Origin of the sequence: Sphaerisporangium krabiense (assembly GCF_014200435.1) — a bacterium.
Classification (GTDB): domain Bacteria; phylum Actinomycetota; class Actinomycetes; order Streptosporangiales; family Streptosporangiaceae; genus Sphaerisporangium; species Sphaerisporangium krabiense.
In genome coordinates, this window is the sequence record NZ_JACHBR010000002.1 from 1,185,001 (window position 1) to 1,242,671 (window position 57,671).

The following is a 57,671-nucleotide window of genomic DNA, read 5'->3' on the forward strand; positions in this document are numbered from 1 at the left end:
GGGTGATCCCATGCTGCCGAGAAAAGCCTCTAGTGAGTGTGCCGGCGGCCCGTACCCTAAACCGACTCAGGTGGTCAGGTAGAGAATACCGAGGCGATCGGGTGAACTGTGGTTAAGGAACTCGGCAAATTGCCCCCGTAACTTCGGGAGAAGGGGGGCCTTCGCTGGTGATGGACCGTGCGTCCGGAGCTGGTGGGGGTCGCAGTGGCCAGGGGGAAGCGACTGTTTACTAAAAACACAGGTCCGTGCGAAGTCGTAAGACGATGTATACGGACTGACGCCTGCCCGGTGCCGGAACGTTAAGGGGACCGCTTAGCTTGTGGTAACGCAGGCGAAGGTGAGAACTTAAGCGCCGGTAAACGGCGGTGGTAACTATAACCATCCTAAGGTAGCGAAATTCCTTGTCGGGTAAGTTCCGACCTGCACGAATGGCGTAACGACTTCCCCGCTGTCTCAACCGCAGACCCGGCGAAATTGCACTACGAGTAAAGATGCTCGTTACGCGCAGCAGGACGGAAAGACCCCGGGACCTTCACTACAGCTTGACATTGGTGTTTGGGACGGCTTGTGTAGGATAGGTGGGAGACGGTGAAGCTCGGACGCTAGTTCGGGTGGAGTCATTGGTGAAATACCACTCTGGTCGTTTTGGATGTCTAACCCGCGCCCGTGGATCCGGGTGGGGGACAGTGTCTGGTGGGTAGTTTAACTGGGGCGGTTGCCTCCTAAAGGGTAACGGAGGCGCCCAAAGGTTCCCTCAGCCTGGTTGGCAATCAGGTGGCGAGTGTAAGTGCACAAGGGAGCTTGACTGTGAGACCGACGGGTCGAGCAGGAGCGAAAGCTGGGACTAGTGATCCGGCGGTGGCTTGTGGAAGCGCCGTCGCTCAACGGCTAAAAGGTACCCCGGGGATAACAGGCTGATCTTCCCCAAGAGTCCATATCGACGGGATGGTTTGGCACCTCGATGTCGGCTCGTCGCATCCTGGGGCTGGAGTAGGTCCCAAGGGTTGGGCTGTTCGCCCATTAAAGCGGTACGCGAGCTGGGTTTAGAACGTCGCGAGACAGTTCGGTCCCTATCCGCTGCGCGCGCAGGAGACTTGAAGGGGGCTGTCCCTAGTACGAGAGGACCGGGACGGACGAACCTCTGGTGTGCCAGTTGTTCTGCCAAGGGCATGGCTGGTTGGCTACGTTCGGGAGGGATAACCGCTGAAGGCATCTAAGCGGGAAGCCTGCCTTGAGATGAGGTCTCCCACCCCTGTGAGGGGGGTAAGGCTCCCAGGTGACGACTGGGTTGATAGGCCGGGTGTGGAAGCATCGTAAGGTGTGGAGCTGACCGGTACTAATAGGCCGAGGACTTGACCACAAAGCAACAACACCCGCTGCGCGGGTGGTGCTCGCGTCCACTGTGTGATCTCAGAGACATCAAACCTGAGACCCACACCGATACCAACATCGCAGGCATGCACCTCTGGGTGCGTGTGTGGGGTGGTTGGCAGGGTGGTGTGCTCGGTTGGTTGTTTCACGGGGTTACGGCGGTTTTAGCGGAAGGGAAACACCCGGTTACATTCCGAACCCGGAAGTTAAGCTTTCCAGCGCCGATGGTACTGCACCGGGGACGGTGTGGGAGAGTAGGACACCGCCGGACAATTTTTCGAATAGCAGGAAGGGCCATCCAGGAGCCGCAGGGCTCCGGGGTGGCCCTTCCTGCATTTCCAGGACTCTTTTCCCCCGCCGGCTTCCGTAGCGGCACGGCCATGCCGAGACGGCGCCTAGTGCCGGGCCCCGCGGAGAAAACGACCGCGGAGCTGCGCCCGGGGTATGGGCCTCGCCTCCGGCTCGGGCTGTGTTCTCTGGCGCTGACGCGCATTCCTCGCTAGGCGCTTACCACAGGCGAACCGGCTGGCCGGCCGCCGCTATGGGCGCCGGGCTCCACCGACCTACGTCCTGCCGACGCGGCGCCTGAGAAACGGTATGCACCAGGACTGAAGTCGCGCATGCCAGTGCTGATGTCGGAGCAGAACGATGAGCTAGACCAAGGAGCGGGAGTCAACGCCGGGCTTCGCTTAGGAAGTGGGCGTGGGGCTGCGCCGGGATTAGGAAGTGGGCGTGGGGCTGCGCCGGGATATGGGCCTCGCCTGCGGCTCGGGCTGTGTTCTCTGGGCGCTACCGCGCACCCCGATCGACCCGTGACGCCTGACAACAACTCCTGGGGACCTTCGCGCATCCCTGCCACGACCTCCGGAACCTCTCGCTCCGCCACGATGGGACCCATCAAGGGCGCCGCGGCGGCGGGACGCAGGTCGGCGAATCCCGGCGCCTACTACGGCGGCCCCCCCATCCCTGCCGGCACCGGCCCGCCTCCTCGCGAAAGCACGAACGCTGAGGCACGCCACGGAATGGGCCTCGCCTGCGGCTCGGGCTGTGTTCTCTGGCGCTGACGCGCATTTCTCTCGCACCGCGTACCGCAGAAGATCGGCCGGTTTGGCGCCGTTGTGGGCGCCGGGCTCCGCCGACCTGCGTCCCGCCGACGCGGCGCCAAGAAGAGCGCGCACCAGGAACGGGAGAGACCAACGGGGAGAGACCACGCGAGGGCTGCAGAAGCGTGCCAGGGGTGGGGATGGGGAAGCGTGCGGTGCCAGGGATGGCGAAGCGTGCGGTGCCAAGGGTGGGGAAGGTCAGGGCGCGGGGTGGAATGAACGCGGACCGTGAAGCGGTAGCGGGCACCAAGCTTCAGGAGAGATGCGCCCGAGCTGCTCCGGGCAAGGTAGGACGTAGACCTCCGGGAGGAGCCATGCGGTGCTGTGCCCGAGAGCGGTGCTGTGGCCCGAGAGCGGTGCTGTGCCCGAGAGCGGTGCTGCGCCCGAGAGCGGTGCTGTGGCCCGAGAGCGGTGCTGCGCCCGGGAATGGGCCTCGCCTTCGGCTTGGGCTGTGTTTCCCATGCGCTGACGCGCGTTCCATGCCTGGCGCGTACCGCAGAAGGGCGGTCGGCCGGCCGCCGTTGGGGGCGCCGGGCCCCGCTGATCTGCATCCCGGCGACGCGGCGCCAAGAAGCGCACGCAGCAGGAACAGGGAAGGGCGCGTCAGAGCCGGGGCAGAGTGAGGGCGGACCCTGAAGCGGTAGTGGTCACGAAGCTTGAGGGGAAATGCGCTGAGGGGTTCGGGGTGGGGGTGTTTGCTGGTGTTGTCGGGTGGTTTGGGGGGATGAGGGTTGGGGTGTTATGCGGCTCGGGGGGTTTGGTGGCTTGCTAGGCTGGGGAGTGCTGGGCCACCCCACCTTGGGTGGCCTTCGTCGCGTAAGGCGCCCATGGCGGGCGAGCGGCGACAGAGCGCGAACGGGCCTGTGTCCCGCGGCCGGATGGACCGTCCCCTCCGCACACGGTCGGCGCGACGGACGAGCGCAGATCACGGCGTACGTGGTCAGCGAGTGACGAAGGACAGAAGTGAACAGAGATAACGGACGTGAGGACTCAGGCCGTCCCGACGACGGCGCGAACCGGCGGGAAGAGCGTCCCGGCGGGTTCCGCGGCGACCGCGGGGAAGGCCGGGAGGGCCGCCCCGCTGACCGGGATCGCACCGGCGAGCGCCGGGAGGGGCGTCCCGGCGACGGCCCCCGTTACGGCGAGCGCCGCGAAGGGCGTCCCGCCGGTGCCTATGGGTCCCGCGACCGTGACCCCCGAGGAGGCCGCACGTTCCAGCGCGGCGGGGGTGAAGATCGGCCGTATGGCCGTGAAGGGCGCGCCGCCGGCCCCGGTGGCGGGGCCGGACGTGACGCGCGAAGTGAGCGCCCCGGCCGATTCTCCGACCGAGGCGGACGCCCCAATGACCGTGAGCAGCAGGGCGGAGGCTACGGCCGGTCGCGCGACGATCGGGGAGACCGTGGCTTCGGCCGCGGGTCGTACGACGATCGGCGAGGTCGCGACGAAGGCCGGTCCGGTTCCCGGTACGGAGACCGGCGCGAAGGCGGCCAGGCCGGGGGCGGCTCCGGCTGGCGTGATCGTGACGACCGTGGCGGACGGCCCTTCCGGTCGGACGACCGGGGCGCACGACCGTCCTATCGCGGCGACGACCGTGGCGGACGCCCGTATCGGTCCGAGGACCGCGGCGCGCACCGGCCTGGTGACCGCGAGGGTCGTTCTTATGGATCCGGTGAGGGCGGCGGCTACCGGTCGGGCGACCGTGGAGGTCGTCCCTACGGGTCGGGCGATGCCTACCGGTCGGGCGACCGTGAGGGGCGTTCCTACCGGTCCGGTGAGGGCGGCGGCTACCGGTCGGGTGGCCGTGAGGGGGGTTCTCGCGGTTCGGACGACCGCGGGGCGTACCGCTCGGGCGAGCGTGGTGCCGGTCGCCCGGATGAGCGTGGCGGACGTCCCTATCGGTCGGACGACCGTGGTGGCGGCAGGCCGTTCCAGAAGGACGACCGCAGGGGCGGGTTCGGTCCGCGCCCGTTCGGCCGGGAAGGGCGTGGCGATGACGCGGGCCGCCGCCCTTACGACCGTGGGGAGCGTGGCGATGACGCGGGCCGCCGCCCCTACGACCGTGGGGAGCGCGGCGACCGGGACACCCGTTACCGCGATGACCGCGGGGCCTCCGGCGAGGGCCGCCAGGGCCGTGACGATCGTGGCGCTCCGGGCGGTCGCCGCCAGTTCCAGCGGGACGACCGGCGGGATGACCGCTTCGGCCGCGAGGGCCGTACCTTCGACCGTGAGGATCGTGGTGGGTCCGATCGTGGAGGGCGTGGTGGCTCGGCGGGCCGGTTCGCCGGTGGTGACCGGGCGTCCGATCGCGGCGAGGGCCGCGGGGGCCGTTCCTTCGAGCGTGAGGACCGCGGGGGCCTGGGCGCGCGTCCGTTCGGCCGCGAGGGCCGCGACGAGCGGACCGGCGGCGGAGATCGTGGCGGCTATGGTGACCGCCCCGCCTACCGCCGTGACGACCGTCCGCGCGGACGGGACGACCGCGGCGGGCGCTTCGAGCGTGACGACCGCCGTGGGGCGGGGCCACGTCCGTTCAGCCGCGAGGGCCGCGAGGCGCGGGACGAGCGCGGGCCGCGCGGCGGCCGGGCGTTCGGCGACGATCGCCCCACTCACTCCCGTGAGCGCGCGGACGATTCGCAGGGGTCGCCGTCCGAGGGCGGGGGCACCCGTGCCCGGTACGGTCGTGAGCGTGGCCGTCCCTTCGAGCGCGAGACGCCGCGCGGCACGAGCACGGTGGAGCACGCGCCGATCCCCGAGCTGGCCGCGGACATCACTCCCGACGAGCTGGACAAGGAGATCCGCGACGAGCTGCGTTCGCTGCCGAACGACCTCGCGGACAAGATCGCGAGCCATCTGGTCGCCGCCGAGCGGGCGCTGGGCGATGACGATCCGGCGCTGGCCTACGAGCACGCGAAGGTGGCACGCAGGTTCGCGGCGCGGATCGGCGTCGTCCGTGAGGCCGTGGGGCTGGCCGCCTACCGTGCCGGGCAGTACGCGGAGGCTCTCAGCGATCTGCGGGCGGCGCGGCGCCTGACCGGCTCGGACGCCTTCCTGCCGATCATGGCGGACTGCGAGCGCGGCCTCGGCAGGCCGGAGCGCGCGCTCGACCTGGTCCGCTCCCCTGAGGCCGAGCGCCTCGACCGGGGGGGACGCATCGAACTGGCCATCGTCGAATCCGGGGCACGGCGGGATCTCGGGCAGCACGACGCCGCCGTGATCACGTTGCAGCGACTGCCCGAGCTGCGCGTGCAGGAGCCCCATCCGTGGTCGGCTCGCCTGACGTTCGCGTACGCGGACGCTCTCGCCCAAGCCGGTCACATCGAGGCGGCGACCGACTGGTTCGAGCGGGCGATGACGTTCGACGAGGACGGTGAGACGGACGCCGCCGAGCGGTACGCCGAGCTGACCGGCGCGGTGATCGAGGACGTCGAGGAGCTCGACGACGAGGACCTGGACGAGCTCGACTTCGCCGACTTCGGTGACCTGGGCCAGGCCACTGATGAGGGAGAGCGGGACGCCGCCGCCCCAGCCGACGTCCTCGACGCTGCCGAGGACGTCGAGGTGGAGGAAGACCTTGGCGACGACGTCGAGGAGCCCAAGGCGCTCGGCGAGGACGCTTCCGGCGTGACGCCGGCGCCGGGCGGCGAGGCGGCGGACGCGGGGCCGGGCCGGGCCGATGAGGCCTCCGCCACGGCCGAGCGGGACGCCGGCGAGGGCGCGCCTGAGGCCGGGTCGCCGTCCGGTCCGAGTGTCGTCGGCGATGTCCTCAGCCCCGAACCGGCCGGTTCCTCCGAGGATGACGCCCCGGGCGCCTCCGGTGACAAGGCCGGGGACGTTCCTGGCGGCCGGACGGCCGGCGCCGCGGGCTCGTCCCCGGTGGTCAGGACCGAGACGAAGATCTCGGGGTTGGAGCCGGGCATGGCTCCGGCGTTCATCGAGCCTGATTTCGGCGACGTGGACCCCGGCGACCCGGAGGACGCCCTGGACGACCGCGATATTCCCGCCGCGGACGAGCAGGGCAAGCGGAAGGCCTGAAAGGCCTGGTAAGAGAGTTGGTGGGCGCCGCCTAGCGTGAAGGCGCGCGGCGCCCACCGTTCGTCATTCCCCTGTCACGTCGTTTTTATGCGCGCCCATGCGAATTCGAGTGCGGCGTGGGTGTTTAAGCAGTCCTTATTCGCGGCGCGCTCACGTGGCGTCCGGGTGGGTGCGCTCCAGCCAGTGCATGATTCCCGCCACGTTCGACGGCGCGCCGCTGAGCAGTTCGAACCGCTCGGCCGTTTCCTCGTTCTCGGCGCTCAGGGCGGCATAACGCTCGCGCGTCCTGTCCCGGACCATCGCGACGGCGTGGTCGAGGTCCATGCCCGCCGTGTGGGCTTGCGTAGTGAGATCGACCCAGATGCGGAGTTCCTCGGCTGACCGCTCCAGCGTCGCGGCGACGTCGGTGACCGGCCCATAGTGGCTGAAAAGCAGCCGCTGGGGGCCGAGCTCGCCGAACAGCGCGACGGAGTTCAGCGCCGTCTGGAGGTCGAAGTCCGGTGGAGGCGTAGCGGGGCGCAGGTCGCCGGTCTCGGGCAGGTAGACGCCGGCGGCGTCGCCCACGTACAGGTCTCCGGTGAAGGAGTCCAGCAGGCCCACGTGGTGCTTGGCGTGGCCGGGGGAGTGGTGGCCGGAGAGGGTCCTGCCGCCGCCGAGGTCGATCGACCCGGTGTCGCCGAGGGTGCGGATGCGGGCCGCGTCCGTCGGGGCCAGGCGGCCGAAGAGCCGGTCGAGCTGGTCGCCCCAGACCATGCGCGCGCTGGCCATCAGACGGGAGGGGTCGGCGAGGTGCCGCGCGCCCTTCTCGTGGACGACGATCTCCGCGGACGGGTAGTGGCCGGCGATGTCGCCGACGCCTCCGGCGTGGTCCAGGTGGATGTGGGTGACCACGACCGTGGCGAGGTCGTTCGGGCCGACGCCGAGGGACGTGAGCGCGTCGCGGACCACGGGCGCGGAGGTCGAGGTGCCGGTCTCGACCAGGCAGGGACGGTCGCCGAGGATCAGGTAGCCGGCGGTGATCCCGGAGTATCCGGCCATCCGCGTGTCGATCTCGTAGACGTCACCGCCGAGCGGCGTCACGTTGTCCACAGGTCACTCCCTTGCAGGCCGACGGGTCGGGCGTGGTCCGTTCACGAGCGTAGGGCACGCCTCGGACGGGGCCCATGCCGGTTCGCGGGACCGCCCCCGTGCTCGGGGTGGGCTGATGTGTTGGTTCGTACGCTCTAATCCGATTTCTTTCCCGAGCCTGCTCAGTGTCACTGGGAGGGGGAATCGTAGATGGAGGTCATTCGGCCGCTGTAGTGCGGTGGTTTCGACGACTTTTCTGCTATTAGCGGGATATGTCGAGTATGGGGACATCGAGTTTTCCACAGAACGACGCTCGGCCGTCATGCGTGTCGTCCGCGGTCCGAAGAATGGTGCCCGAACCGATCCGGCCAAATCGAGGGGGCATTCCGATGGAAGCGATTCCGCACCGCAACATGGTCACGTTGGTGGGGCGCGTGTCCAGGGTTCCCACCATGAGAGAACTGCCCAGTGGCGACCGGGTGACGAGCTGGGGGCTAGCCGTCCGGCGGCCCGCCGGGCATCCGAGCAACAAGAAATCCGACGGCATCGCCTGCGTGGCCTTCGACTGCGAGGTGTCGGCCGTCGTGACCCATTGGGAGGTGAACGACGTCGTCAGCGTCGAGGGAGCCCTGCATCACCGTTTCCGCGGGACCTCGGGGATCGGCGCGAGCACCTACGAGGTCGAGGTCCATCGGGCCCGAAGGCTCGAACAGGCCCCGACCTCGCGGAGAACGACCGCGGGAGTCGGCGCAAGGGCTGAGTCCGGGCCCGCAGCGCCCGGGACTACGCCCGTGGGTCTCCTGCCGCCTGCCGTGGCGCCTCTCACAGCCAGGCCCCCAACGCCCATTTCCGCAGGGCCTGGAAAGGCGTCCGTCCCCGCCCCCTTCGTCCCCGCGGCGTCCGCCCGTGCGGTGGCCTCGCGTGGCGTGGCCGGCTCGTTGGCGCCGCTGCCGGTGGCGGTCGAGGTGGGGGCGGGTCAGGGCGTGATGTCGGGGGCCGGGGAGGGATCAGTCCGTGGCGAAGGTGCGGAGGATCAACCCGGTACGGGGCTTGGGGCCGAATGACGTGGACTTGCGGGGCACCCGTTCGCCTACGGCGGCGATGGCGTACACGTCCTCGACGGTGAGCGAGGGCACGATCACGGCGGTCCCCGATTCCCGGCGGGCCATCTGGGCGGCGAGCAGGGGGTCGTGGTGGACGATGCGCACGGTTCGCTCGTCGTCGTGCAGGCCCCAGACCTTCGGAAGGAGGAATTCAGACAAGATGGACGTGCTCAGCGACTTCCAGCGAGCCGATCGCGACGGGGGCATGGCGTGGGCGACCTGTACGGGGTCGGGGTCGGTGAGAAGGTGGCTCGGCCCGGCGCCCGCCAGCACGAAGGCCGGCCCCTCCGCCGTGGCCAGGGCCGCCAGGGCGTCCTCCAGGCGGGCATGTTCGTGCACCTGCCAGGAGCCTTTGGCGCGCGCCGCCGCCTCCTTCAAGGGCAGCCCGGGGATGACCCGGTGAATCGCCTTCAGTTGCGGCGGGTAGGCCGTGGAGTCGACCAGCAGGGCGAGACCGTAGTCCCACGGCCCGGCGCCGCGCCCCTGGGCGTGGTAGTCGCGCTGGAGCGCCAGGTAGGTCGCGTACCGGTGATGACCGTCGGCGATCAGGGCTTTGTGCGGACGCAGCCCGGTGGCGACGACCGCCAGGTCGGCGGGGTCCGTGAGGGCCCAGAGGCGATGGTCGATGCCGTCGTCGGTACGGACGTCCACCAGCGGCGGACGTGCGGCGGTCTCCGCGACGAGCCGTGCCAAGGCCCCACCCCCGAGACCTCCCTGGCCGATGACGGGGCGGGTGGCGGCGGGGCGGTCGATGGTGAGGTGTTCGGGGCTGACCTGGTCGACGTTGTGCTCTGGGGTGGCGCTGTCGCCGTCGTAGAGGAGGAAGATCGGTTCGAGGTTGCTCTCGGTCGTTCTCATGAGGGCGAGCCTGTCGGCGACCGTGCCGGGCATCACGTCCTCGTGGGGGAGCACGATCCCGTCCGTGGGGTCGGAGAGGGCGAGGTCGCCGATGAGGCCGCGCAGCAGGAGGCCGGGCCCGCTCTGTTCGTACACGTACACGGCCGGGGCCTCGTCCACCGCGAGCACGCCGGATCGCAGCCACGCGAGCAGGGTCTCGCGGGCCTCGCCGTACCGCTGCTGGTCCGTGCCGGGAAGGATAAGCCGCACGACGTTGTTCGAGTGAACGTCAAGAAGGGGCCGCACGTCTTCCCGCGTGATCAGGTCGTACGGGGGGGAGGTGACGGCGGCCAAATCATCGACGGCGAATCGCACGCCGCGGAATGGCCGCAGGACCAGTCCGTCCGGCGACGGCAGTTCAGAAATCGCCATACCGGGCATGGTGCCATAAGGTTCTTGGTCGCTCAGAGACCGCCCCGACATCGATTGCGTTGCCCGGCTCCCTGGAAAGCCGGTAATGACAGGTCGCCTGAAGGAGGCTTCGAGAAAATGACGCAGGGAGGAAGCGGCCGGTCTGAGTCCCCCGGCAACGAGCCGAGCGCTCCCGCAGGTGATGTCTACGAGTGGTTCCAGCGAGGGGTCAAGCTGCTGAAGGACGGCAGTCCCGCGGCGGCGGCGGCGATCCTCGCGCGGGCGGCCGACGCCGAGCCCGAATCCCGCAGTATTCGCGAGGCCCTCGCGAGGGCGCAGTTCAACTCCCGTCGCTACGAGGACGCGGCCGACAGCTTCCGCTGGATCGTCGCGGCCAACCCTACTGAGGACTACGCGTACTTCGGCCTCGGCATGTCCCTGTGGCGCACCGGCGACATGGAGGCCGCCCAGGAGCCGCTGGCCATCGCGGTGGCCATGCGCCCCGACCTCCGCGACTACGTCTCCGCCCTGAAACAGGTAAGAGCCACCCTAAGAGCGAGAGGCGCGTAAAAGCCGTTCCCCGACCTGACCCGCGACTCCCAGAGCGGGTACATGGCTGCCCCACCGAGCCACGTACCACCGCGGCGGCCAGGCTGCGGGTGGTGCCTGGCGCTGCACTTGAGATTTCGGCTGCACTCTCGCGCCGTCCACTGGTGGGCGGGGCGAGAGGTGAGGTCTGTGGTGGTCGCTCATAGGTAGAGGCCGTGGGTCGGCGGTGTGTGGAGGATAGCGCGGTGGCCGCAGTGTGGTCGGTGTGGGGGATAGCGCGGTGGCCGCAGTGTGGTCGGAGTGGGGGTTCGGAGATAGTGGGGGCGTGGAGTCTGTGTTGATCGGGTCTTATGACACGTTGTTGCTTGATCTTGACGGGGTCGTCTACTTGGGGCGGCATGCGGTGCCGGGGGCTCCGGAGGCGCTGGTTCGTGCGCGTGACGCCGGCGTGCGGCTGGCGTACGTCACCAACAACGCGTCACGTACCCCGGCCGCGATCGCCGCGCACCTGGCCTCGCTGGGCGCGCCCGCGACGCCTGACGACGTGGTGACCTCCTCGCAGGCCGCGGCGCGGTTGATCGCCGAGCGGGTGCCCGCGGGGTCGGCCGTGCTCGTGGTCGGGGGAATGGGCTTGCGGACGGCGGTACGGGCGCAGGGCCTTCGGCCGGTGACGACGGCGGCCGAGGAGCCCGTCGCGGTTGTGCAAGGCATCTCACCGGATCTTTCGTATGGACTTCTGGGGGAGGGGGCGCTCGCCGTGCGGCAGGGGGCGTGGTTCGTGGCCGCCAACGGTGACACGACCATGCCGACGAACCGCGGGGAGCTTCCGGGCAACGGCGCGATGACGCGGGTGATCGCCACCGCGACCGGCGTGGACCCCGTGGTGGCGGGGAAACCCGAGCCTCCCCTGCACCGGGAGTCGATGCTGCGGACCGGGGCCGAGCGGCCGTTGATCGTGGGAGATCGGCTCGACACCGACATCGAGGCGGCGACGCGCGCCGAGGTGGACAGCCTGCTCGTGCTGACGGGCGTCACGGGGCCGATGGACCTGCTCACCGCGCCCCCGGAGCACCGTCCGACCCATATCGGGGCCGACCTGTCCGCACTCCTCCAGCCGCCCGCTCCCGTCGCCCGCGAAGAGGATCGGTGGACCCGGGAGGGCTGGACTGGGTGGTGGGAGGACGGTCGTCTACGGCTCACAGGGGAAGGGGAGACCCTGGACGGCTTGCGGGTCGCCTGCGCGGCGGTCTGGGCCCGCATGACCGCGAACCGCCCCGACGAGGACACTCTCAAACAGGCCGCAGAAGCTCTGAACCTCTGACCCCTGCACGCGCGCTGATCCGGACCGACGGTTTCCCACTCGCAGGCGTCCGCGTTGGCCGGACTGATTCCCGCGCGCGGGCGGCCATGTCGGCCGGTGGCGGCGTCAGGGAAGGACTTCTGCTCGACACCGCCCGGTGGACGGCATTACGCGGCGGAACGGGACACTGCCCGGCGAGGCGGCGGGCGTCGCCGGGTGGTTCCCACTGCCCGGCGGGCCACCCCGGCGAGGCGGCAGGCGTCGACCGGTGGTTCTCACTGCCCGGCGGGCCACCTCGGCGGGACGGCGAGTGTTCGATGGGACGGTGAGATCTTTCCGCGCGGTGCGGCCTGCCGGGTGTCCTGGAGTGGTGGGTGGGTGGGTGGGTGGGTGAGGTAGGGGGCGCTCTGCGCTTGAGTTGTCAGAGGAGCTTTCTGAGGCGGAGGAGGTCGCCGAGGCTGGCGTCGATCTTCACTCGGCCGCCGAACAGGGCTCGTCCCATGTCCAGCTCGCCGTTCACCAGGGAGAGCAGGTCATCGCTGGCGATGCGGATGCGGACCTCGGCGGGCCGCCCGTTGTCGGGGGGCACGTCGGTGAACGGTTCGAGACCGTTCTGGTGGATTCTGCCGTAGAAGGTCACGTCCAGATCGGTGATGCGGCAGCTCAGGCTCCTGTCGACCACGTGCTTGGCACGGGCCTCGTCGTCCAGCTCGCCGAACTGCTCGGTGAGCTTGCCCAACGCCGCCCGGCACTCATCGACGGTCGCCATGCGTCCTACCCCTTCTCATGCGCCGAACTCCTCTGACCAACGGAAGGTAGCGTCTCCCTTGAGTACTACGCGAAATTCGGCGCGCGGGAGCGCCCTGGAAGAGAAGAGCATCGCACTGGTCGCGGCTTCCGATACGGTCAGGGTCTGACGGCGGTGGCGCGGGCGGTGGTTCGCCCGCGCGTGAGCACACCATAATGGCCGGAATCCGCGCCGCGACCAAGGGCGACACCGCTGAATGGACGCTCTCGGGCGGTGGATTTGCCCGTCCGACGGTGTGGACATCGAGCCGGGGGGACGCCGGAGCGCCCGGCACGGCGACGTGGCTCTGCCGGCGGCACGGGCCGGCCAGAAGGCGACGGTCCGCCGGCGACAGACGGCCGCGGGCGGAGGGTGGATCCGGCGAGGTCGTGGGCCGCGAGGGCCGGGACGCGGGCGGACGGCGTCCATGGCAGGCTCGACACGACGTGTCGGCCGGCCAGGTCACCGGCCTGGCCGTAGGAGAAGGCGGCCGCCACGCGATGCGCGGCGGTGGAAGTGGCAGGGCGGTGAAGGCGGATGACGGAGAACGGCGAGGCGCGTGTGGCGGCCGCCCTGGGCAGGCTCGGCACCTTGGGCGACCTTCCCGTGCGGGAGCACGTCCCGGTGTTCGAGGAGGCGTTGGGCAGGCTGGAGGCGATCCTGGCGTCGGCGGACGACACCTCTCCCGAGTCGGCGCGTAGGGACGACACGCAGCCGAACTCAGAGAGGGCGCAGGGCGCCCCCGCTCATCTCGCGGGCGGCGAGGACGCTTCCGCTGAGCGCAGGCAGGACGACCACCTCGGGCGTGGGGGGTTGTGGGGGGTTCGGTGAGCCGGAGGGTGCGGTTGGACAGGGAGCTGGTGCGGCGGGGGCTGGCGCGGTCGCGGGAGCATGCGACGGACCTGATCACCGGTGGACGGGTGAGCGTGGGCGGCCGCATGGCGGACAAGCCGGCCACGCAGGTCGACACCGCCTCGGCGATCGTCGTGGCCGAGACCGCCGAGGGTCCCGACTACGTGTCGCGTGGCGCCCACAAGCTGCTCGGCGCCCTGGAGGCGTTCGGCCCGCGCGGCCTGGCCGTCGAGGGACGGCGCTGCCTGGACGCGGGCGCCTCGACCGGTGGCTTCACCGACGTCCTGCTGCGCGCCGGCGTGGCGCACGTCCTGGCCGTGGACGTCGGGTACGGCCAGCTCGCGTGGTCGCTCCGCACCGACGACCGGGTCACGGTGATGGAGCGCGTCAACGTCCGCGACCTGACGCCGGACATGGTGGGCGAGCCGCCGAGCCTGGTGGTGGGCGACCTGTCGTTCATCTCCCTGCGGCTGGTGCTGCCCGCGCTCGCCGCCTGCGCGGCTCCCGTCGCCGATCTCGTCCTGCTGGTGAAGCCGCAGTTCGAGGTGGGCAAGGAGCGAGTGGGGGCGGGCGGTGTCGTACGTGATCCGGCGCTGCGGGCAGGCGCCGTGCGCGATGTCGCGGCGGCGGCGTCCGCGCTGTCCCTGGAGGTGCGCGGCGTGACGGCGAGCCCGCTGCCGGGCCCCTCGGGCAACGTCGAGTACCTGATCTGGCTCGGGCGCGGCCCCGGGCCCGAGCGGGTGGGCGACCTCGGCGCCGAGATCGAGCGCGCCGTCGCGGAAGGCCCCCAGTAGTGCGCGGCGCGCCCGCCGGGGGAGCGGACCCGAACGCGGCGGGCCCCCGGTGATGCGCGGGCCGGGGGAGAGCGGGGTCGAGTGCGGAAGGTTCGCGGGAGTGGTGCCGGCCGGGGGAGCGGGGCCGGGCGTGGAAGGTCCCCGGTAGTGCGCGGGATGTCCGCGAGGGGAGCGGAGTCGAGCGCGGAAGGTTCGCGGTAGTGCGTGAAGTGCCCGCCGGAGGAGCGGAGTCGAGCATGGATGCGGTCAAGCGTACGGTGCTGGTCACCGCGCACACCGGGCGCGCGCCCGCGGTGGAGAGCGCCCGCAGGGTGATCCAGCGCTTCCTGGAGGCGGGCTTCACGGTGCGGGTCATGGAGCAGGAGGCCGAGGAGATCGCGGCCCCGGGCGTGGACGTGGTGCCCGCGCGGCCGTCGGCCGCCGAGGACGCCGAGGTGATGATGGTGCTCGGCGGCGACGGGACGCTGCTGCGGGCCGCCGAGCTGGCCCGTCCCGCCGGTACGCCGCTGCTCGGCGTGAACCTCGGGCACGTGGGGTTCCTGGCCGAGGCGGAGATGAGCGACCTGGCCGAGGCGGTGGACCGCGTCGTGAACGGCCACTACACGGTCGAGGAGCGGATGACGATCGAGGTTCGGGTCCGCGCCAACGGCGAGGTGCTCGCCGAGACGTGGGCGCTGAACGAGGCGAGCGTCGAGAAGCGGGACCGCATGCTGGAGGTCGTCGCGGAGATCGACGGTCACCCGTTGTCGCGGTGGGGGTGCGACGGCGTGATCTGCGCCACGCCGACCGGCTCGACGGCCTACGCCTTCTCCGCGGGCGGCCCGGTGGTCTGGCCGGAGGTCGAGGCGCTGCTGCTGGTGCCGAACAGCGCGCACGCCCTGTTCGCCCGGCCGCTGGTGGTCTCGCCGCGCTCGGCCATCGCCCTGGAGATCCTGCCCGGCACGGGCGCGGTGCTGTGGTGCGACGGGAGGCGGCGCTTCGACCTGCCGCCGGGCGTGCGGGTCGAGGTGCGCAGGGACGCGCTGCCGGTGCGGCTGGCCCGCCTGCACGGCGCCGACACCACCGGCGCGCCGTTCACCGACCGTCTGGTGGCCAAGTTCGACCTGCCCGTGCAGGGCTGGCGGGGACGGGCGCGCCGGTAGGGCCACGGCACCACGATGGCCCCGTTCAGCGACCGTCTGGTGGCCGGGGTCGATCTGCCCGGGCAGGGGGGTGCCGCGACACGAGGGCGGGCTGTGGACAGCCCCGTACTCGTGGGGGTTACGCCCCTGGTAGGGCCCATGTGCGCGGGTAGTCATCGAAAACCTTGGCGATTTCCGCGTAGGATCGGCTCCGCACGGAGAGGTGACCGAGCCATGCCCCATACGGTCGGCGAGGTGCCCGATCGGGAGGCGGCAGGGCGATACGGCGGGAGGGACCCAGTGCGGCCACGGGTCGATGAGGTCCGGATCAAAGGCCTCGGCGTGATCGATGAGGCTGTCCTGAAGCTCTCACCCGGGCTGACCGTCGTGACGGGCGAGACCGGCGCGGGCAAGACGATGGTCGTGACCGGGCTGGGGCTGCTGTTCGGCGGCCGTGCCGATCCCGCGCGCGTCCGGCCGGGGGCCGACCGGGCGACGGTCGAGGGCACGCTGGTCGTCGAGGCCGGCGGCCGGGTGGCCCAGCAGGTCGAGGACCTGGGCGGCGACGTCGAGGACGGCGAGCTGATCATCGCCCGCACCGTGTCCGGCGAGGGCCGGTCGCGGGCCTGGCTCGGCGGCCGGTCGGTGCCGGTCGGCACGCTCACCTACCTCGCCGAGGATCTCGTGGCCGTCCACGGCCAGATGGACCAGCAGCGGCTGCTCCAGCCGGGCCGCCAGCGCGCCGCCCTGGACCGCTACGCCGGGGAGGACCTGGTCAAGCCCCTGCGTGCCTACACCCAGACCTACAAGCGTCACAAAGAGGTCGGCGCGCTGCTCGACGAGCTGACCACGCGGGCCCGCGAGCGCGAGGAGGAGGCGGACCGGCTGCGCTTCGGCCTGGTAGAGATCGAGAAGGTCGATCCCAAGCCGGGCGAGGAGGCCGAGCTCAAGCAGGAGGAGGAGCGCCTGGCGCACGCCGACTCGCTGAAGAGCGCCGCGGTCTCCGCGCACACCGCCCTGCTCGGCGACCCGATGGCGAGCGCCCAGGGCGCGCAGGACGCGGTGTCCCTGCTCGGGGAGGCCCGCGCCGCGGTTGAGGCGGTGCGCGGGTTCGACACGGCGCTGGGCGGCATCGGCGACCGGCTCGCCGAGGCGGGCTACCTGGTCTCCGACGTCGCCACGGAACTGGCCGCCTACGCCGAGTCGGTGGACGCCGACCCGGCCAGGCTGGCGGCCGTGCAGGAGCGCAGGGCCGTGCTGACCGGCCTGCTGCGCAAGTACGGCGAGGACTCCGCGGCCGTGCTCGCCTGGGCCAGGGACGCCGCCGCCCGGCTCACCGAGCTGGAGGGCGACGACGACCGCATCGCCGAGCTCACCCGCGAGCGCGACGAGCTGGCCGCGCGCCTGACCGAGGTGGCCGGCGAGGTCACCCGCATCCGCACCGTGGCGGCCGAGCGCTTCGGCGACGCCGTCACGGCCGAGCTGGCGGCGCTCGCCATGCCGCACGCCCGGGTGGTCGTGGCCGTCTCGCCGGCCGGCCAGTTCGGCCCGGAGGGCGCCGACGAGATCGAGCTGCGCATGATGTCCCACCCGGGGGCTCCGGCGCTGCCGTTGAACAAGGGCGCCTCCGGGGGCGAGCTCAGCCGGGTCATGCTCGCCATCGAGGTCGTGTTCGCGGGCGCCGACCCGGTGCCGACGTTCGTGTTCGACGAGGTCGACGCCGGGGTGGGCGGCAAGGCGGCCGTCGAGATCGGGCGGCGCCTGGCCCGTCTGGCGAGGACGGCGCAGGTCATCGTGGTCACCCACCTGCCCCAGGTCGCGGCCTTCGCCGACCAGCATCTGGTGGTCGAGAAGGCGAGCGACGGCAGCGTGGTGCGCAGCGGCGTGACCGCCCTGGACCGTGAGGCGCGCGCCCGCGAGCTGTCGCGCATGCTGGCCGGTCTGGAGGACTCCGAGCTGGGGCGGGCGCACGCCGAGGAGCTTCTGGAGATCGCCTCGGCCGACAAGGCCGCCGATTGACGCCTGTTTACCCGGGTAAGTGAGCAGCCTCCGGCAGCACGGGGGCCGCGGGGGCGGGGACGGAAGCCTCCTGCCCGTGCCCAGTGACAAATCTGACACGCCGTGAAGCGAGCCCGTCTTGGTCTCAGCCTCTGGCAGGATGGTTCGTGATGAAGGTGCCGACCTTGAAGGTTCAGGGCCTCCGCCGCAGGAAGGTGTCAGACCTTCCCGGGGTGACGGCAGTGGCGAGGATCGATCGGCGGACCAAGAGGCTGACCAAACGTCTCAGGCCCGGAGAGATAGCGATCATCGATCACGTCGATGTCGACCGGGTGAGCGCGGAGGCTCTTGTCGCGTGCGGCGCGTCCGTCGTGGTGAACGTGGCCTCCAGCATCAGCGGGCGCTACCCGAACCTCGGGCCGCAGATCCTGCTCGCCGCCGGGATCACGCTCGTCGACAACGCCACAGCCGACCTGTTCGACCGGGTGCGCGACGGCGACGTCGTCCGCGTGCACGACGGCGCGATCTATCTGGAGGACGAGCTCGCCGGCAAGGGCGAGCCCGCGACGGCCGAGTCCGTGAACGCCGCGATGACCGAGGCGCGGGCGGGTCTGTCGATCCAGATCGAAGACTTCGCCATGAACACCATGGAGTACATCCGCCGCGAGCGCGACCTGCTCATCGACGGCGTCGGCGTGCCGGACATCCGCACCGACATGGACGGCAGGCACGTCCTGGTGGTCGTGCGCGGCTACCACTACAAAGAGGACATCGCGGTCCTGCGTCCGTACATCCGCGAGTACCGGCCGATCCTGATCGCCGTGGACGGCGGCGCGGACGCCCTAATCGAGGCCGGCTATCTGCCCGACCTCATCGTGGGCGACTTCGACTCGGTGTCGGAGCGGGCCCTGTCCTGCGGTGCCGAGCTGGTCGTGCACGCCTACCGCGACGGCCGCGCGCCCGGCCTGGAACGGGTGCAGCAGCTCGGCCTGCCGGCCGTGGTGTTCCCCGCGACCGGCACCAGCGAGGACATCGCGATGCTCCTGGCCGACGAGAAGGGCGCGAGCCTCATCGTGGCCGTCGGCACGCACGGCACGCTGGTGGAGTTCCTGGACAAGGGACGCTCCGGCATGGCGAGCACCTTCCTCACCCGGCTGCGCGTCGGCGGCAAGCTCGTCGAGGCCAAGGGCGTCAGCCGGCTCTACCGCAGCCGCATCTCGATCGGCTCGCTGCTGCTCCTGGTCGCCACCGCCGTCGTCACGATGAGCGTGGTGCTCTGGTTCTCCCCGATGGGCAAGGTCTGGCTGAACGGACTTCGTGACGCCTGGAACGGTTTCGTCTTCTGGTTGGTCGGGCTCTTCTCGTGATCGATTTTCGCTACCACATCGTCTCCATCGTCGCGATCTTCCTCGCGCTGGCGATCGGCATCGTGCTCGGCAGCACGGTGCTGAACGCGCCGCTGGTCGCCTCGACCGAGAAGGTCACCGCGCAGCTCCGCGGCAACAACGCCGAGCTGCAGGACCGTATCGTCCTCGCGCAGACGCGCGGCGGCGCCAGCGACACCTTCGTCGCCGAGCGGCTGCCCCAGCTCGTCCAGGGCGCGCTGGCGGGCGAGCGCGTCGTCGTCGTCGAGGCCCCCGGCGCCGACGGCAAGCTGCGCGAGCCGGTCGACAAGCTGCTCGCCGACGCCGGCGCCACGATCAGCGGACGGGTGACGCTCACCGAGAAGTACCTCACCACCGGCCCGGCCACGGCCGTCGACCAGCTCACCACGGCGGTCGGGCCGACCCCGTCGATCTTCCCCTCCGACGCCACCCCGTACGACAAGGCGGCGGCCGTGCTCGCCGGCGCGATCGTCACCACCGACAGGACGCAGGCGGGCAAGGAGAACCCGGCCGCCGTCGGCGTCCTCGACGGCTTCGAGCGGGACGGGCTCGTGTCCCTGGAGGGCGAGCCCGGCAAGCGCGCGACGCTGGCGCTGGTCATGGCGCCCGCCGCCGCCTACGAGGGCAAGGAGGCCGAGGCCCAGACGGCCGCCGTCGTCGCGCTCGCCGCCGGCCTGGACGCCGCGAGCGAGGGCGCCGTCGTGGCCGGGGTCGTCCCGACCTCCACCGCCGCCGGGGTCATCGCCGCCGTGCGCGCGGACGCCGAGGCGTCCTCGGACGTGTCGACGGTCGACAACGCCGATATGGCCTTCGGCAAGGCCGCGGTGGTCTACGCTCTGCGGGAGCAGGTGGCGGGGGACGCCGGGCAGTACGGCCTCGCCTCGGACGCCGCGGCGATCGGCCCCTCCCCGGAGCCCACCCCGCCCCCCACGCCCACCCCCGCGGCGGGCGCGGGCGGCTGACCTGCCCCGACGACCACGCGTCCGCGCCCGGCGCGGGCGCTTCCCGACGAAGAGGGATCCGCTGTGGCCCATCGCACCTGGCTCGGCGCCCTGGCCGGCGCCGCCATCGGCGCCGTCGCCGCCCGCGCCGCCTACGCCGCGTTCACCCGCCGCCCCCCGGTCGGCGACGAGAAGACCTGGACGCGCACCAACCACCGCGGCGAGCCGATCACCCTGCTGGAGGGCCCGGCGTTCGTGGCCGGGGCCGGCGCGGCGGCCGCCCTGGCGCCCGGCCTGCCCGCGCGGGTGCGCGCCGCGGCGGTCGTGGCCGGGCTCGGCGGCGGCGCGCTCGGCGCCTACGACGACCTGGGCGAGACCGGCTCGTCCAAGGGCTTCAAGGGCCACCTGACCGCGCTGGCCAGGGGAGAGGTCACCAGCGGGGCGGTGAAGATCCTCGGCATCGGCGCCGCGGGCCTGGCCGCCGCCGCGCTGCTGCCCGGCAAGCCCGGCTCGCACGGCGGCGCGGCGCGCCTGGCCGACACGCTGATCGACGGCGCGCTGATCGCCGGCGGCGCGAACCTGGCCAACCTGTTCGACCTGCGCCCGGGGCGCGCGGTCAAGGCCGGGCTGCTCGCGGGCGGCCCGCTGCTCGCCGCGTCGCTGGTCAAGGACGCCCCGGTGGGCGCCGCGCTGGCCGCCGTGCCGCTCGGCGCGGGCGTCGCCCTCCTGCCCGAGGACCTCGGCGAGCGCGCGATGCTCGGCGACGCGGGGGCCAACGCCCTCGGCGCGCTGCTCGGCCTCGCCGCCGCCGCCACCCTCGGCCGTCCGGCCCGCCTGGCGGCGCTCGGCGTGGTGACCGGGCTCACCGCCGCGTCGGAGAAGGTCAGCTTCACCAAGGTGATCGCGGGGAACCGCGTGCTGAACCGCCTCGACATGCTGGGCCGCCGGCCGCGATGATCAGGCGCGCGGGCCAGGGGGTCGCGGCGGCCGCCGTCGTGATCGGGGCCGTCACGGTCCTCGCGCGCGTGGTCGGCTTCGCCAAGCAGCTCGTCCTGGCCCGCGTCGTCGGCACCAACTGCCTGACCACGGCCTACTTCACGGCCAACGGCCTGCCGAACATCGTCTTCGAGATCGTCGCCGGCGGCGCGCTCGCCGGCATGGTCGTCCCGGTGATCGCGGGCGCGTCGCGCGACGGCCGCCCCGACCCCGAGACGTCAGGGCGGATCGCCTCGGCGCTGCTGACCTGGGTGGTGGTGCTGCTCGTGCCGCTGGCCGCGCTCACCGCGCTGGCCGCGGGCCCGCTCGTCGCCCTGTTCGCCGGCGACGTCCCCGGCTGCGACCCCGGCGCGTTCGCCGGCGTCGCCACCCGCATGCTCGTGGTGTTCGCCCCGCAGATCCCGCTGTACGGGGTGGCGGTCGTGCTGTACGGCGTGCTGCAGGCCCACCGCCGGTTCGTCGGCCCGGCCGTGGCGCCGCTGGTGTCCAGCCTGGTGGTCATCGCGGCCTACCTGGCCTATGTGCCGTTCGGCGGGGGTACGGGCGCCGACCCGCTCGGCCTGCCGCGCCCCGCCGAGCTGGCCCTGTCCGTGGGGACCACGCTCGGGGTGCTGGCCCTGGTGGTCACCGTGATCGGCCCCTCGTCCCGGCTGGGCCTGCGGTTGCGGCCCACGCTGCGCTTCCCCGGCGGGGTGGCGCGCCAGGTGCGCGCCCTGGCGCTGGCGGGCCTCGCCGCCCTGGTGGCCCAGCAGGTGGCCACGGCGCTGGTGATATGGCTGGCCAACCACCGGGCCGGCGGCGGCGCGCTCGCCGGGTACAACTTCGCCTGGGCGATCTACCAGGTGCCGTACGCGGTGCTGGCCGTGCCGATCGCCACCAGCGCGTTCCCCGCCCTGGCCGCCCGCGCCGGCGACCCGGAGGGGTTCGCCGCGCTGGCCGCGCGCACCACCCGTGCCGTCCTGCTCGTGTCCGGCCTGGCCGCGGGCGTGCTGGCGGCGGTCGCGGCGCCGGTGGCCGCCGTCTTCGTGGAAGGCCTGGCCGGGGGTGCGCGCGCCACCGTCCCGGCCGGGGAGCTCGCCTGGGCGATCGCGCTGTTCGCGCCCGGCCTGCTCGGATACGGGCTGATCGCCCATCTCAGCCGGGTGCTGTACGCCACCGGGCAGGGGCGGGCGGCCGCGGCCGGGACGGTCGGCGGCTGGCTGGTCGCGATGGCGGCGCAGGCCGTCCTCACGGTGGTCCTGCCGGGTCCCTGGCGGCTGGCCGGGCTCGCGCTGGGCGGCACGATCGGCATGACGGCCGGGGGCGCGCTGCTGCTCGCGGTCGTGGCCCGGTCCCGTGGCGGGGTGGCGCTGGCGGGGGCCGGGCGCGCGGGCGCGGCCGCGGTGCTCGGCGGGGCGGCGGGGTTCCTCGCGGGACACCTGGTCGCAGCCGCGCTGCGGGTTCACGGGCCGGTCGTGAACGCGGGCGTCGCGGCCCTGGCCGGCGTCGTGGCGGCGGTGGCGGCCCTGGCGGTCGCCGCGCTGGCCGACCGGCAGGACCTGGCCGGGCTGCTGGCCCGGCGCGGCGGCTCCGGTGACGGCCGGCCCAAGGTCCCCGCGCCCGCGGGCGCGGGCGGGGAGAGAGGGGACGCCGATGGCTGAGACGGCGTGGCGGGTGCTGCTGGTGCTGGGGACGAGCGCGGGAGGCGTCGGCCGCCACGTGCGCATGCTCGCCGGAGGGCTGGCCGCCGCGGGCCACCGCGTGGTGGTGGCCGGTCCGGCGAGCACCGACCGGGCGTTCGGCTTCTCCGGCGTGGCCCACTTCGCCGAGGTCCCGATCTCCGACCGGCCCCGCCCGGCGAGCGACCTGCGTGCCGTCGGCCGGCTGCGGACGCTGGCCGCGGGGGCGGACGTCGTGCACGCCCACGGGCTGCGCGCGGGCGCGCTCGCCGCGCTGACTCCCGGGCGGCGCGCCGGGCTGGTGGTCACCCTGCACAACGCGCTCACCGCCTCCGGGGCGGTCGGCGCCGTCTACAACGTCCTGGAGCGCGTCGTGGCGGGAAGGGCCGGCCGGGTGCTGGTCGTCTCGCCCGACCTCGGGCAGCGCATGGCCCGCCTGGGCGCGCGCCACGTCGCCCCCGCCGTCGTGCCCGCGCCGCCCCTGCCTCCGCCGCGCAGGACGCCCGCCGAGGTGCGGGCCGAGCTCGGCGCGGGCCGGCGCCCGATCCTGCTCACCGTGGCGCGCCTGGCCCAGCAGAAGGGCCTGGAGACCTTGCTGGACGCCGCGCGCGGGCCGTTCGAGGACCCGGCCCCGCTGTTCGTGGTCGCGGGGGAGGGGCCGCTGCGCGAGCCGCTCCAGGCGCGGATCGACGCCGAGGGGCTGCCCGTGCGGCTGCTCGGCGACCGCGCCGACGTCGCCGACCTGCTGGACGCGGCCGCCTCGCTGGTCATGGCCAGCAGGTGGGAGGGCCAGCCGCTGATCGTGCAGGAGGCGCTGCGGGCGGGACGGCCGGTCATCGCGACCGCGGTCGGCGGCGTCCCCGGCATGGTGGGGGAGGCCGGGCTGCTGGTGCCGCCCGGCGACGCCGGGGCCCTGCGGGACGCCGTCCGGCGGCTGCTCGCCGAGCCCGGCCTGGCCGCCCGGCTCGCCGCCGCCGCGCCGGGCCGTCCCCTGCCCGGCCCGGAGGACGCCGTCCGTGCCGTGCTGGACGCCTACGCGGACGTGCGCCGGTAGCGGCGCGCCGCTCCGCCCGCGGGGCCGGGTGTGACGTGGATCTCCACCGGCCGGGCGCGGCGGGCGGGGCGAGGGTCGTGACCTGCGCCGCACGGACGCCCTGGGCGTCGCTCGCGCCCCCGGGGACGGCCGGCGATCCGCCGTGTCCCCCCGGCGCGATTAGGTGAGGCTTATGTGCTCCCTTATACTCCTCGACGAGGGGGGGAGTATCCCTTCGCGACAGCCTCGTCATCACGGACCGCCCCGGTGTTGGGCGGCCCCGGGGCTGCCGGTCCGCGGCCGTCGCCGCGGGCGGGAGAGACCTCCGGCACTTTGACGCGGGCCGGAGGTTTTGTCGTGGATGTTTCTGTGTGGGTGTGGGCCGCGGTCATCGCGGGGCTCCTCGCCGTCCTCGCCGTCGACCTCTGGATCGTCGACCGTGGCGAGCCGCGCGAGTTCTCGCTGCGGCAGGCGGGGTTCTGGGTCGGCTTCTACGTGACGCTCGCCGTGCTGTTCGGCATCGGGCTGTTCTTCGTGGCGGGCGCGGACAAGTCGGGAGAGTTCTTCGCCGGCTATCTCACCGAGTACAGCCTGAGCGTGGACAATCTGTTCATCTTCTACATCATCATGGGCCGTTTCGCCGTGCCCAAGATCTACCAGCACAAAGTGCTGCTGGTGGGAGTGCTGCTCGCGCTGGTCATGCGCGGGTTCTTCATCCTTATCGGCGCCGCCGCGCTCGAACGTTTCAGCTGGTTGTTCTACGTGTTCGGGGCTTTCCTCATCTACACGGGCGTGAACATGCTGCGCGGCCACGACGAGGAGGAATTCAAGGAGAACCTGCTGCTCCGCTGGGTGCGCCGGGTGTTCCCCACCACGGACGGCTTCGTCGGCTCCAAGGTCATGACCAGGGTGGACGGCCGCCGCATGGTCACGCCCATGCTGATCGTCATGGTCGCCATCGGCACCACCGACCTGCTGTTCGCCCTCGATTCGATCCCGGCCATCTTCGGCCTCACCAAGGACGCCTTCATCGTCTTCACCGCCAACGCGTTCGCCCTGATGGGACTGCGCCAGCTCTACTTCCTGCTCGGCGGCCTGCTCCAGCGGTTGGTCTACATCAGCTACGGTCTGTCGTTCATTCTGGGCTTCATCGGCGTTAAGCTCATCCTGGAGGCTTTGCACGCCGGTGGCGTCACGTGGGCGCCGGAGGTCCCCATCTGGGTCTCCCTCTCGGTGATCGGCGCGACCATGGTGGTGACCACCGTGGCCAGCCTGATCAAGGCTCGGCTGGACAAGAAGCGGTCCGGTGAGCCCACGCCTCCCGCGAAGGTGTCCCAGGGGTAGCGAAACGGTGCGTGACCCGATTTGCTTATCCCATATTGCTATGCAGGGGCCCCGACGTGGGTAGCATTCGGCGATAAGTCACAATCCGGTCTCTGGCCGCAATCATCACAAAGGTTCCCTGTGTCCAACGATTCGCCAAGCCACGGCCGCCGACGCGTGCGGCTGGCCCGTGGTGTCTCCCCGTGGGTGGCCCCCACCGCCGCGGCCGCCGTCGTCACGACGGCGCTGGCCCGGCGGTCCCGCCCATGGGTGCTCGCGGCGGCTCCGCTGACCGCCCTGACCGGCGCCATGCTCTGGTTCTTCCGCGACCCCGAGCGCGACCTCGGGCCCGGGCTGGTCCTCAGCCCCGCCGACGGCGTGGTGCAGAGCGTCGACCCCCAGCCGGACGGGCGTACCCGCGTGGCGATCTTCATGAGCCCGCTGAACGTCCACGTGAACCGCGCGCCGCTCGACGGCACGGTCACCTCGGTGGAGCACGTGGCCGGCGGGTTCCGCCCGGCCTTCGACAAGGACAGCGACCAGAACGAGCGGGTCGTCTGGCATTTCGCCACGGCCCTCGGTGACATCGAGCTGTGGCAGATCGCCGGAGCCGTGGCCCGTCGCATCGTGCCGTACCTCGGCATGGGCGCCAAGGTCTCGCGGGGCGAGCGGATCGGGCTGATCCGCTTCGGCTCGCGGGTGGACATCTACCTTCCAGAAGGGATCGCCCCCGCGGTCAGCGTGGGGCAGCGGACGACGGCGGGAGTGACTCGCATTGACCATGGCTGACGCCGGGTGGTCCATGGACGACCTGGACGAGGACGAAGCGCCGAGAGGACCGGTCGGGAAGGCCTTCCGCCTCTCCGCCGCCGACTCGCTGTCCATCGGCAACGCGGTCTGCGGGTTCCTGGCGGTCTGCGTGCTGGCGTGGTCGGCGATCGCCCAGCTCCAGCAGTCGCGTGAGTTCCACCCCGACCCCCGCTACTTCGCCACCGCGGTGGTGCTGCTGCTGATCGGCGCCACCTGCGACCTGTTCGACGGCCTCGTGGCCCGGCGCTTCCGCGCCTCGGCCATGGGCGCCGAGCTGGACAACCTCGCGGACGTGATCAGCTTCGGCTTCGCCCCCGCCTTCATGGTGGTGGCGTGGGCGGGCTTCTCCCACAGTCTCCCGCTGTGGCTGGTGCTGTGCGCCGCGGTGTCCGTGCTGGTCGCGGGCGTCGTGCGGCTGGCGCGGTTCGCCTGCGTGAAGACCAAGAGCGGCGACTTCATGGGCCTGCCCATCCCCATGGGCGCCATGACCGTGGTGTCGATCGTGCTGCTGTTCCAGCCGTCCTACCCGACGGTGATCGGCATCTTCGCGGTGGCCTGGCTCATGGTCAGCCGCATCGAGTACCCCAAGCCCAAGGGCAACCTGGCGGCGGTCGTGCTGGCCTGGATCATGGTCAACGTCGCCTGCCTGATCATCTGGGCGGCGGACCTCGCCGGCGGCGACATCCTCATCCAGATCGGCGCCTGCATGCAGATCGCGCTGGTCTCGGCCATCCCGCTGCGCGTGCTGATGTTCAAGCGCGAGCAGCGCAAGGAGCGCAAGCTCACCGGCAGCGTGCGCTAGCGCCGTGCCCGGCGGCCCGGCATCCCCGCGGTGCCGGGCCGGGTGCGGGAGCGTTCCTCACCAGCCCCGCGCGCGCCACTCCGGCAGCGCGGGGCGTTCGGCCCCGAGCGTGGTGTCCTTGCCGTGCCCCGGGTACACCCAGGTGTCGTCGGGCAGCCGGTCGAAGATGCGCTCCACCACGTCGGTGTAGAGCCGGTCGAACCGGGCGGCGTCCCCCTGGGTGTTGCCGACCCCGCCCGGAAAGAGCGAGTCCCCCGTGAACAGGTGGGAGTCGCCGTACAGCAGGGCGATCGAGCCCGGCGTGTGTCCCCGCAGGTGGATCACCTCGATCGTCACCACGCCCACGGTGACGCGCTCGCCGTGCTCGACCCGGCGGGTCACCGGCACGGGGAGCCCGGGGGCGTCCAAGGGGTGGGCGATCGTCTCCGCCCCCGTCTCCTTCGCCACCTCCGCCAGGGCCATCCAGTGGTCCGGGTGCCGGTGCGTGGTGATGATCTTGCTGATGGGCCGGTCGCCGATCAGTTCGAGCAGCCGGGGGGCGTCGGCGGCCGCGTCGATCAGCGCGCCGTCCCCGGTCTCACGGCACCGCAGCAGGTAGGCGTTGTTCCCGAAGTCGCCCACCTCGATCTTGCTGATCGTCAGGTCGGGCAGCTCGCGCACGTCGGCGGGGCCGCCGGCGGTCACATCACCGGTGTAGGTCACGGGTACTCCTCGGCAGTGTCGATGGAAGGGCCGGGCGGGACGGGCGCCGCCGGCCGGGGTGGCGGCGCGGGGTCCGCTCCGTCACCTTAAGGCCGTGATACCCCGGTCCCGGGGCTTCGCCGTCCCCGGCCGGCCGGGCGGGGACGTCCTCCAGGCCCGGCGGAATCCGGCCTTCCCGGCCCCGGGTGTTGGGTACTGTGAGGTGAGCACACCCGTCCTGGCCCAGGCAGCGAGCCGCCATGATCGTCCGGACCATGGGCGTCGTCCCGGCCCGCGTCACCCGCCCACCCGCCCACCGGGGGCGCCTTCCCCGGACCGGAAGAAAACTGTCGGACCCCGTCGTTAGAGTGGCGGCGACTAGTCAGAGGTGGCCCTAGCTCGGCTGCCGTGGATCATGAACGGACATGAGAGATCTGCTGTGGCCGACCGCTTGATCGTTCGTGGCGCCCGCGAACACAACCTCAAAGACGTCTCGCTGGACCTGCCGCGAGACGCTCTGATCGTCTTCACCGGGCTGTCCGGCTCGGGTAAGTCCAGCCTGGCCTTCGACACCATCTTCGCCGAGGGCCAGCGCCGCTACGTCGAGTCCTTGTCGGCGTACGCCAGGCAGTTCCTCGGGCAGATGGACAAGCCCGACGTCGACTTCATCGAGGGCCTGTCCCCGGCCGTCTCGATCGACCAGAAGTCCACCTCGCGCAACCCCCGGTCCACGGTCGGCACCATCACCGAGGTCTACGACTACCTGCGCCTGCTGTGGGCCCGCATCGGCAAGCCGCACTGCCCGGCCTGCGGGCGTCCCATCGCCCGCCAGACCCCCCAGCAGATCGTCGACCGCGTGCTCGAGCTGCCCGAGGGCACGCGCTTCCAGGTCATGGCCCCGGTGGTCCGCGGCCGCAAGGGCGAGTACGCCGAGCTGTTCCGCGAGCTGCAGACCAAGGGCTTCGCGCGCGCCAGGGTCGACGGCACCGTGGTCAGGCTCGAAGAGCCGCCCACCCTGAAGAAGTACGAGAAGCACGACATCGAGGTCATCGTCGACCGCCTCTCGGTGAAGGACGGCGCGCGCCGCCGGCTCACCGACTCGGTCGAGACCGCGCTCCAGCTCTCCGGCGGCACGATCACCCTCGACTTCGTCGACCTCCCCGAGGACGACCCGGGCCGCGAGCGCTTCTACTCCGAGCACCTGTACTGCCCCTACGACGACCTGTCGTTCGAGGAGCTGGAGCCGAGGTCGTTCTCGTTCAACTCGCCCTTCGGCGCCTGCCCCGAGTGCACCGGCCTCGGCACCCGCATGGAGGTCGACCCCGAGCTCGTCGTGCCCGACCCCGAGAAGAGCCTCGGCGACGGCGCGATCGCGCCGTGGGCGGGCGGCCACACCAGCGACTACTTCATCCGCCTCGTCGAGGCGCTCGGCCACGCGATCGGCTTCGACCTCGACACCCCGTGGGAGCGCCTGCCCAAGCAGGCGCAGAAGGCCCTGCTGCGCGGCCACGACCAGCAGGTCCACGTCCGCTACAGCAACCGGTACGGCAGGCAGCGGTCCTACTACACCTCCTTCGAGGGCGTCATCCCATGGGTGCAGCGGCGCCATTCCGAGGCCGAGAGCGACTCCAGCCGTGAGCGCTTCGAAGGCTTCATGCGCGAGATCCCCTGCCCCACCTGCAAGGGGGCGCGGCTCAAGCCGGTCTCCCTGGCGGTGACCGTCGCCGACCGGTCGATCGCCGAGGTCTCGTCGCTGTCGATCGGCGAGTGCGCCAAGTTCCTCGGCGACCTCAGCCTGTCCGAGCGCGACATGCACATCGCCGAGCGGGTCGTCAAAGAGATCAACGCCCGGCTCGGGTTCCTGCTGGACGTCGGCCTGGACTACCTCACCCTGAACCGCGCGGCGGGCACGCTCGCGGGCGGCGAGGCCCAGCGCATCCGCCTGGCCACGCAGATCGGCTCCGGCCTCGTCGGCGTCCTGTACGTGCTGGACGAGCCGTCGATCGGCCTGCACCAGCGCGACAACCAGCGCCTGCTGGACACGCTGATCCGCCTGCGCGACATGGGCAACACGCTCATCGTCGTCGAGCACGACGAGGACACCATCGCCGCCGCCGACTGGGTGGTCGACATCGGCCCCGGCGCGGGCGAGCACGGCGGCCAGGTCGTGGTCTCCGGCACCGTCGAGGACCTGCTCTCCTGCGAGGACTCCCTCACCGGCGCCTACCTGTCCGGCCGCAGGAGCATCACGCTGCCCGCGTCCCGCCGCCGGCGCGACCCCAAGCGGAAGCTGACCGTCAAGGGCGCCCGCGAGCACAACCTCAAGGGCGTGGACGTCGAGTTCCCCCTCGGCGTGTTCACCGCCGTCACGGGCGTGTCGGGCTCGGGCAAGTCCACGCTGGTCAACGACATCCTCTACAGCGCCCTGGCCAAGGAGCTGAACGGCGCCAAGACGGTCCCCGGCCGCCACTCCCGCGTGACCGGCACCGATCTGGTGGACAAGGTCGTCCATGTCGACCAGAGCCCGATCGGCCGGACGCCGAGGTCCAACCCGGCCACCTACACCGGGGTCTTCGACCACGTGCGCAAGCTGTTCGCGCAGACCACCGAGGCGAAGATCCGCGGCTACCAGCCGGGACGGTTCAGCTTCAACGTCAAGGGCGGCCGCTGCGAGGCGTGCTCGGGCGACGGCACCATCAAGATCGAGATGAACTTCCTGCCGGACGTCTACGTCCCCTGCGAGGTCTGCCACGGCGCCCGCTACAACCGCGAGACCCTGGAGGTCCACTACAAGGGCAAGACCATCTCCGAGGTCCTCGACATGCCGATCGAGGAGGCGCTGGAGTTCTTCGACGCGATCCCGGCGATCAAGCGTCACCTCAAGACCCTCAACGACGTCGGCCTCGGGTACGTCCGGCTGGGCCAGCCCGCCACCACGCTGTCCGGCGGCGAGGCCCAGCGGGTCAAGCTCGCCTCCGAGTTGCAGCGCCGCTCCACCGGCCGCACGGTCTACGTCCTGGACGAGCCCACCACCGGCCTGCACTTCGAGGACATCAACAAGCTGCTCGGCGTGCTCGGCCGCCTGGTCGACGGCGGCAACACGGTCATCGTCATCGAGCACAACCTCGACGTGATCAAGACCGCCGACTGGCTCATCGACATGGGCCCCGAGGGCGGCTCGCGCGGCGGGCGCGTGCTCGCGACCGGCACCCCCGAGCAGGTCGCCGGTGTGGAGGAGAGCCACACCGGCCGCTTCCTGCGCAAGATCCTCGGCGCCTGAGGCCGTGCCTCGTGCCCCCGTCCCCGGGGGCGCGAGGCGTCCCGCGGCTCCGGCCGGGAGCGGGCGTGGGGCCCCTTTGACCTGGACGTTACGTGCAATTGTTCATACTTCCTCAGTTAGTTGCCGTGCGGAGTGAACCATCCGGGCCCGGGAGACGTAGCACGGTTAAGAAAGATCTCTAGGAAGGCGAACATGACCGATTCGGAAACCACACGACGTTCGATGATGCTGGGCGCGGGCGGCGCGGGCCTGGCCGTGGTGCTGACCGCCTGCGGCGGCACCGACTCCGCGGCCCCGGCGGACGGCGGCTCGTCCGCCTCGCAGCCGGCCCCGGCGTCCTCGGCGGCGGAGGGCTCCGGGGCGAGCGGCTCCGGTGGCGAGGCGAACGTCCTGGCGAAGACGGCCGACATCCCCAAGGGCGGCGGCAAGGTCTTCAAGGAGCAGAAGGTCGTCGTCATCCAGACCAGCGACGGGCAGTTCAAGGCCTTCAGCGCCATCTGCCCCCACCAGGGGTGCACCTGCAACGCCGTCTCCAACGGCACCATCAACTGTCCCTGCCACGGCAGCAAGTTCAGCATCGACGACGGTTCGGTGACCGCCGGCCCGGCGAAGCAGCCGCTCGAAGAGAAGCAGATCAAGGTCGACGGCGACTCGATCAGCCTCGCGTGACGCCGCGGCCGTGACGTAGCGCGCACGGCTCGCCCCGCCGGGCGGGGGTGAAGGGGGCGGTGCCCTTCACCCTCGCCCGTACTGATGTCACCCCTGGTATTCGCGAGATTCGACCGATATAGCGGGCTTAATGCGCCCCTTCTGATTAACAGCGCCATTTACTCGGCCCGGTCCACGCGCTTTCGCCCGGCATGATGACGTCCGCGAAAGCGTGGCGCCCCCCGGCCGCGGCGGCACGCGCGCCTCGCGCGGACCCCGCCCCGGAGCCGCTCCGCACCCGCCGCCGGGAACGCGTGGAGCCCGCCGGACGCCTGATCGTCCCGGCCTTCGGGGAGCGCTCGATCGCCCTATTCTGTCGGCGGGTCCGGATAGGCTTTGAGGTGTGGTGAGACCCGTGAACAGCCCCTTGAGTTTCCGGCCCGAGCCCGGGTCGATCCCCGAGTCCCCGGGGGTCTACCGGTTCAGGGACGCCGGCGGCCGGGTCATTTACGTCGGCAAGGCCAAGAGCCTGCGCCAGCGGCTGAACTCCTATTTCGCCGACTTCGCCGGGCTGCACCCCCGCACCCAGACCATGCTCACCACCGCCGCCTCCGTCGACTGGACGGTCGTCGGCACCGAGGTCGAGGCCCTCCAGCTCGAATACTCCTGGATCAAGGAGTTCGACCCGCGGTTCAACGTCAAGTACCGCGACGACAAGTCCTATCCCTACCTGGCCGTCACCATGGGCGAGGACTACCCCCGCGTCCAGGTCATGCGCGGCGCCAAGCGCAAGGGCACCCGCTATTTCGGGCCCTATTCCCACGCCTGGGCGATCCGCGAGACCGTCGACCTGCTGCTGCGGGTGTTCCCGGTGCGCACCTGCTCGGCGGGGGTGTTCAAGCGCGCCGGCCAGATCGGCCGTCCCTGCCTTCTCGGCTACATCGACAAGTGCTCGGCGCCGTGCGTCGGCCGGGTCAGCGAAGAGGAGCACCGCGGCCTCGCCGAGGACTTCTGCGACTTCATGGCGGGTAACACCGGCCGGTTCATCAAGCGCCTGGAGCGCGAGATGCGCGAGGCCGCCGGGGCCGAGGAGTTCGAGCGGGCCGCCCGCCTGCGCGACGACGTCCAGGCGCTGCAGCGGGCGCTGGAGAAGCAGGCCGTGGTGCTCGGCGAGAGCATCGACTGCGACGTCGTCGCCCTCGCCGAGGATCCTCTGGAGGCCGCCGTCCAGGTCTTCTACGTCCGGGGCGGCCGCATCCGCGGCCAGCGCGGCTGGGTGGTCGACAAGGTCGAGGAGGCCTCGCCCGGCGAGCTCGTCGAGCACTTCCTGCTCCAGATGTACGGCGAGGCCGCGCCCGAGGCGGTGCCGCGCGAGGTGCTGGTGCCCGAGCTGCCGCCCGAGACCGGCGCGGTGGCCGAGCTGCTGACCGAGCAGCGCGGCGGCCGGGTCGAGGTGCGGGTGCCCCGGCGCGGCGACAAGAAGACGTTGATGGAGACCGTCGAGCGCAACGCCAAGGAGGCCCTCGCCCAGCACAAGCTGCGCAGGGCCAGCGACCTCACCACGCGCAGCCGCGCGCTCCAGGAGATCGCCGACGCGCTCGACCTCGACCAGGCGCCGCTGCGCATCGAGTGCTACGACGTCTCCCACCTCCAGGGGGACGACGTCGTCGCCTCGATGGTCGTCTTCGAGGACGGCCTGGCCCGCAAGAGCGAGTACCGCCGCTTCGCGATCCGCGGCACGGCCGGGCAGGGCGACGTCGCCTCGATCTACGAGGTCATCTGCCGGCGCTTCAAGCGCCACCTGGAGGAACGCTCCGCCACCGGCGAGCTGGACCCCGAGCCGATCGACCCCGAGACCGGCAGGCCGCGCAGGTTCGCCTACCCGCCGAACCTGGTCGTCGTGGACGGCGGCCCGGCGCAGGTCGCCGCCGCTCAGCGGGCGCTGGACGAGCTGGGCGTGGACGACGTCGCGGTGAGCGGGCTGGCCAAGCGGCTGGAGGAAGTGTGGCTTCCCGGCGACGACCAGCCTGTCATCCTGCCCCGGAGCAGCGAGGGGCTCTATCTTCTGCAGAGGGTGCGCGATGAGGCCCACCGGTTCGCCATCGCCTACCATCGATCAAAACGCGCGAAATCGCTCAAAGAGAGCGCTCTTGACGAAATTCGCGGGCTCGGCGCCGCACGGAAGCAGGCTCTGCTCAAACGGTTCGGGTCCGTCAAGCGGTTACGCGGGGCCACCGTCGACGAGATCCGCGAGGTTCCCGGCATCGGCCTGTCCACGGCCGAGGCGATCGTCGCGGCACTGAAGGGGGAGGGGACGTGAACGAGCACCATACCGGCGGACGCGACGACGGCCACGCCGCCCCGCCGCCGCACGGCCGCAGGAACGCCGCGGGCACGGCGGGCGCTGCGGGCGCGACGGGGCAGGCGGCGGGGGACACCGCGTTCGTCATCGTCACCGGCATGTCAGGAGCGGGCCGCAGCACCGCCGCCAAGGCCCTGGAGGACCTCGGCTGGTTCGTGATCGACAACCTGCCGCCGGGCATGCTGTTCGCCATGGCCGAGGAGGCCGGGCGGGTCAAGCTGAACACCGACAAGGTCGCCGCCGTGGTCGACGTGCGCAGCCTCGCCTTCACCACCGACCTCAACTCCGCGATCGAGGAGCTGGACGCCCGCGGCGTGGCCGTGCGCGTGGTGTTCCTGGAGGCCAGCGACGAGACGCTCGTCCGCCGCTTCGAGAACGTCCGCCGCCCGCACCCGCTGCAGGGCGAGGGGCGCCTGGTCGACGGCATCGCCAGGGAACGCGGCATCCTGCGCGAGGTCCGCGCCAACGCCGACCTGGTCATCGACACCTCCTCGCTCAACGTGCACGAGCTGCGCGGCAAGATCGTCTCGTTCTTCGGCGGCGAGGACCGTCCGGGCCTGCGCGTCAACGTGGTGTCCTTCGGCTTCAAGTACGGCCTGCCCGTCGACGCCGACCTGGTGGTGGACTGCCGCTTCCTGCCCAACCCGCACTGGGTGCCCGAGCTGCGGCCGATGAACGGCCTGGAGGCCCCGGTCCGCGAGTACGTGCTGAGTCAGCCGGGCGCCAAGGAGTTCCTGGACGGCTACGACGAGGTCCTCGGCGTGGTGGCCTCCGGCTACGTCCGCGAGGGCAAGGGCTACGCCACCCTCGCCGTCGGCTGCACGGGCGGCAAGCACCGCAGCGTGGCCATGGCCGAGCAGATCGCCGTCCGGCTGCGCGATCGCGGCATGGAGGTGCAGGTGAGCCATAGGGACGTGGGCCGCGAGTGACCGAGGAAGGCGAGGCGTCCCCGGCATCCGGCGGGGATGAGGCCCGGGCCGGCGGCCCGGGCGTCGCCGGCGCGGCCGGGCGGCCCCGCCGCGCGGTCACCGGCGCCTTTCCGTCCGTCATGGACGGGGCGAGACTGGGCAGTGACGTCGATGCCGCCGTGCCCTCGCCTGGCGCGGCGGCGGCCGGGGGACCGGGCACGCACGACACGGCGGGCGCGGCGTCCCCCGGCGCGGCGGGGCTCGCGTGGCAGGGGCAGGCGGTCCCGGGCCGGGAACGGTCCGGGCGGAGCCGCCCAGAACCGAGAGGAGATCGCGTGGGCCAGGACGTGAAGGTGGTCGCGTTCGGCGGCGGGCACGGCCTGTACGCCTCCCTGTCGGCCCTGCGCAGGGTCACCGGCGAGCTGACGGCCGTGGTGACCGTCGCCGACGACGGCGGCTCCAGCGGCCGTCTCAGGCGCGAGCTCGGCGTTCTTCCCCCCGGCGACCTGCGCATGGCGCTGGCGGCCCTGTGCGGCGACGACGACTGGGGCCAGACCTGGAGCAAGGTCGTCCAGCACCGTTTCCGCAGCGAGGGCGGGTTACACGGGCACGCGGTCGGCAACCTGCTGATCGTGGCGCTGTGGGAGCTCCTGGACGACCCGGTGGCCGGGCTCGACTGGGTGGGCCGCCTGCTCGGGGCGCACGGCCGGGTGCTGCCGATGGCGTCGGTGCCGATCGACATCGAGGCCGAGGTCGAGCTGGACGGCCGGGTGACCATCGTGCGCGGCCAGGTCGCCTGCGCGGTGACGCCGGGCAACGTCCAGGCCATCTCGCTGGTGCCCGCCGATCCTCCCGCCTGCCCCGAGGCCGTGGCCGCCGTGGCCGAGGCCGACTGGGTCATGTTCGGCCCGGGCTCGTGGTTCACCAGCGTCATGCCCCATTTCAAGGTGCCGCGGCTCGCCGAGGCCCTGCACGGCACCGCCGCCCGCCGGCTCGTCACGCTCAACCTGGCGCCCCAGCCGGGCGAGACCGACGGCTTCTCGGCGGGCAAGCACCTGCAGGTGCTGCGCGAGCACGCCCCCGACCTGACGATCGACGTGGTCCTGGCCGACGCGGGCGCGGCCGGAGACCGCGACGAGCTGGAGAAGGCCGCCGACGCGCTCGGCGCGCGCCTGGTGCTGGCCGACGTGGCCGCCGCCGACGGCTCGCCGAAGCACGACGCACGACGGCTTGCCCTGGTCCTGGACGAGATTTTCCGTGGGAAGCGTTGATCCTGGTCAGCGCGCCCACAGGGTGCGAGAGACTTGCCGGGGGCCAGTGGAGCCGCCCCGCGCGCCCGCGTGGCGCCGCGCGGCGGCCCCGACCAGAGGACGGGTCTGTATGGGGGAGGACACACGCACATGGCCATGACGGGTGTGGTGAAGGACGAGCTGAGCCGGCTGTCGGTGCTGAAGCCTTGCTGCCGCAAGGCCGAGGTGTCGACGCTGCTGCGCTTCGCGAGCGGGCTTCACCTGGTGGGCGGGCGCATCGTCATCGAGGCCGAGCTGGACACCAATGCCACCGCCCGGCGTCTGATCAAGGACATCGGCGAGGTCTTCGGGCACAAGGCCGAGGTGCTCGTGCTGGCGCCCGCGGGGCTGCGCAAGGGGTCGCGCTACGTCGTGCGGGTGTACCGGGACGGCGAGGCGCTGGCCCGCCAGACCGGCCTGATCGACAACCACGGGCGGCCGGTGCGCGGCCTGCCGCGCCAGGTGGTGTCGGGCGCCACCTGTGACGCGGAGGCCGCCTGGCGCGGCGCGTTCCTGGCGCACGGCTCGCTCACCGAGCCGGGCCGGTCGATGTCGCTGGAGGTCACCTGCCCCGGGCCGGAGGCGGCCCTGGCCCTGGTCGGCTCGGCGCGGCGGCTGAAGATCCACGCCAAGGCGCGCGAGGTGCGCGGCGTCGACCGCGTCGTGGTCAGGGACGGCGACGCGATCAGCGCGCTGCTGACCCGCCTCGGCGCCCACGACAGCGTGCTGGCCTGGGAGGAGCGCCGCATGCGCCGCGAGGTGCGCGCGACCGCCCACCGCCTGGCCAACTTCGACGACGCCAACCTGCGCCGGTCGGCGCGCGCCGCGGTGGCCGCGGGCGCGCGGGTGCAGCGGGCGCTGGAGATCCTCGGCGACGACGCCCCCGAGCACCTGGTGATCGCCGGGCGGCTGCGCGTGGAGCACAAGCAGGCGTCCCTGGAGGAGCTCGGCCAGATCGCCGACCCGCCGCTGACCAAGGACGCCATCGCCGGGCGCATCCGCCGCCTGCTGGCCATGGCCGACAAGCGCGCCTCCGACCTCGGCATGGCCGGCACCGACGCCAACCTGACCGCCGACATGCTGGCCCCCTGAGCCCTGGCCGCCGCCCCGGCGAACGGCGCGGCGAGTGCCGTCCGTCCGGGCCGGGACGTGGTGGTCCGCGAGAGGGCGGGGAAGGGGCGCGGCGGCGGCACGACGACGGCGCGGAGAAATTGATCAGGGCTTTGACCAGGGAGGACGTTATCCTTGCGTGGGCGCCTGCCCGAAGGGTGGGACCACGTGGTCTACACCAATTATGACCCGGTAGGGTTGTCTGAGGTTTCAGCCCGCCACGACGCCGGCGGCCTGCCGGCGTACGACGTTCGAGGAGATCTGTTTCCGTGAGCATCCGCGTAGGCATCAACGGCTTCGGCCGGATCGGCCGCAACTTCTGGCGTGCCGTGGCGGCCAGCGGCAAGGACATCGAGGTCGTCGCCGTCAACGACCTGACCGACAACGCGACCCTCGCCCACCTGCTGAAGTACGACAGCATCCTGGGCCGCCTGCCGTACGAGGTGAAGAGCACGGCCGACGAGATCACCGTCGACGGCAAGGCCATCAAGGTCTTCGCCGAGCGCGACCCGGCCAAGCTCCCCTGGGGCGACCTCGGCGTGGACGTCGTCCTCGAGTCGACCGGCCTGTTCACCGACGCCGCCAAGGCCAAGGTGCACGCCGACAACGGCGCCAAGAAGGTGATCATCTCCGCGCCCGCCAAGGGTGAGGACATCACCATCGTCATGGGCGTGAACGACGACAAGTACGACCCGTCGGCGCACACGATCATCTCCAACGCGTCCTGCACCACCAACTGCCTGGCCCCCATGGCGAAGGTCATCAACGACACCTTCGGCATCGAGAAGGGCCTGATGACCACGATCCACGCCTACACCCAGGACCAGAACCTCCAGGACGGCCCGCACAAGGACCTGCGCCGCGCCCGCGCCGCCGCCCTGAACATCGTGCCCACCTCCACCGGCGCCGCCAAGGCCATCGGCCTGGTGCTGCCCGAGCTCAAGGGCAAGCTGGACGGCTTCGCGCTCCGCGTGCCGATCCCCACCGGCTCGGCCACCGACCTCACCGTCGACCTCGCCCGCGAGACCACGGTCGAAGAGGTCAACGCGGCGCTGAAGGCCGCCGCCGAGGGCCCGCTGCGCGGCGTCCTCAGCTACACCGAGGACGACATCGTCTCCTCCGACATCGTCACCGACCCGGCGTCCTGCATCTTCGACTCCGGCCTGACCAAGGTCATCGGCAACCAGGTCAAGGTCGTGGGCTGGTACGACAACGAGTGGGGCTACTCCAACCGCCTCGGCGACCTCATCGAGCTGGTGGGTTCCCAGCTCTGATGCGGACCATCGACTCCCTCGACGTCAAGGGGCGGCGCGTCCTGGTGCGCGCCGACCTCAACGTCCCCCTCGACGGGGACAGGATCACCGACGACGGCCGCATCCGCGCCTCGGTGCCGACGATCGCCGAGCTGGCCGGCCGGGGCGCGCGGGTGATCGTCTGCGCCCACCTCGGCCGTCCCAAGGGCAAGGTGGCGCCGCAGTTCTCCCTGGCGCCCGTCGCCGCCCGGCTCGGCGAGCTGCTCGGCGCACCGGTGAGGTTCGCCACCGACGTCGTCGGCGACTCGGCGCGCGAGACCGCCGAGGGTCTGGGCGACGGCGAGGTCGCCCTGCTGGAGAACCTCCGGTTCGAGCCGGGGGAGGAGTCCAAGGACGACGCGGCGCGCGCGGCGTTCGCCGAGAAGCTGGCCGGTCTCGCCGAGCTGTACGTCGGCGACGGGTTCGGCGCGGTGCACCGCAAGCACGCCAGCGTCTACGACGTGCCGAAGCTGCTGCCGCACGCCGCGGGCGGCCTGGTGGTGGCCGAGGTCGAGGTGCTCAAGCGCCTCACCGAGGACCCCGCCCGCCCGTACGTCGTCGTGCTCGGCGGCGCGAAGGTCTCCGACAAGCTCGGTGTGATCGCCAACCTCCTCGGCAAGGTCGACCGCCTGGTCATCGGCGGCGGCATGGCCTACACCTTCCTCAAGGCCCAGGGCCACGAGGTCGGCAGGTCGCTGCTGCAGGAGGACCAGCTCGACCAGGTGCGCGGCTTCATCGCCGAGGCCGCCGAGCGCGGCGTCGAGCTCGTGCTGCCGGTGGACGTCCTCGCGGCCACCGGGTTCGCCGAGGACGCCGAGTACGAGGCGGTCGAGGCCACCGCGATCCCCGCCGACCGCGAGGGCCTGGACATCGGCCCGAAGAGCCGCGAGCTGTTCGCCGCCAAGCTGGCCGACGCCGCCACCGTCTTCTGGAACGGCCCCATGGGCGTGTTCGAGTTCGACGCGTTCGCGGGCGGCACGCGGGCCGTGGCCGAGGCGCTGGTCGCCTCCGGCGCCTTCACCGTCGTGGGTGGTGGCGATTCGGCGGCCGCCGTGCGTAAGCTCGGTCTCCCCGAGGACGGCTTCTCGCACATCTCCACAGGTGGCGGGGCCAGTCTCGAATACCTGGAGGGCAAGACCCTGCCCGGACTCGCCGCGCTGGAGGACTGAGCGACCCATGAGCACCGCCCGCAAGCCGCTCATCGCCGGCAACTGGAAGATGAACCTCAACCACCTCGAGGCCATCGCGCTGGTCCAGAAGCTGGCCTTCTCGCTGACCGACAAGGACTTCGACCGCGCCGACGTCGCGGTGCTGCCCCCGTTCACCGACCTGCGCAGCGTGCAGACCCTGGTGGACGGCGACAAGCTCCGCATCGTCTACGGCGCGCAGGACGTGTCGGTGCACGACAGCGGGGCCTACACCGGAGAGATCTCCGGCACGATGCTCGCCAAGCTCGGCTGCACGTACGTGCTGGCCGGCCACTCCGAGCGGCGGCAGTACCACCGCGAGGACGACCAGGTGGTCGGCGCCAAGGTGCAGGCGGCCTACCGGCACTCGATCACGCCGATCCTGTGCGTGGGCGAGGGCCTGCCCGTCCGGCAGGCCGGCGGGCACGTCGCCTACGCCGTGTCCCAGCTCGACGCGGCGCTGAACGGCGTGAAGACCGAGCAGGCCAGGTCGCTGGTCATCGCCTACGAGCCGGTCTGGGCGATCGGCACCGGCGAGGTCGCCACCCCGGATGACGCGCAGGAGGTCTGCGCGGCCTTGCGGGCGCGACTCGCCGAGCTGTACGACGCCGAGGTGGCCGCCGCCGTCCGTATCCTTTACGGTGGGTCGGTCAAGTCCGACAACATCGCCGGCATCATGGCGCAGTCCGATGTCGACGGGGCGCTGGTGGGAGGCGCGAGCCTCGATCCGGCGGACTTCGTCAAGATCTGCCGTTTTGGCGAAATATCGGGCTAGCTGAGCTGTTTCGGAGGTGCGAGTTGACATTACCACGTACCCTCGAAGAGATAGTTTGAATCGTCACCCGGCCAAGGTCGGGGCAGGTCAGGTCGCGCTGCGGCGCGCGTAACAGGGAACAGGTCAACGGTGACTATTGGCATCTCGATCGCCCTCATCCTGTCGAGCGCACTCATGGTGCTGCTCGTGTTGCTCCACAAGGGCAAGGGCGGTGGCCTTTCGGACCTCTTCGGCGGCGGCTTCACGTCGTCGTTCGGCGGGTCCTCGGTGGTGGAGCGGAACCTCGACCGCCTCACGATCATCACCGGGGCGATCTGGTTCGTCTGCATCATCGCCCTCGGCCTGATTCTCAAACCGTAAGCCGCCCGCCCGTGGCCGGGCCTGACAGTGATTCTTTCCCCCGCTCCAGGGCGGGGGCGATCTAGCGAGGAGTTCATCCGTGGGTAGTGGCAACGCGATCCGTGGTAGCCGTGTCGGCGCCGGGCCGATGGGTGAGGCCGAGCGTGGCGAGGCGGCCCCTCGAGTGCGGGTCTCGTTCTGGTGCGCCAACATGCACGAGACGCGTCCGAGTTTCGCCAGCGACGCCGCCGTTCCCGAGTACTGGGACTGCCCGCGGTGCGGTCTCCCGGCCGGCCAGGACGAGTCTGCCCCGCCCGCGCCCCCGCGGAACGAGCCGTACAAGACGCACCTGGCCTACGTGAAGGAGCGGCGCAGCGACACGGACGGCGCCGCGATCCTCGCCGAGGCCCTGGAGCGGCTGCGCAGCAGCAACCGCACTCCCTGGTAGACCCCGCGCCGCGTTCCGGCGCGTGCGAAGGCCCCCGCGGATCCGTCCGCGGGGGCCTTCGTCCACCTTCGGGGCGTGCTCAGGCGTGCCGCTCGTACACCGCCTCGCCGCCGACGAACGTCAGGTCCACCCGGGTCGTCCAGATGTCGCCGGGCGCCAGCGCGTAGGGGTCGCGGTCGAGCACGACCAGGTCCGCGCGGTTGCCCGCCGCGATGACGCCGGCCTCCTCGTCGTGGTTGATCCACGCCGACCCCGACGTGTAGGCGGTCATGACCGTGGCGAGGTCCAGGCTCTGGTGCGGCAGGAACGGCGTCCGCGCCGTGGGGTAGTCCGCGTGCACCGACCCGCCGGGCTCGGTGCGGTTCACCGCCACGTGCATGGCCTGCAGCGGGTCGGCCGAGGACACCGGCCAGTCGCTGCCCGCGCACAGCCGGGCGCCGGTGCGCACCAGGTCGGCGAACGGGTACTGCCAGCCGGCGCGCTCCTCGCCGAGGAACGGGATGCACAGCTCGTCCATCTGCATGTGGTGGGTGGCCCACAGCGGCTGCAGGTTGGCGGTCACGCCGAGCGCGGCGAAGCGCGGGATGTCGGACGGCTCGATGATCTGGACGTGCGCGATGTGGTGCCGGTTGGCGGGGGAGGTGCCCTCCAGGGAGTCCAGCGCCTCGCGGACGGCGCGCTCGCCGATGGCGTGGAAGTGGACCTGGAAGCCGCGCCGGTCCAGCTCGGCGACGTACCCCTTCAGCAGCCCGGGGTCCACGTACGACAGGCCGCGCTGGTCGGGGCCGCAGTGGCAGTACGGCTCGATCACCGCGGCGGTGAAGTTCTCCGGGATGCCGTCCTGCATGATCTTCACGGATCCGGCGGTGAACGTCCCCCCGGTCCCGGCGCGCCGCGCGGCCATCTCCTCGATCTGGTCGGCGCCGCGGGTGCGGTCCCACCACAGCGCGCCGACCACGCGCGCCTTGAGCCGCCCGGCCCCGGCGGCCGAGACGTAGGCGGGGTACTGGTCGTCGGAGCCCGCGTAGGAGCCGACGATGGCGTCCTGCCAGCCGGTGACGCCGAGCGAGAACAGGTGGGACTGGGCGTCCATGAGCGCGGCGTCGATGTCGGCGCCGGTGGGCCGGGGGGTGAGCAGGCCGACGAGGTCCATGGCGCCCTCGTGCAGGACGCCGCTCGGCGTGCCGTCGGGGTCGCGCTCGATGCGGCCGTCTGCGGGGTCGGGCGTGCCGGCGGTGATCCCGGCGATCTCCAGGGCGCGGGTGTTGACCCAGGCGGCGTGGTGGTCGCGCTGGATGAGGTAGACGGGCCGGTCCGCGAAGTCGATCTGGCGGCGGTGCGGCAGCCCGCCGGCGAAGGCGGACATGTCCCAGCCGCCGCCGTCGATCCAGGCGGCGTCCGGGTGGGCCGCGGCGTAGGCGGCGATCTTCTCCACGTAGGCGTCCAGGCCGTAGACCTGGGACAGGTCGCACTTGGCCCGCTCCAGCCCGGCCTGCACCGGGTGGATGTGGGCGTCGGTGAAGCCGGGCGTGAGGAGCCTGCCGGCCAGGTCCACCGTCTCGTGCCCGGGCCGGGCCAGCCTGGCGACCTCGTCCTCCTCGCCGACGGCGGCGACGCGCCCGTCGCGGACGAGCACCGCCCGTGCGAAGGCGGGGGGGACGGCGTGGGGGGAGGCGGTGAACACCGGGCCGCCGCGGAAGAGCAGATCGGTCATCGAGAATCCGGGGCCGCCGCGCTGGGCCGCCCCTCCTCCTGCCTGTTGTGGGGGTGGGGAGTTCGCACCGCCATATCCTGCTATATCCGTCGAAGACCCGCAGCGTACCGACCCAGCGCACCACCAATACACCGCGTAACCCACGAAAACGGCTGTTCGACGACAAAGCACGTAGATGAAACGGACGGCTCATCCCTGTGTAGCAGTTCTGTAACAGGACGGCGGCACTCTGGCATCCAGACACACCAGGGAGATGTGAATGGGCTTCTTGCGGATCCGCACGACCGTGGACGAACGGCCGGGACGGCTGGCGTCCCTCACCGCGGCGCTCGCCGCCAAGGGCGGCAACATCCTCGGGCTGACCGTCCAGCCCGACGCCGACGGCACGGTCGACGAGTTCGTCGCCGACATCCCCGCCTCCGCCGACGCTGTGCGCGCGGCGCTGGAGGAGGCCGGAGGGCGCCGCGTCCAGGTCGTGCCGGCGACCGCCCACGAGCTGACGGACGAGCCCACGCGCGTGCTGCTGCTGGCCTCGCGCCTGCGCGCCGCGCCGTGGCGGCTGCCGGAGGTGCTGGCCGACCTGCTGCGCGCCGACGACGCGCGCTGGGTCTACGGCGCCGAGCTGTCCGACCTGCCCGACCCGACGCTGCTGACCGTGCCCGTGGCGCCGCGCCGCGCCGTCCGGCTGCGCCGCATCGGCCTGCCGTTCACGCTCACCGAGTCCGCGCGCGCCGCCGCGCTGGTGCGCCTGGCCCAGCCGCCCGCCGAGACCCTGCCCGCCGAGCGGCCGGTGGTGCTGAGCGACGGCGTCGAGGTGCGGGTGCGCCCGCTCACCCCGCTCTACCGCGAGGCCGTCCGCGACCTGCACGACCGCTGCTCGCCCGACTCGCGCAGGTTCCGGTACTTCACGGCGACGCCGTCGCTGCGCCCGGGCATGTTCGACCGATTGTGCGACCGCGGCCGGTGCCACTCGCTGGTCGCCGGGTACGACGGCCAGGTGGTGGCCATGGCGAACCTGGTGTTCAGCCCCGACCCCGGCATCGCCGAGATGGCGTTCCTGGTGGAGGACCGCTGGCAGGGCCGCGGCCTCGGCGGCGCGCTCGCCCGCATGCTGCTGTGCGAGGCGCGCGACCTGGGCTTCGCGGAGGTCCGGGCGAGCCTGCTCTCGGACAACGCGCGCATGCGACGGCTGCTGCTGTCCCTCGGCGCGACGCCGGCCTACACCGAGGACCCGGGCGTGCTGGAGGCGCGCATCGCCGCCGGGGCGGCCGTGCCCGCGCCCCGCGGGACCTGACGCCGGCCGCTACTCGGCGCGGCGCCGGGGGTGCGGCCCGCCGTCGCCGGCCTCCGGGTCCTGAGGCTCGGCGTCCGGCGCGGGCGGGACCCCGAAGGCGTCCAGGCGCCGCTCGATGCGGTCCAGGCTCGCCTGGATGCGCTCCAGCCGGGCGAGGTGGGACGGCCTGGGGTTCAGGAGCAGCGACCCTTCGGTGAGCGTCCCGATGGGACGGCCCGCGCGGCCCTCCTGTTCCTCGCCGACCCGGGCGCGCAGGGCCACGGCGTCGGCGCCGTGCCGCTCCAGCACCTGGGCGGCGACCCCGCTCGGGTCGCGCAGCAGGGCGAGCAGGATGTGCTCGGTGCCGATGTATCCCGCCTGCGCCTGCAGGGCCTCGCGCAGGGACAGTTCGAGCAGCTTCTTGGCGTCCGCGGTGAAGGGGATGTGCCCGAGCGGCGCGGAGGGGCCACGGCCGCCGAACTCCTCGACGCCGGCCCTGGCCGCCTCCAGGGTGAGGCCGGACTCCCGCAGGACGGTGCCGCCGAGCCCCTCGGCGTCGCCGAGCAGGCCGAGCAGCACGTGCTCGGGGCCGATGTGGCGGTGGTCGAGCCGCCGCGCCTCCTCCTGCGCGAGGACCACGACACGGCGGGCGGAATCGCTGAAGCGCTCGAACACGGGGGGCCTCCGCAAGCGTTTGGGTGAAGATCCGGGCGACAGCGCGGCCCGGCGTGCGGCACCTTCCACTATGCGCCAATTCCCGCGGTCGTGGTGGGCCCTTTTCGCCCCGCTCGCCGGTCCCTCGAGGGTGGGTCTGGAGCGTCCGGCCGGCGCGGGCTACCCTGGGTTCGTTTCATGAACTCAACTGGTGGCGGAGAGGCGACATGGACACCGAATGGCGGCCCACGGCCTGCGTGCTGTGCGCGAGCAACTGCGGCATCGAGGTCCGGCTCGACGGCAGGCGGTTCGAGCGCGTCCGCGGCGACCGGGCGCACCCGTCCTCCCAGGGCTACACCTGCGAGAAGCCGCTGCGCCTCGACCACTACCAGAACGCGGCCGACCGCCTCACCCACCCGCTGCGGCGGCGGCCGGACGGCACGTTCGAGCGGATCACCTGGGACGTCGCCATCGCCGAGGTCGCCGCCGCGCTCTCCCGGGTCCGCGACGCGCACGGCGGGGAGACGATCTTCTACTACGGCGGCGGAGGCCAGGGCAACCACCTCGGCGGCTCCTACGCGGGCGCGCTCATGCGCGCGCTCGGCGCCCGCTACCGCTCCAACGCGCTGGCCCAGGAGAAGACCGGCCTGTACTGGGTGTCGGACCGCATGCTCGGCACCATGGTGACCGGCGACTTCGAGCACTGCGAGGTCGCCCTGTTCATCGGCAAGAACCCCTGGCAGTCCCACGGCGTCCCGCGCACCCGCCCCACCCTGCGCGAGATCGCCCGCGACCCGCGCCGCTGCCTGATCGTCATCGATCCGCGGCGCACCGAGACCGCCGAGCTGGCCGACATCCACCTGCGCCCCCGGCCGGGCGCCGACGCCTGGCTGCTGGCGGCCCTCGCGGCGGTGCTCGTCCAGGAGGACCTGATCGCCCGCGACTGGCTCGCCGCCCACGCGACCGGGCTGGAGGAGGTGCGCGCGGCGCTGCGGCACGTGCCCGTGGCCGGGTACTGCGCGACGGCCGGGGTGCCCGAGGAGCAGGTCCGGCGGGCCGCCCGCCGGATCGCCGCCGCCGCGGGCGTCGCGGTGTTCGAGGACCTCGGCGTGCAGATGAACCGCCACTCGACGCTCAACAGCTACCTGGACAACCTGCTGTGGCTGCTCACCGGCAACTTCGGCCGTCCCGGCGCCAACAACCCGCCCATCCTGTTCGCCCCGTTCATCTCCTTCTCGCACCACGGCCCCAAGCGCGACCGCGTCAGCCCGGTGGCCGGGGCGCGGATCATCTCCGGGCTGGTCCCCGCCAACGTGATCGCCGACGAGATCCTCACCGACCATCCCCGCCGCTACCGCGCGATGCTCGTCGAGTCCGCCAACCCCGCCCACTCGATCGCCGACTCCCCGCGCACCCGCGAGGCGCTCGCCGCGCTCGACCTGCTCGTGGTCGTCGACGTCGCCATGACCGAGACGGCCAGGCTCGCCCACTACGTCCTGCCCGCGCCCTCGCAGTTCGAGAAGTGGGAGGCGACCTTCTTCACCCTGGAGACCCCCGTCAACCAGTTCCACCTGCGCCGTCCCGTGCTGGATCCGCCGCCCGGCGCCGACCTGCTGCCCGAGCCGGAGATCTACGCCCGGCTGTGCGAGGCGATCGGCGCGCTCCCCGAGGAGCGGGTGCGGCCCCTGCGCGAGGCGGCCGGACGCGGGCGGAGGGAGTTCGCGCGGGCCTTCCTCGCCGCGGTGGAGGACCCGGGGCAGGCGGCCGTCGCGGCCGTGCTGCTCTACCGCGCGCTCGGCCCCACGCTGCCCGGCGGCGCCGCGGCGGCCGCCTCGCTGTGGGCGCACGCGGTCCGGGTGGCGCGGGCCCACCCCGAGGCGGTCCGGCGCGCGGGCATCGACGGCGAGGGCGTGGACCTGGGCGACCGGCTGTTCGACGCGATCCTCGCCGCGCCGTCCGGGCTCGTCTTCGCCGTCGACGCGCCCGGCGACGCCTGGCGGCGGCTCGGCACCCCGGACAAGAAGGTCCACCTGGCGCTCCCCGACCTGCTGGAGGAGCTCGCGGGCCTCGCGACGGGCCCGGAGGCGTCCCCGGACTACCCGTTCGTGCTGTCGGCGGGGGAGCGGCGCTCCTTCACGGCCAACACCATCATCCGCGACCCCGCCTGGCGCAGGCGCGACCCGCACGGGACCCTGCGGATCAGCCCGCAGGACGCCGAGGAGCTCGGGCTGGCCGACGGGTCACGGGCCCGGGTCACCACCCGGCGCGGGTCGGCGGAGGCGACCGTGGAGATCACCGAGACCCTGCTGCCCGGCCACATCTCCCTGCCCAACGGCCTCGGGCTCGCCTATCCGGGCGAGCCGGGGGAGGTCACGACGGGCGCCGCCCCGAACGAGCTGACCTCCGCGCGGGACCGCGACCCGTACGCGGGCACCCCGTGGCACAAGCACGTCCCGGCCCGGGTGGAGGCCGTGGCCTGAGACGGCGTCCGCGAGGCCCGGCGCGCGGGGCCGGCACAGGCGGCCGGAGCGGCGGGGGCGGTTCAGGCGGCCGGAGCGAGGGCGAGCGGCGCGGGGCCGGCGCGGCCGGCAGGGCGGGGTCAGCGCAGGCGGTCGGTGAGGCGGCGGGCGGCGCGGGCCAGGCGCGCGCCCCACCCGTCCGCCCGTGGCGGTGGGTCGTCCGCGGCCGGCGGCCGTAGCGCCACCTCGGCGGACGGGCCGGGCGCGGCGGGCAGCACGTGGCGGCGGGTGACGTCGTCGGCCGCCGCGTGCGTGAGGCCGAGGCGGCGCGCCCTGCGGGAGAACCGCAGGCCGGCGACCGCGGTGACCGGCCCGGCGCACGCGGCGGCCGAGGCCCACAGCACCTCGGCGTCCTCGGGCGGCCACAGCTCCACGCCGCCGCCCGTCCGCAGCGGCACCGGCGCGGGCCCCGCGGCCGTCGCGTCCCACGGCGGCGGGGCGGCCGGGGCCGGGTGGGCGCGCGGGGTCTCGTGGGCGGGCAGCGTCCAGTCCAGGCCGGCCCAGCGCGCGTACTCCGGGCCCGCCCACGCGCGGTACCGCGCGCGCAGCTCCCCGAGCGGCGGCGCGGACCGGTCCCCGGCCTCCTGCAGCCAGCCGACGAAGCAGTACAGCGGCCGTCCGCCGTCGGTGTCCATGCCCGCGCCGAGCTCCGCGGCCTGGCAGGCCACGCCCACCAGCCGGGGGCCGCCCCGGTGGGCGATGAGGAAGCGCGGCCCGAGGTCCAGCTCCTGGCCGCGGTCGACGACGGCCCGCACCGCCTCGCGCACCCAGCCGAGCCCGGCGAGCCCCGCGGGCCCGGCCCGCCACCAGTGGTCGTGGTACAGCGTCCGGCCGTACACCACCGGCGCCCAGTCTCCCGCGCTCACAGGTCACCGCTCTCCACGCGCGCCCCGTCGCGGAAGACCGGCAGTTCCATGATCTCCTCGCGGAGCGTGGCGCCCCAATGATCGGCCATTGTCCGCCTCGCGTCGGCCACCCGCCAGGCTTCCTCCACCTGCGCCCGCTCGAATTCCAGACCCCGCAGCTCCGCGCGGCGCAGCAGCCGTCCCAGCCGTTCACCGGTCACCCGGTCGAGTTCGGCGGTGAGGTGCCGGTGCCGCGCGCCCAGGGACGCCAGCTCGGCCTCCCGCAGCCGCCGCTCCTCGCGCAGCCGGTGGAACATGGTGAACATGACCGGTTTGTGCAGCCAGAAGGGCCGCACGGTGGCCGGATCCACCCGCCCCCGCGTGGGCGCGCCGAACCCGCCGACCGTCACCGGGCACAGCGCGGCGGTCATCCCCGGCTGGCGCATCACCGGCAGCAGGCCGAGGATCGTCTCCAGCGCCCGGTCCAGCCGCTGGGTGATCGTCAGGTGCTGGGGCAGCTCGGCCAGCAGCCGGTCGGCCTTGGTGAGCAGCACCACCACCGACAGGCCCGGCCGCGCGGGGTCCCGTTCCAGCAGGGCCGAACGCACCAGCGCGGTCATCCTGCGCGTCTCCAGCGCCTGCGGCGACGCGCCGAGGCGGCTGCCGTCCAGCACCAGGTACACGCTGTCGGTCGCGGCCAGGCGTTGCACGAGCCTGCGCGCGTCCGGCGACTCGACGAAGCCGTTCGCCTCGCCGAGCGGGGTGGTCATCGCCCCGCCGCGGAAGTCGGTCCAGTCCAGGCGCAGCAGCGGGTCCTTGCCGTGCAGGAAGGTGAAGCGGTACTCGAAGGGCTCCTCGGGGGTGGGCGGCGGGAGCACGCCCTCGGCGCACAGCCGGTCCCAGGCGCGGCCGAGCTCGAAGTCCCTGTCCTGGTCCTTCTCCAGCAGCGCGTACGCGCGCTCGCCGAGCGACATCGTCGCGTACATGCCGAGCAGGAACGTCGTCTTGCCGGACATGGGGGCGCCCAGCATGGTCACGACGATGGGCCGAATCCAGTCCACGGCTCGTCCTCCGTTGTCCGGTGTTCCCGGTCCCACGCCAGGCCGGTGAGGGCGGGCGCGACCCGCGCGGGCAGGGGCGCCGCCGCCGCGAGGCACCACAGCAGGCAGTCCTGCGGGCGGTTGACGCCCCCCTCTCCCAGCCGCACGGCCACGGCGGGCGTCCCGGTCCGCGCGGCCACCGACCACAGCGCGTGGAACGGCACGGGGAGGTCGCCGGGCGCGGCGGCCCCGGCCAGCGCGACCAGCAGCGCGAACGGCCCGGCTGCCGGGGCCAGCAGGCGGCGCCGGACCAGCACCGCCAGCGGGCGCACCCGGCTCTCGGCGTAGGCGGCGCCGCGCGTCAGGTCGGCGGCGTCCACCAGCGCGATCACGGCCCCGGCGGCCAGGACGTCGGCCAGCAACGCGGGCGCGGCGCCCGCCGCGCCGTCGCCGGTCAGCGCGCCGCCCGGGTGGTCGTGCCAGCTCACCCGCACCGCGCGCCCGCCCTCGGGCCTGAGCCAGAAGCGGTAGGCGTGCCCGCGGACGGTCGGCGCGAGGGCGCGTCCCCGGGCCAGGCGGCGTTCGGCCCGCCGCAGCCGCAGGTGGTCGCGCGGCCGGGCCCGCAGGCCGAGCGGGGCGATCCGGCGCAGCGCCGCGTACGCGCCGGCGAGGAAGGCGGTCTTGCCCGCGCCGGGGTGCCCGATCACCACGACGCGCATCGGCGTCATTCGCGCCCGTAGATCACGCGGCCCGGCAGGCTGTCCTCGCCCACCCGCAGCCAGGTGCGCAGGCACGCGAGGATCTCGCCGCTGCGCGGGTCGCCGGCCCGGTAGGCGATGTCGCGGTTGCCGGTGTACCCCTGCAGGTCGGCGTACGGCCGGATCTCCAGCACCTTCACCTCGGCGTCCACCCCCGCGGCCCTGGCCCGCTGGACGTGCTCCTCCAGCAGCCGCCGCGAGCGGTCGGCCACGCCTCCCCACCAGCTCGCCGGGTGCGCGGGCGGCCGGTGGACGATCGAGCAGAGCGCCTCGTCCACCAGGCGGTGCGCGCGCAGCGCGGCCGGGGACCCCTCCTCGGCGGTGGCCAGCGCGGCCAGCCGCCGGTGCAGCTCGGTGCGGTAGGCGTTCCAGGTGCGCGGGTCGTCCAGCGGGTGCAGCCCGGAGGTGCGCAGCCCTTCCAGCGCGTGGCAGGTCGTGGGGTCCACCTGGGCGATCCGCACGACCTGCGTGGCGAGCACCGCCAGCGCCGCGAGCCCGCCGCCCAGGTCCGCGCCGAGCGCGTCGGCGACCTCGGGGTCCCATGGTCCCCCGGGCGCCTCCCTGATGCCCGGCGTGGCGAGGGCGGGGGCAGGCTCGACCAGGACGCGCGGCACGGTCCCGGGCAGCTCCAGCCACGTGGCCGGCCCCGCGCCGTTGAGGCGCTCGTCGCGGATCGCGCGCGCCCGGTCCCGCCACTCGCCGGCCACCGCCGGGTCCAGCCGCAGGCAGGCCGTCCACAGCGCCCGCCAGGTGTCGACGTCGGCGTGCTTGACCACGCTGGACCGGCCCAGGTACGCCGCCACGCGCGGGTCGGCCATGAACGCGTTCGCCAGCTCCGCCAGCGGCCCGGAGCCCCGGTCGTGCGGCTCCGTGGTGGCGGACGGCCCGGTGAACGGCGCGGTGAACGGCGCGGTGAACGGCGCGGTGGACGGCGCGCCGGAGGGCGCGTCCGCGAGCAGGGCGGCCAGCTCGCCGGCCAGCGCGGCGCAGGCGGCGTGCGCCGGGTCGCCGGGCCCGGCCGCCCCCGCCCCGGACGCCAGCGCCGCCTGCGTTCCCGTCAGCACGGCCCTGGCCAGGGCCGTCAGCGGCGAGTCCGGCCCGTCGAGCACCGCGCGCAGGCGCTCCTCCAGCCGCCCGCCCATCAGTGCACCCCCGCGAACGGGTCGTACGCCTCGCGGTAGTCCAGGTCGCCGGAGAACATGTGGGCACGGAACACCGTCCCGGGGACGCGCTCCACCTCGCGCAGCCCCGAGGCGGCGCGGAACGGCGGGTCCCCCCGGTGTACGCGCAGGTCGCCGCGCTCGTCCAGGCTGACCGTGAACCGCGGCGCGACCCCGGGCACGTCCCGGCCCGTCACCTGGGACGGCGACACGGTCGCCACCAGCGTGTCCGCGCCCGCGTCCTGCGTCCCCGCGCCGTGGGGGCGCAGGTAGAACCGCCAGCCGTACGGCGCGGGCGGCGGCAGCTCGGCGAACACGCCGCGGAACGTCTCGGCGTCCTCGCCGGACTCGGTGACGAACGTGGCTGTGAGCAGCGTGTCGAGGTCGCTCAGGTCGAACACGGGCTCGCCCACGCCGTCGGTCATGCTGCCCGGGATGCCGGGGTTGACGACGATCGAGGCGGGCGTGCCGAGGTGCCGCTCGCCCGGCGGCGCGTCCAGCACGCCGTGCCGGTCGTGGCCGACCGCGTAGTGCGGCGCGGGCCCCCGGCACAGCAGCACGTGCATGTCCATGTCGGTGTCGGCCTCCACCATGGCCCGGATGTCGGTGCGCCACACGTCCTCGTCGTAGGCGAACCCGGGCTCGGGGTTGGCCTGCAGGTAGTCGGCGACGCGGAAGAACGTCCAGTACACCGGCTCGCTGGTGCTCTTCTGCCGGTACACCTGGAAGCTCTCGGTGAGGCCGATCCACCGGTCGTTCCTGATGATGAGCTGGCCGTCGCCGCCGAGCTGGGGCAGGCGGTCGCCGGAGGAGAACAGGGGAGTGGTGCCCGCGCTGCCCGACCCGGTCTGGCCGCCTGCGGTGAAGGTGCCGCGCAGGAAGAAGAACAGGTTCTCCACGTCGACCTGCAGCCACACCGCGCCGCGCCGCAGGTGGTCCTCCACCTCCTTGGGGTCGGGGTGGACCTCCTGCCGCAGGCTCTCGGCCCAGCACGACCCGATCGAGGCGGCGTGCTTGGCGTACTCGTCCTCGATCCAGACGCTGCTCGGATCCCAGTCGATCTGCCCGCGCTCGTCGGGGCGCCGTTCGGAGAACGCGGTGATCAGCTCCTCCCTGACCAGGTTCATCCGCGAGCTGCGGCCGGTGAAGATGACCCGGTCCAGCGCGGCGCCGCCCCGCTCGGTGAGCTGACCGCGCACCAGGTCGGCGGCCAGGCGCATGATGTCGGCGAGCACGGGCCTGATCAGCGTCGCGAAGTCCTCGTGGCGAAGCTCCTCGCCCGGCCCACCGGGGTCGCCGGAGTACCCGAGCGCGCTCATGATCTGGTCCACCTCCTCCTGGGGGAGCAGGTAGGACTTCTCCGCGCCCAGCGTGATCTTCGCCCGCTCGGCCAGGTCCCACAGCAGGTCGAACACCTGGCGGGCCTGCTCGGCCGCCGCGCCGTCCTTGTCCTTCCACTGGGTCGGCACCAGCAGCTGGACGTTCTCGCGGGCCGTCTCGCGCGTGCCCGGCTTCGGGCTGAGGATCGCCGCCAGCAGCGACCCCGGCACGTACTGGCCGGCGGAGTCCTTGAAGCGGTCGTCGAAGACGGCGATCACCTTGCGCGGGTCCTGCCCGTACGGGCCGTCCTGGGCGGGGGTCCTGATGATCCGCTCGGCGATCACGGCCTTCAGCCAGTTGAACACCAGCAGGGTCAGGTAGTCGCCGCCGCGCTGGGTCTCGCCCGTCGTGCCGAGCAGCCACGGGGTCAGCCGGTAGTAGCGCCCGTAGTGCGGGTCGCCGTCCGCGCCCGCCGCCGGGGTGCGGTCGGCCAGCTCCAGGCGCAGCAGCGCGATGTCGGTGGTGCCGCCGCCGATGTCGACGATCAGCACGTGCTGCTCCCACTCGGCGCGGTTGGCGTTCTCCCGGGGCGGCAACACCGGCCTGCTGCGCGCCGCGAACGCCTCGACGCTGAGGTCGAAGACGCCGCCGAACTCGCGCATCAGGAAGAACATCGCCGCGCCGACGGCCTCGTCGAACCGGGTGATCACCCGGCCGACGCCGTCGGCCTCCACCATCGTCTGCAGCGCCTGCCGCACCCGGGGCGGCGACATGGTCGGGTAGGTGACCAGGACGTTGTTCACCTCGCCCGGCGCGAAGCCCTCGCTGTTGCGCCGCCTGGCGAGGTACTGGTCGGTGCGCGCGAGCAGGTCGCTCAGCACCCCCCGGATCAGGTCCTCGACCGCGAACTCGCCGTCGGGCCCCGTGCGCGCGTCCGGACGGCCGAGCCGCTGCTTGAGCCCGCGGTGCTCGCGCCGGGCGTCCTCGCCCGCCTCGTCGCCCTCCGACGGCGGCAGCATGGACACGGTGAGCGGGCGCTTGCGCACGACGTAGGCGGCGCTGCGCAGCTCGGTGGCGCGCGTGGAGGGGTCCAGCTCGACGCGGAACAGGCGCAGGCTGTCCAGGGGCGGCTCGCGGAAGGCGGCGTCGTACGCCTCGCTCAGCCGCGTCGTCACCAGGCGGCGCAGCGCCGGCGAGCACAGGGGCCGCGAGCGTTCCAGCTCCAGGATCAGCCGGTCGCCGATGGTGGAGTCGGTGTCGGAGCGCAGCAGCGCCACCAGCCGTTCCGCCGACGGCGGGCCAGAGCCGTCCGACCGCAGCAGCCGTTCCGCGAGGTTCTGTACGAAACGGTGCCATTCCGCGCTCAGCGCCGTGTTCCCGCGGCCGGGGTCGTCGCGCAGCAGCGACGACAGCTCGCCGAGCAGGCGGCGCTGCTGCTGGGGCGAGAAGAGCATCCAGTCCCTGCGGCCGATGTCGTACAGGGTGGCCGTCGAGCTGGAGGTGCCGAAGTCCACCGCGACCAGCCCCGGGTGCGGCTGGGTGACCCGGCGCGCACGCGCCACGTCCTCGTCCGGATCCGCGGCCGGGGCCGTCGCGGGATCCGCGGCCTGCGGCTCGGGGGCCGGCGCTTCGTGCAGGCGGGTGTCCCCGTCGCGCGGCGGCGGCTGCTCGGCGCGCGGGCGCGGCCGGGTGAACGGCTGCGTCACCGGCTCGGGCTCCCAGCCGGGCTCCGGTTCGGGCCTGCGCTGCTGCTGCCGCTGCTGCGACGAGGTGTAGTCGCGGGCGAACTCGTTCCAGTCCGCCCAGGGGTTCGACGGCCGGTCCGCGTCCGGTCGCTCCTCACGCATGCGCGCCTCCCGCGTCCTCACCGGTCTCGCGTGCCGAGATGATCTCCGACAGTTTGTCGGGCCAGACGAGCCGCGACCCGATACTGGCCAGCCTCGCGTCCAGCACCCGGCAGGCACGGGCCTGCAGCGCCGCCAGGTGCTGCCCGACGTGCCCGGAGGCCGCCTCGCCCAGCTCGCGGCGCAGCCGGAACACCTGGATCATGTCGCAGTACTCGCGCTTGCCGCGCCGGGGCGAGCCGGGATGCCAGGCCAGCGACCGTGTGGGGTCGAACGGGAAGGAGGCGTCCAGCTCCTGCGCCGAGGGCGGGCTCACCGACGCCAGCCGTCCCTCCACCCGCTTGACCAGGGCCTTCTCGCCGAGCAGCCAGTCCAGGGCCTGGAACAGCGCCAGGACGTACTGCGCGGCCGGGTCGCGCAGCGCCTCCTGCGCGGCGGCCTCGCGCAGCCGCTGGTCCAGCACCTCCTCCACCACGAGCCGCTGCTCGGCGAAGGCGCGGCGCCGGCCGCCCACCCAGTCGGCCACCGCCCGCGTCACCCGGTCGTTCACGCTGCCGTACAGCGAGCGGCAGGTCTCCTGGTACGGGGACAGGAAGTCGCGCACGTTCACCGGGGCCGTGGGCAGCGGCACCAGCGGCTCCTCGTCCTCGTCGTCGACGTCGTCCCAGTCGTCGTCGCCCGCGTGCGGCCCGCCGGGGGCGTCCCTGACGACGATCATGCCGTTGTCGACCGAGCCGAGCAGCACCAGCCACAGCGGCCACTCCGCGACGCCGTTCGCCGCGTCCTGCCGGATGCGGTCGTACAGCGACGGGGCCCCGTCCGGCCGGTGGCGCGGGTCGCCGAGCGTGCCCCACAGCTCGGCGCGCATGTCGCTGACGTGGCTGGACAGCGCGGCGACCGCGGCGCGCAGCCGCGCGGCCGTCTCGCGCTCGGTGACCTCCAGCGGGCCGAGCCGCGCCTGGATCCTCTCCAGCTCGGCCTCGTGCTCGGCGAGCGCCGTGACGTCCCGGGCGACCTGGCGGACGTGCAGGTCCAGGCCGCGGCCGCGCGCGTGGGCGAACAGCTTCTCCCGCAGCCGGGCGATGCCGCCGTCCTCGGTGAACGCCCGCAGCGCCGCGCCGATCTCCCCGGGCGGGAAGCCGATCCTCGCCCAGCCGTCGGCCTTCTCACGGGCCTCGTCGACCTCCTTGCGCCGCGACAGCTTGGCGGTGACGTCCCGCGCCCACTGCTCGGTCGGCGCGGCGTCGGCGGCCCTGGCCAGGTGGACCAGCGAGGAGATCACCACGATGCGGTCGTCCCTGCCCGGGGGAAGCAGCTCGCGGGCGGCGGTGAAGATGCCGCGGATGTCGCCCGCCGCGTCGAAGAGCTGCGCCTCGGTCGGCGGCGAGGGCAGCAGGGAGGTGCGCTCGTCCTCCGACAGCAGCAGCCAGGGCAGCCCGGGGACGGCGTCGAACTTGCCGACGGACGCGAACAGGCAGTCCTCGAAGTCCTCCGGCAGCCGGCCGGTGTGGTAGATCAGGTTGCTGAGCGTCAGCCGTTCCGCGGTGCGGGCGCGGTCGGCGCTGAACATCACCATCGCGACCGTGACGTCGCCGATCTCCAGGCCGGTCAGGAACTCGTGCCGGGCCCAGTCCTCGCCGCCGCCGCGTCCCGGCACGTCGACGAACTCGACCTCGGCGCCGTGCAGCCCGGCCAGGTTCCAGGTGGCGACCGGGACCGACACCTCCAGCACCAGGCGGCGCACCATCGCGCGGCGCACCCCGAGCCCGGACGGCGCGTCCTGCGGGCCGTCCCTGCCCTCCGCCTGGGTGAGCAGCTCCATCAGCCCGTCCGGGTCCAGGTCCTCGGCGGTGCCGGGTTGGACGGCCTGCATGGCGTCGCCCAGCTTGTCGATCTCGGCCAGCAGCAGGGAGAGGGAGCTGTGCGGGCGGGCGGCGGCCTGGTCGCGGACGAAGTCCCGCAGGGCGGGCAGCGAGCGCGGCTCGCGGGGGAGCGTGCGCAGCCGCGCGGACTCCTCCTTCGGCACGTTGGCCTGGTCAGCGGCCTCGGCCGCGTGGTCGAGCAGCCGGGCGACGTACCCGGACAGCTCGGCGTCGCTCAGGTACTCGGCCCGGCCACCGGTGATCCGCGCCGTGTCGTCGCCGCTCTGGGTCAGCCGCAGCACGGCGACGTTGGCGGTGGTGGCCTGGTTGTGGACGGGCAGCAGCAAGGGGTTGCCGAGGAGCGTGCCGAGCAGGAGGGACTTTCCTACCGAGAACCCGCCGAACAGTCCTATTCTTACTTTCTTTTCGGAGTTCTCGACGACCTTGGTGGCCAGCTTCTCCGCCGCGAGCCGGAGCGCGTCCAGTTCCGGGTGCGCGGGGACCTGCTGCAGCCGCAGCAGGGCCTCCTTGGCCTGAAGCGCCAGGTCGGGAAGGTCTCCGCCGCGATTCTCAGGCATGGGTCATCGGCCCCTCCCGGGTGCCCGGCACGGTACAACCGTCACAAAACCCCCAAACAATCCGCCATCCGGACAGGTCCGTGATATCCCGCGTCCTGCGCGGTGGAATTCCCGCCCTTTCCTTCCGATGGTAGATCGTCGGGAAAGTTGGAACGTTTCAGATGCTATGCGGATCGATCGTCTTCTGCGGGCCGCCCGTACGGGCGTCGTCAGGGAGACGGGGGTGGCGTCGGGCGGGCGGTGGATCCCGGTGGGTCAGCGGGGGAGGTGGACGACGACGTGCTTACCGCCTCCGGGCGTCGGCTCGACCGAGTGCCGGCCGCCCGCCTCCTCGGCCAGCAGCATGACCATGCGCAGCCCCCGGCCGCCGTCGTCGCGCGGAGACGCCAGCGCGCGGGGCAGGCGCGGATGCGTGTCGTGGACGGCCACGGTGACCCAGTGTCGGTCGGCGGCGAGCATGACGGTCGCGGACGGCGACTCCGCCGCGGCGTGCTCGGCCACGTTCGTCACCAGCTCCGTCACGATCAGGCCCGCCGTGAAGACGGTCTCGTCGTCCACGCCCCACGCGGCCAGCGTCCCGCGAGCCCGGTGCCTGGCCGACGGCACCTGATCGATCGCCGACACCACGGAGAAGACCTCGCTCACACGCTCCCCGGACTGCATGTCGTCCCTCCTCACGCTCGTCGCCGTCGCGTCCTTCGCGCGAGGCGGCAGCCAGGGTCCGGGCGGGAAGCGTCATCGGAAAATGTCGGAGGGTCATCGTATGCTTGCTCAGAGTTAGGACGATCCGGCATCGCCCGTTACCTGCGGCCTGGCCGTACGGTGACGCGCGTCGCCGGAATCCACCCGATCGTCGGAGTTCGCTTGCTTCGGAAATCGGTGGGTTCGTCGGTTTTGTGAGTATTCGTCGAATTGGGTGGGATGCGTGGAAAGGAGCGGGCTCATGGGCGAACGGATGTGCCCCGTGTGCCGGAAGACCCTGCTGAGCCGTTACAGCGGCGATCCGGTTTGCGCTCCCTGTGCGCGGTCGAGCCGGGGAGCCCTGCCGGCCGTGCCCGTGTGGCTGTGGGATTCCCCCGAGATCCGCGAGGCCCTGGCGTCGGCCGACCTTCCCGCGTTCCTGCTACGCGTCCGCTCCGCCATGGGCCTCAGCCAACTCGAACTGGCCAGCCTCGTCGGCTGGTCCCAGAGCACGGTCAACCGCGTCGAGAACGGCGAACGCAACACTTTGTACGACATCCGCGAACTCCTCCGCTTCGCCGACGCCATCGACATGCCACGCCAGGTGCTCGTGCCGCTGATCACGGGAAAGTCTGTGACGGAGTACCCGGCTGAGGGCATAAATGCTGATATGGATATGGATCGGCGTCATTTCACCGGGGTGTTGGCCGGCAGTCTGGCGGCGGGCATGGGGTGGCGTTCTCCCATCATTCCCGACCGCGTCGACGCGGCCCATATCAAGCAGCTCAAGGCCACGATCCAACGCCTCTACGCCGACGACCAGCGGATGGGCG

The 57,671-nt window shown here is 72.7% G+C and carries 44 protein-coding genes and 2 rRNA genes (2 of these 46 only partly in view); 32 read left to right on the forward strand and 14 right to left on the reverse strand.

Annotation, left to right across the window (positions count from 1 at the left end):
- Both BJ981_RS33145 and rrf read left to right on the forward strand, forming a co-directional pair.
- Positions 1-1,360, forward strand: a 23S ribosomal RNA gene (locus tag BJ981_RS33145); it begins 1,777 nt to the left of the window's first position.
- A gap of 165 nt (positions 1,361-1,525) precedes the next feature.
- Positions 1,526-1,642 (forward strand): 5S ribosomal RNA (rrf, locus tag BJ981_RS33150).
- A gap of 1,822 nt (positions 1,643-3,464) precedes the next feature.
- On the opposite strand, the gene BJ981_RS33155 is transcribed toward rrf, so the two are convergent.
- A complete protein-coding gene (locus BJ981_RS33155; RefSeq protein ID WP_184617300.1) occupies positions 3,465-5,081 on the reverse strand; it encodes a hypothetical protein in 1,617 nt (538 codons plus the stop codon).
- A gap of 120 nt (positions 5,082-5,201) precedes the next feature.
- On the opposite strand from BJ981_RS33155, the gene BJ981_RS33160 reads away from it, so the two are divergent.
- Positions 5,202-6,503, forward strand: coding sequence for a tetratricopeptide repeat protein (locus BJ981_RS33160; RefSeq protein WP_184617301.1), 1,302 nt, complete (start codon positions 5,202-5,204; stop codon positions 6,501-6,503).
- Between the two features lie 150 nt (positions 6,504-6,653).
- On the opposite strand, the gene BJ981_RS33165 is transcribed toward BJ981_RS33160, so the two are convergent.
- Entirely contained in the window at positions 6,654-7,592 is a 939-nt protein-coding gene (locus BJ981_RS33165; protein WP_239139637.1) for an MBL fold metallo-hydrolase, read from the reverse strand.
- A 392-nt stretch (positions 7,593-7,984) separates the two neighbouring features.
- On the opposite strand from BJ981_RS33165, the gene BJ981_RS39730 reads away from it, so the two are divergent.
- Positions 7,985-8,635 (forward strand): single-stranded DNA-binding protein, encoded by a 651-nt coding sequence (locus BJ981_RS39730; RefSeq protein WP_372437023.1) that lies wholly within the window; start codon positions 7,985-7,987, stop codon positions 8,633-8,635.
- Here the strand turns inward: BJ981_RS39730 and BJ981_RS33175 are convergent.
- Positions 8,579-9,943, reverse strand: a complete 1,365-nt coding sequence (locus BJ981_RS33175) for a DUF1015 family protein (protein ID WP_239139638.1) — start codon at positions 9,941-9,943, stop codon at positions 8,579-8,581. The genes BJ981_RS39730 and BJ981_RS33175 overlap by 57 nt on opposite strands.
- Positions 9,944-10,060: 117 nt before the next feature.
- Between BJ981_RS33175 and BJ981_RS33180 the strand changes: the two genes are divergently transcribed.
- Complete coding sequence (locus BJ981_RS33180) at positions 10,061-10,492, forward strand: tetratricopeptide repeat protein (protein ID WP_184617304.1); 432 nt, start codon at positions 10,061-10,063, stop codon at positions 10,490-10,492.
- A gap of 340 nt (positions 10,493-10,832) precedes the next feature.
- Positions 10,833-11,792 (forward strand): HAD-IIA family hydrolase, encoded by a 960-nt coding sequence (locus BJ981_RS33185; RefSeq protein WP_239139639.1) that lies wholly within the window; start codon positions 10,833-10,835, stop codon positions 11,790-11,792.
- Positions 11,793-12,192: 400 nt separating this feature from the next.
- On the opposite strand, the gene BJ981_RS33190 is transcribed toward BJ981_RS33185, so the two are convergent.
- The gene (locus BJ981_RS33190) at positions 12,193-12,540 is read right to left on the reverse strand and encodes an SCP2 sterol-binding domain-containing protein (protein WP_184617305.1); all 348 of its coding nucleotides are present in this window, start codon (positions 12,538-12,540) and stop codon (positions 12,193-12,195) included.
- 555 nt (positions 12,541-13,095) lie between these two features.
- Here BJ981_RS33190 and BJ981_RS33195 point away from each other — a divergent pair.
- The 12 genes from BJ981_RS33195 (at position 13,096) to pssA (ending at position 26,271) form a co-directional block, all read left to right on the forward strand.
- Entirely contained in the window at positions 13,096-13,389 is a 294-nt protein-coding gene (locus tag BJ981_RS33195) for a hypothetical protein (protein ID WP_184617306.1), read from the forward strand.
- A complete protein-coding gene (locus BJ981_RS33200; protein WP_184617307.1) occupies positions 13,386-14,204 on the forward strand; it encodes a TlyA family RNA methyltransferase in 819 nt (272 codons plus the stop codon). Before BJ981_RS33195 ends, BJ981_RS33200 begins: the two co-directional genes overlap by 4 nt.
- 236 nt (positions 14,205-14,440) lie before the next feature.
- A complete protein-coding gene (locus tag BJ981_RS33205; protein ID WP_184617308.1) occupies positions 14,441-15,346 on the forward strand; it encodes an NAD kinase in 906 nt (301 codons plus the stop codon).
- A gap of 279 nt (positions 15,347-15,625) precedes the next feature.
- The gene (recN, locus tag BJ981_RS33210) at positions 15,626-17,344 is read left to right on the forward strand and encodes a DNA repair protein RecN (RefSeq protein ID WP_311745935.1); all 1,719 of its coding nucleotides are present in this window, start codon (positions 15,626-15,628) and stop codon (positions 17,342-17,344) included.
- Between the two features lie 149 nt (positions 17,345-17,493).
- Positions 17,494-18,690 (forward strand): putative cytokinetic ring protein SteA, encoded by a 1,197-nt coding sequence (steA, locus tag BJ981_RS33215; RefSeq protein WP_184617740.1) that lies wholly within the window; start codon positions 17,494-17,496, stop codon positions 18,688-18,690.
- Positions 18,687-19,670: a copper transporter gene (locus BJ981_RS33220; protein ID WP_184617310.1), complete on the forward strand. Its 984-nt coding sequence runs from the start codon at positions 18,687-18,689 to the stop codon at positions 19,668-19,670. The genes steA and BJ981_RS33220 overlap by 4 nt, the downstream gene beginning before the upstream one ends.
- Positions 19,671-19,733: 63 nt before the next feature.
- On the forward strand, positions 19,734-20,606 hold the full coding sequence (locus BJ981_RS33225; protein ID WP_184617311.1) for a hypothetical protein: 873 nt from the start codon (positions 19,734-19,736) through the stop codon (positions 20,604-20,606).
- Positions 20,603-22,285, forward strand: coding sequence for a murein biosynthesis integral membrane protein MurJ (murJ, locus tag BJ981_RS33230; RefSeq protein WP_184617312.1), 1,683 nt, complete (start codon positions 20,603-20,605; stop codon positions 22,283-22,285). Before BJ981_RS33225 ends, murJ begins: the two co-directional genes overlap by 4 nt.
- On the forward strand, positions 22,278-23,357 hold the full coding sequence (locus BJ981_RS33235) for a glycosyltransferase family 4 protein (RefSeq protein WP_184617313.1): 1,080 nt from the start codon (positions 22,278-22,280) through the stop codon (positions 23,355-23,357). Before murJ ends, BJ981_RS33235 begins: the two co-directional genes overlap by 8 nt.
- 336 nt (positions 23,358-23,693) lie before the next feature.
- The gene (locus BJ981_RS33240) at positions 23,694-24,680 is read left to right on the forward strand and encodes a TerC family protein (RefSeq protein ID WP_184617314.1); all 987 of its coding nucleotides are present in this window, start codon (positions 23,694-23,696) and stop codon (positions 24,678-24,680) included.
- Between the two features lie 120 nt (positions 24,681-24,800).
- Positions 24,801-25,448 (forward strand): phosphatidylserine decarboxylase, encoded by a 648-nt coding sequence (locus tag BJ981_RS33245; RefSeq protein WP_184617315.1) that lies wholly within the window; start codon positions 24,801-24,803, stop codon positions 25,446-25,448.
- Positions 25,441-26,271, forward strand: coding sequence for a CDP-diacylglycerol--serine O-phosphatidyltransferase (gene pssA, locus BJ981_RS33250; protein ID WP_184617741.1), 831 nt, complete (start codon positions 25,441-25,443; stop codon positions 26,269-26,271). Before BJ981_RS33245 ends, pssA begins: the two co-directional genes overlap by 8 nt.
- 57 nt (positions 26,272-26,328) lie before the next feature.
- Here pssA and BJ981_RS33255 read toward each other — a convergent pair whose 3' ends face one another.
- Positions 26,329-26,973 carry an MBL fold metallo-hydrolase gene (locus BJ981_RS33255; protein ID WP_184617316.1) on the reverse strand — a complete coding sequence of 215 codons (645 nt, stop codon included), beginning with the start codon at positions 26,971-26,973 and terminating at the stop codon, positions 26,329-26,331.
- A gap of 418 nt (positions 26,974-27,391) precedes the next feature.
- On the opposite strand from BJ981_RS33255, the gene uvrA reads away from it, so the two are divergent.
- The 11 genes from uvrA to BJ981_RS33310 all read left to right on the forward strand — a co-directional run bounded on the left by uvrA (position 27,392) and on the right by BJ981_RS33310 (position 40,590).
- A complete protein-coding gene (gene uvrA, locus BJ981_RS33260; protein ID WP_184617317.1) occupies positions 27,392-30,232 on the forward strand; it encodes an excinuclease ABC subunit UvrA in 2,841 nt (946 codons plus the stop codon).
- Between the two features lie 192 nt (positions 30,233-30,424).
- On the forward strand, positions 30,425-30,901 hold the full coding sequence (locus BJ981_RS33265) for a Rieske (2Fe-2S) protein (RefSeq protein ID WP_184617318.1): 477 nt from the start codon (positions 30,425-30,427) through the stop codon (positions 30,899-30,901).
- A 394-nt stretch (positions 30,902-31,295) separates the two neighbouring features.
- The gene (uvrC, locus tag BJ981_RS33270) at positions 31,296-33,200 is read left to right on the forward strand and encodes an excinuclease ABC subunit UvrC (RefSeq protein ID WP_184617742.1); all 1,905 of its coding nucleotides are present in this window, start codon (positions 31,296-31,298) and stop codon (positions 33,198-33,200) included.
- A gap of 128 nt (positions 33,201-33,328) precedes the next feature.
- Positions 33,329-34,171, forward strand: a complete 843-nt coding sequence (gene rapZ / locus BJ981_RS33275) for an RNase adapter RapZ (RefSeq protein ID WP_184617743.1) — start codon at positions 33,329-33,331, stop codon at positions 34,169-34,171.
- Positions 34,172-34,485: 314 nt separating this feature from the next.
- Positions 34,486-35,421: a gluconeogenesis factor YvcK family protein gene (locus BJ981_RS33280; RefSeq protein ID WP_239139641.1), complete on the forward strand. Its 936-nt coding sequence runs from the start codon at positions 34,486-34,488 to the stop codon at positions 35,419-35,421.
- Positions 35,422-35,550: 129 nt separating this feature from the next.
- Positions 35,551-36,531, forward strand: a complete 981-nt coding sequence (gene whiA / locus BJ981_RS33285; protein WP_184617319.1) for a DNA-binding protein WhiA — start codon at positions 35,551-35,553, stop codon at positions 36,529-36,531.
- 287 nt (positions 36,532-36,818) lie between these two features.
- Positions 36,819-37,823: a type I glyceraldehyde-3-phosphate dehydrogenase gene (gap, locus tag BJ981_RS33290; RefSeq protein WP_184617320.1), complete on the forward strand. Its 1,005-nt coding sequence runs from the start codon at positions 36,819-36,821 to the stop codon at positions 37,821-37,823.
- The gene (locus tag BJ981_RS33295) at positions 37,823-39,010 is read left to right on the forward strand and encodes a phosphoglycerate kinase (protein ID WP_184617321.1); all 1,188 of its coding nucleotides are present in this window, start codon (positions 37,823-37,825) and stop codon (positions 39,008-39,010) included. The genes gap and BJ981_RS33295 overlap by 1 nt, the downstream gene beginning before the upstream one ends.
- A 7-nt stretch (positions 39,011-39,017) precedes the next feature.
- On the forward strand, positions 39,018-39,803 hold the full coding sequence (gene tpiA, locus BJ981_RS33300) for a triose-phosphate isomerase (RefSeq protein ID WP_184617322.1): 786 nt from the start codon (positions 39,018-39,020) through the stop codon (positions 39,801-39,803).
- Positions 39,804-39,932: 129 nt separating this feature from the next.
- Positions 39,933-40,163, forward strand: coding sequence for a preprotein translocase subunit SecG (gene secG / locus BJ981_RS33305; RefSeq protein ID WP_184617323.1), 231 nt, complete (start codon positions 39,933-39,935; stop codon positions 40,161-40,163).
- 79 nt (positions 40,164-40,242) lie between these two features.
- The gene (locus BJ981_RS33310; protein ID WP_184617324.1) at positions 40,243-40,590 is read left to right on the forward strand and encodes an RNA polymerase-binding protein RbpA; all 348 of its coding nucleotides are present in this window, start codon (positions 40,243-40,245) and stop codon (positions 40,588-40,590) included.
- A 79-nt stretch (positions 40,591-40,669) separates the two neighbouring features.
- Here the strand turns inward: BJ981_RS33310 and BJ981_RS33315 are convergent, their stop codons facing one another.
- Positions 40,670-42,304 (reverse strand): amidohydrolase, encoded by a 1,635-nt coding sequence (locus BJ981_RS33315; protein WP_184617325.1) that lies wholly within the window; start codon positions 42,302-42,304, stop codon positions 40,670-40,672.
- 259 nt (positions 42,305-42,563) lie between these two features.
- On the opposite strand from BJ981_RS33315, the gene BJ981_RS33320 reads away from it, so the two are divergent.
- Positions 42,564-43,598, forward strand: a complete 1,035-nt coding sequence (locus BJ981_RS33320; RefSeq protein ID WP_184617326.1) for a GNAT family N-acetyltransferase — start codon at positions 42,564-42,566, stop codon at positions 43,596-43,598.
- 9 nt (positions 43,599-43,607) lie between these two features.
- On the opposite strand, the gene BJ981_RS39735 is transcribed toward BJ981_RS33320, so the two are convergent.
- Positions 43,608-44,252, reverse strand: coding sequence for a Clp protease N-terminal domain-containing protein (locus tag BJ981_RS39735; protein ID WP_184617327.1), 645 nt, complete (start codon positions 44,250-44,252; stop codon positions 43,608-43,610).
- 206 nt (positions 44,253-44,458) lie between these two features.
- Between BJ981_RS39735 and BJ981_RS39530 the strand changes: the two genes are divergently transcribed.
- Positions 44,459-46,711: a molybdopterin-dependent oxidoreductase gene (locus tag BJ981_RS39530; RefSeq protein ID WP_184617328.1), complete on the forward strand. Its 2,253-nt coding sequence runs from the start codon at positions 44,459-44,461 to the stop codon at positions 46,709-46,711.
- Positions 46,712-46,830: 119 nt separating this feature from the next.
- On the opposite strand, the gene BJ981_RS33335 is transcribed toward BJ981_RS39530, so the two are convergent.
- From BJ981_RS33335 to BJ981_RS33365, 7 genes are all read right to left on the reverse strand, one after another.
- The gene (locus BJ981_RS33335) at positions 46,831-47,616 is read right to left on the reverse strand and encodes a hypothetical protein (RefSeq protein ID WP_184617329.1); all 786 of its coding nucleotides are present in this window, start codon (positions 47,614-47,616) and stop codon (positions 46,831-46,833) included.
- Positions 47,613-48,656: a TRAFAC clade GTPase domain-containing protein gene (locus tag BJ981_RS33340; RefSeq protein WP_184617330.1), complete on the reverse strand. Its 1,044-nt coding sequence runs from the start codon at positions 48,654-48,656 to the stop codon at positions 47,613-47,615. Before BJ981_RS33340 ends, BJ981_RS33335 begins: the two co-directional genes overlap by 4 nt.
- Positions 48,629-49,354 carry a hypothetical protein gene (locus tag BJ981_RS33345; RefSeq protein ID WP_184617331.1) on the reverse strand — a complete coding sequence of 242 codons (726 nt, stop codon included), beginning with the start codon at positions 49,352-49,354 and terminating at the stop codon, positions 48,629-48,631. Before BJ981_RS33345 ends, BJ981_RS33340 begins: the two co-directional genes overlap by 28 nt.
- 5 nt (positions 49,355-49,359) lie before the next feature.
- A complete protein-coding gene (locus BJ981_RS33350; RefSeq protein WP_184617332.1) occupies positions 49,360-50,535 on the reverse strand; it encodes a hypothetical protein in 1,176 nt (391 codons plus the stop codon).
- Positions 50,535-53,720, reverse strand: a complete 3,186-nt coding sequence (locus BJ981_RS33355) for an acetate and sugar kinases/Hsc70/actin family protein (protein WP_184617333.1) — start codon at positions 53,718-53,720, stop codon at positions 50,535-50,537. The genes BJ981_RS33350 and BJ981_RS33355 overlap by 1 nt, the downstream gene beginning before the upstream one ends.
- Positions 53,713-56,157 (reverse strand): P-loop NTPase family protein, encoded by a 2,445-nt coding sequence (locus BJ981_RS33360; RefSeq protein ID WP_184617334.1) that lies wholly within the window; start codon positions 56,155-56,157, stop codon positions 53,713-53,715. Before BJ981_RS33360 ends, BJ981_RS33355 begins: the two co-directional genes overlap by 8 nt.
- Before the next feature lie 255 nt (positions 56,158-56,412).
- A complete protein-coding gene (locus BJ981_RS33365) occupies positions 56,413-56,820 on the reverse strand; it encodes an ATP-binding protein (RefSeq protein ID WP_184617335.1) in 408 nt (135 codons plus the stop codon).
- Between the two features lie 280 nt (positions 56,821-57,100).
- Here BJ981_RS33365 and BJ981_RS33370 point away from each other — a divergent pair, with 280 nt between their 5' ends.
- Positions 57,101-57,671 carry the beginning of a helix-turn-helix domain-containing protein gene (locus tag BJ981_RS33370; RefSeq protein WP_184617336.1) on the forward strand. 815 nt of this gene lie beyond the right edge of the window, so 571 of the gene's 1,386 nt are visible here — the first part of the coding sequence; the start codon lies at positions 57,101-57,103; the stop codon falls past the right edge of the window.

What these genes read in the sequence shown, in the direction of transcription:
- pssA (WP_184617741.1), top strand. Translation starts at nt 25,441, where the DNA reads ATGGCTGACGCCGGGTGGTCCATGGACGACCTGGACGAGGACGAAGCG.
- BJ981_RS33195 (WP_184617306.1), top strand. Translation starts at nt 13,096, where the DNA reads ATGACGGAGAACGGCGAGGCGCGTGTGGCGGCCGCCCTGGGCAGGCTC.
- whiA (WP_184617319.1), top strand. Translation starts at nt 35,551, where the DNA reads ATGGCCATGACGGGTGTGGTGAAGGACGAGCTGAGCCGGCTGTCGGTG.
- BJ981_RS33315 (WP_184617325.1), bottom strand. Translation starts at nt 42,304, where the DNA reads ATGACCGATCTGCTCTTCCGCGGCGGCCCGGTGTTCACCGCCTCCCCC.
- BJ981_RS33190 (WP_184617305.1), bottom strand. Translation starts at nt 12,540, where the DNA reads ATGGCGACCGTCGATGAGTGCCGGGCGGCGTTGGGCAAGCTCACCGAG.
- BJ981_RS33265 (WP_184617318.1), top strand. Translation starts at nt 30,425, where the DNA reads ATGACCGATTCGGAAACCACACGACGTTCGATGATGCTGGGCGCGGGC.
- BJ981_RS33175 (WP_239139638.1), bottom strand. Translation starts at nt 9,943, where the DNA reads ATGGCGATTTCTGAACTGCCGTCGCCGGACGGACTGGTCCTGCGGCCA.
- BJ981_RS33320 (WP_184617326.1), top strand. Translation starts at nt 42,564, where the DNA reads ATGGGCTTCTTGCGGATCCGCACGACCGTGGACGAACGGCCGGGACGG.
- BJ981_RS39730 (WP_372437023.1), top strand. Translation starts at nt 7,985, where the DNA reads ATGGTCACGTTGGTGGGGCGCGTGTCCAGGGTTCCCACCATGAGAGAA.
- BJ981_RS33180 (WP_184617304.1), top strand. Translation starts at nt 10,061, where the DNA reads ATGACGCAGGGAGGAAGCGGCCGGTCTGAGTCCCCCGGCAACGAGCCG.
- murJ (WP_184617312.1), top strand. Translation starts at nt 20,603, where the DNA reads ATGATCAGGCGCGCGGGCCAGGGGGTCGCGGCGGCCGCCGTCGTGATC.
- tpiA (WP_184617322.1), top strand. Translation starts at nt 39,018, where the DNA reads ATGAGCACCGCCCGCAAGCCGCTCATCGCCGGCAACTGGAAGATGAAC.
- BJ981_RS33355 (WP_184617333.1), bottom strand. Translation starts at nt 53,720, where the DNA reads ATGCGTGAGGAGCGACCGGACGCGGACCGGCCGTCGAACCCCTGGGCG.
- BJ981_RS33205 (WP_184617308.1), top strand. Translation starts at nt 14,441, where the DNA reads ATGGATGCGGTCAAGCGTACGGTGCTGGTCACCGCGCACACCGGGCGC.
- BJ981_RS33360 (WP_184617334.1), bottom strand. Translation starts at nt 56,157, where the DNA reads ATGCCTGAGAATCGCGGCGGAGACCTTCCCGACCTGGCGCTTCAGGCC.
- BJ981_RS33295 (WP_184617321.1), top strand. Translation starts at nt 37,823, where the DNA reads ATGCGGACCATCGACTCCCTCGACGTCAAGGGGCGGCGCGTCCTGGTG.
- BJ981_RS33365 (WP_184617335.1), bottom strand. Translation starts at nt 56,820, where the DNA reads ATGCAGTCCGGGGAGCGTGTGAGCGAGGTCTTCTCCGTGGTGTCGGCG.
- BJ981_RS33235 (WP_184617313.1), top strand. Translation starts at nt 22,278, where the DNA reads ATGGCTGAGACGGCGTGGCGGGTGCTGCTGGTGCTGGGGACGAGCGCG.
- BJ981_RS33345 (WP_184617331.1), bottom strand. Translation starts at nt 49,354, where the DNA reads ATGCGCGTCGTGGTGATCGGGCACCCCGGCGCGGGCAAGACCGCCTTC.
- BJ981_RS33350 (WP_184617332.1), bottom strand. Translation starts at nt 50,535, where the DNA reads ATGGGCGGGCGGCTGGAGGAGCGCCTGCGCGCGGTGCTCGACGGGCCG.
- steA (WP_184617740.1), top strand. Translation starts at nt 17,494, where the DNA reads ATGAAGGTGCCGACCTTGAAGGTTCAGGGCCTCCGCCGCAGGAAGGTG.
- BJ981_RS39530 (WP_184617328.1), top strand. Translation starts at nt 44,459, where the DNA reads ATGGACACCGAATGGCGGCCCACGGCCTGCGTGCTGTGCGCGAGCAAC.